At 60.6% G+C, this 53,220-nt stretch carries 33 protein-coding genes; 15 read left to right on the forward strand and 18 right to left on the reverse strand.

Going from position 1 to position 53,220, the window contains the following annotated elements; translation table 11 throughout:
- Positions 1-34 precede the first annotated feature (34 nt).
- Positions 35-1,108, forward strand: a complete 1,074-nt coding sequence (locus KIH81_RS10710) for an S-layer homology domain-containing protein (protein ID WP_214305307.1) — start codon at positions 35-37, stop codon at positions 1,106-1,108.
- Between the two features lie 213 nt (positions 1,109-1,321).
- Here the strand turns inward: KIH81_RS10710 and KIH81_RS10715 are convergent, their stop codons facing one another.
- From KIH81_RS10715 to KIH81_RS10760, 10 genes are all read right to left on the reverse strand, one after another.
- Positions 1,322-1,753 carry a CHAP domain-containing protein gene (locus tag KIH81_RS10715; protein WP_214305308.1) on the reverse strand — a complete coding sequence of 144 codons (432 nt, stop codon included), beginning with the start codon at positions 1,751-1,753 and terminating at the stop codon, positions 1,322-1,324.
- Positions 1,754-1,777: 24 nt separating this feature from the next.
- Positions 1,778-2,446 carry a PspC-like choline-binding domain-containing protein gene (locus tag KIH81_RS10720; RefSeq protein WP_214305309.1) on the reverse strand — a complete coding sequence of 223 codons (669 nt, stop codon included), beginning with the start codon at positions 2,444-2,446 and terminating at the stop codon, positions 1,778-1,780.
- Between the two features lie 231 nt (positions 2,447-2,677).
- Positions 2,678-4,303: a sialate O-acetylesterase gene (locus tag KIH81_RS10725; protein ID WP_214305310.1), complete on the reverse strand. Its 1,626-nt coding sequence runs from the start codon at positions 4,301-4,303 to the stop codon at positions 2,678-2,680.
- Complete coding sequence (locus KIH81_RS10730; protein ID WP_214305311.1) at positions 4,293-5,561, reverse strand: ABC transporter ATP-binding protein; 1,269 nt, start codon at positions 5,559-5,561, stop codon at positions 4,293-4,295. The genes KIH81_RS10725 and KIH81_RS10730 overlap by 11 nt, the downstream gene beginning before the upstream one ends.
- Positions 5,561-6,397 (reverse strand): ABC transporter permease, encoded by an 837-nt coding sequence (locus KIH81_RS10735; RefSeq protein WP_214305312.1) that lies wholly within the window; start codon positions 6,395-6,397, stop codon positions 5,561-5,563. Before KIH81_RS10735 ends, KIH81_RS10730 begins: the two co-directional genes overlap by 1 nt.
- 24 nt (positions 6,398-6,421) lie before the next feature.
- On the reverse strand, positions 6,422-8,290 hold the full coding sequence (locus tag KIH81_RS10740; protein ID WP_214305313.1) for a glycosyltransferase family protein: 1,869 nt from the start codon (positions 8,288-8,290) through the stop codon (positions 6,422-6,424).
- A gap of 184 nt (positions 8,291-8,474) precedes the next feature.
- Positions 8,475-9,749 (reverse strand): S-layer homology domain-containing protein, encoded by a 1,275-nt coding sequence (locus KIH81_RS10745; protein WP_214305314.1) that lies wholly within the window; start codon positions 9,747-9,749, stop codon positions 8,475-8,477.
- Between the two features lie 20 nt (positions 9,750-9,769).
- Complete coding sequence (locus tag KIH81_RS10750; RefSeq protein WP_214305315.1) at positions 9,770-11,191, reverse strand: S-layer homology domain-containing protein; 1,422 nt, start codon at positions 11,189-11,191, stop codon at positions 9,770-9,772.
- 192 nt (positions 11,192-11,383) lie between these two features.
- Complete coding sequence (locus KIH81_RS10755) at positions 11,384-12,610, reverse strand: S-layer homology domain-containing protein (RefSeq protein ID WP_214305316.1); 1,227 nt, start codon at positions 12,608-12,610, stop codon at positions 11,384-11,386.
- Positions 12,611-12,673: 63 nt separating this feature from the next.
- Positions 12,674-13,606, reverse strand: a complete 933-nt coding sequence (locus tag KIH81_RS10760) for an excalibur calcium-binding domain-containing protein (RefSeq protein WP_219054854.1) — start codon at positions 13,604-13,606, stop codon at positions 12,674-12,676.
- Positions 13,607-13,735: 129 nt separating this feature from the next.
- Between KIH81_RS10760 and KIH81_RS10765 the strand changes: the two genes are divergently transcribed.
- Positions 13,736-16,018, forward strand: a complete 2,283-nt coding sequence (locus KIH81_RS10765) for an S-layer homology domain-containing protein (protein WP_214305317.1) — start codon at positions 13,736-13,738, stop codon at positions 16,016-16,018.
- Positions 16,019-16,330: 312 nt separating this feature from the next.
- Here KIH81_RS10765 and KIH81_RS10770 read toward each other — a convergent pair whose 3' ends face one another.
- Complete coding sequence (locus KIH81_RS10770) at positions 16,331-18,685, reverse strand: S-layer homology domain-containing protein (protein WP_214305318.1); 2,355 nt, start codon at positions 18,683-18,685, stop codon at positions 16,331-16,333.
- Between the two features lie 190 nt (positions 18,686-18,875).
- Here KIH81_RS10770 and KIH81_RS10775 point away from each other — a divergent pair, with 190 nt between their 5' ends.
- Together KIH81_RS10775 and KIH81_RS10780 are read left to right on the forward strand one after the other, a co-directional pair.
- Positions 18,876-20,195 carry an ATP-binding protein gene (locus tag KIH81_RS10775; protein ID WP_214305319.1) on the forward strand — a complete coding sequence of 440 codons (1,320 nt, stop codon included), beginning with the start codon at positions 18,876-18,878 and terminating at the stop codon, positions 20,193-20,195.
- A gap of 256 nt (positions 20,196-20,451) precedes the next feature.
- The gene (locus KIH81_RS10780; protein ID WP_214305320.1) at positions 20,452-21,726 is read left to right on the forward strand and encodes a glycosyltransferase family protein; all 1,275 of its coding nucleotides are present in this window, start codon (positions 20,452-20,454) and stop codon (positions 21,724-21,726) included.
- A gap of 169 nt (positions 21,727-21,895) precedes the next feature.
- Here KIH81_RS10780 and KIH81_RS10785 read toward each other — a convergent pair whose 3' ends face one another.
- Positions 21,896-23,338, reverse strand: coding sequence for an RNA-binding domain-containing protein (locus KIH81_RS10785; RefSeq protein WP_214305321.1), 1,443 nt, complete (start codon positions 23,336-23,338; stop codon positions 21,896-21,898).
- A gap of 300 nt (positions 23,339-23,638) precedes the next feature.
- Here KIH81_RS10785 and KIH81_RS10790 point away from each other — a divergent pair, with 300 nt between their 5' ends.
- Positions 23,639-25,840 carry an S-layer homology domain-containing protein gene (locus KIH81_RS10790; RefSeq protein ID WP_214305322.1) on the forward strand — a complete coding sequence of 734 codons (2,202 nt, stop codon included), beginning with the start codon at positions 23,639-23,641 and terminating at the stop codon, positions 25,838-25,840.
- Between the two features lie 309 nt (positions 25,841-26,149).
- Here the strand turns inward: KIH81_RS10790 and KIH81_RS10795 are convergent, their stop codons facing one another.
- Positions 26,150-28,372: an InlB B-repeat-containing protein gene (locus KIH81_RS10795; RefSeq protein ID WP_214305323.1), complete on the reverse strand. Its 2,223-nt coding sequence runs from the start codon at positions 28,370-28,372 to the stop codon at positions 26,150-26,152.
- Between the two features lie 195 nt (positions 28,373-28,567).
- Between KIH81_RS10795 and KIH81_RS10800 the strand changes: the two genes are divergently transcribed.
- The gene (locus KIH81_RS10800) at positions 28,568-29,860 is read left to right on the forward strand and encodes an ATP-binding protein (protein ID WP_214305324.1); all 1,293 of its coding nucleotides are present in this window, start codon (positions 28,568-28,570) and stop codon (positions 29,858-29,860) included.
- Between the two features lie 393 nt (positions 29,861-30,253).
- Positions 30,254-30,988: a hypothetical protein gene (locus KIH81_RS10805; RefSeq protein ID WP_214305325.1), complete on the forward strand. Its 735-nt coding sequence runs from the start codon at positions 30,254-30,256 to the stop codon at positions 30,986-30,988.
- A gap of 291 nt (positions 30,989-31,279) precedes the next feature.
- Here KIH81_RS10805 and KIH81_RS10810 read toward each other — a convergent pair whose 3' ends face one another.
- Positions 31,280-32,626 (reverse strand): RNA-binding domain-containing protein, encoded by a 1,347-nt coding sequence (locus KIH81_RS10810; RefSeq protein ID WP_214305326.1) that lies wholly within the window; start codon positions 32,624-32,626, stop codon positions 31,280-31,282.
- Positions 32,627-32,800: 174 nt separating this feature from the next.
- On the opposite strand from KIH81_RS10810, the gene KIH81_RS10815 reads away from it, so the two are divergent.
- Entirely contained in the window at positions 32,801-33,331 is a 531-nt protein-coding gene (locus KIH81_RS10815; RefSeq protein ID WP_214305327.1) for a hypothetical protein, read from the forward strand.
- Positions 33,288-35,216, forward strand: coding sequence for an S-layer homology domain-containing protein (locus KIH81_RS10820; protein ID WP_214305328.1), 1,929 nt, complete (start codon positions 33,288-33,290; stop codon positions 35,214-35,216). Before KIH81_RS10815 ends, KIH81_RS10820 begins: the two co-directional genes overlap by 44 nt.
- Before the next feature lie 366 nt (positions 35,217-35,582).
- Here KIH81_RS10820 and KIH81_RS10825 read toward each other — a convergent pair whose 3' ends face one another.
- A complete protein-coding gene (locus KIH81_RS10825) occupies positions 35,583-37,805 on the reverse strand; it encodes an S-layer homology domain-containing protein (protein WP_214305329.1) in 2,223 nt (740 codons plus the stop codon).
- A 716-nt stretch (positions 37,806-38,521) separates the two neighbouring features.
- On the opposite strand from KIH81_RS10825, the gene KIH81_RS10830 reads away from it, so the two are divergent.
- The 5 genes from KIH81_RS10830 (at position 38,522) to KIH81_RS10850 (ending at position 45,009) form a co-directional block, all read left to right on the forward strand.
- Entirely contained in the window at positions 38,522-40,645 is a 2,124-nt protein-coding gene (locus KIH81_RS10830) for an alpha-galactosidase (RefSeq protein ID WP_236029545.1), read from the forward strand.
- Between the two features lie 51 nt (positions 40,646-40,696).
- Positions 40,697-42,052, forward strand: a complete 1,356-nt coding sequence (locus tag KIH81_RS10835; RefSeq protein ID WP_236029547.1) for an ABC transporter substrate-binding protein — start codon at positions 40,697-40,699, stop codon at positions 42,050-42,052.
- Positions 42,053-42,167: 115 nt separating this feature from the next.
- The gene (locus KIH81_RS10840; RefSeq protein WP_214305331.1) at positions 42,168-43,070 is read left to right on the forward strand and encodes a carbohydrate ABC transporter permease; all 903 of its coding nucleotides are present in this window, start codon (positions 42,168-42,170) and stop codon (positions 43,068-43,070) included.
- Positions 43,067-43,945 carry a carbohydrate ABC transporter permease gene (locus tag KIH81_RS10845; RefSeq protein WP_214305332.1) on the forward strand — a complete coding sequence of 293 codons (879 nt, stop codon included), beginning with the start codon at positions 43,067-43,069 and terminating at the stop codon, positions 43,943-43,945. The genes KIH81_RS10840 and KIH81_RS10845 overlap by 4 nt, the downstream gene beginning before the upstream one ends.
- Positions 43,946-43,995: 50 nt before the next feature.
- Positions 43,996-45,009 carry a LacI family DNA-binding transcriptional regulator gene (locus KIH81_RS10850; protein ID WP_214305333.1) on the forward strand — a complete coding sequence of 338 codons (1,014 nt, stop codon included), beginning with the start codon at positions 43,996-43,998 and terminating at the stop codon, positions 45,007-45,009.
- A 129-nt stretch (positions 45,010-45,138) separates the two neighbouring features.
- On the opposite strand, the gene KIH81_RS10855 is transcribed toward KIH81_RS10850, so the two are convergent.
- From KIH81_RS10855 to KIH81_RS10865, 3 genes are all read right to left on the reverse strand, one after another.
- The gene (locus KIH81_RS10855; RefSeq protein ID WP_214305334.1) at positions 45,139-46,764 is read right to left on the reverse strand and encodes an InlB B-repeat-containing protein; all 1,626 of its coding nucleotides are present in this window, start codon (positions 46,762-46,764) and stop codon (positions 45,139-45,141) included.
- Between the two features lie 196 nt (positions 46,765-46,960).
- Positions 46,961-48,238: a tyrosine-type recombinase/integrase gene (locus KIH81_RS12150; RefSeq protein ID WP_236029549.1), complete on the reverse strand. Its 1,278-nt coding sequence runs from the start codon at positions 48,236-48,238 to the stop codon at positions 46,961-46,963.
- A gap of 78 nt (positions 48,239-48,316) precedes the next feature.
- A complete protein-coding gene (locus tag KIH81_RS10865) occupies positions 48,317-50,695 on the reverse strand; it encodes an LTA synthase family protein (RefSeq protein WP_214305335.1) in 2,379 nt (792 codons plus the stop codon).
- A gap of 148 nt (positions 50,696-50,843) precedes the next feature.
- Here KIH81_RS10865 and KIH81_RS10870 point away from each other — a divergent pair, with 148 nt between their 5' ends.
- Positions 50,844-52,874: a glycosyltransferase gene (locus KIH81_RS10870; protein WP_236029551.1), complete on the forward strand. Its 2,031-nt coding sequence runs from the start codon at positions 50,844-50,846 to the stop codon at positions 52,872-52,874.
- Positions 52,875-53,220: the final 346 nt, after the last annotated feature.

Consider the following 53,220-nt stretch of genomic DNA (forward strand, 5'->3'; position numbering starts at 1 on the left):
TGTTCATCAGGCGCTTGCTGGTTGCTTGTTTATCTTGGTCGAAAACATCCTACCCAGGAAGCGCTCTTCTCTTACTCCCTCAACGGCTCAACGACGAACCCACACCCACGAAAACAACACAAGCGCCCTGTTTAAGGAAGGCGGCACCTACTACCTGAGCATCAAGAAGGACGGCGTCACCAACCAGATCTACAGCATCACCGATCTGAACCAGGCACAGAACCCGAACGCATGGACGCGAGTCAACGACAACGTCATCACCGGCTATGAAGGCCCGTCCCTGACCAAGTACAAGGGCAAGTACTTCATGTACACCGATAAGCTCAAGGACTACCCGTATGGCCACGCCGACGGCAAGGCCGGCGAGTTCGTGACCAAGTCCACCAACCTGCGTTCCGGCTGGACCGCACCCAAGCGCATCACCACCAAGAGCCAGAACGGCGCCAACATTCCGAACCGCCACGGCAGCGTGATCACCGTCACCGACCCGGCTGCCAAGGCCGTGATCTGGAACCTGGCTCGCAGCTTCGGCTACAGCGATGACTCCAACGAGGCGGACGACCTGTACACCGATGTCGATTCCAGCACCTCGCACGCGCAGGATATCGTCTGGCTCTCCAAGCAAGGCATTACCAAGGGTTACCCGGATGGTTCGTTCGGCGTGGGCGTAGCCGTGTTCCGTCAGGATATGGCCGCATTCCTCTACCGTATGGCCGGTAGCCCGGCCTACACCCCTTCGGCTGAGGATCAGGCTCGTTTCACTGATGTGAACGCCAATACCTCGCATGCCAAGGAAATCTGGTGGCTTGCCTCCACCGGCATCACCAAGGGCTACCCGAACGGTACGTTCGGCGTGGGCGTGCCGGTCTACCGTCAGGATATGGCCGCATTCCTGAAGCGTTACGCCGATCAGTTCGGCGGCCCTGCCGCCTCCGGTGCCGGCAAGACGTTTACCGATGTGAACGCTTCGACCGCTCATGCGGAGGACATCGCTTGGCTGTCCAAGACCGGTGTGACCAATGGCTACCCGAATGGTTCGTTCGGCGTGGGCGTGAAGGTCTACCGTCAGGATATGGCCGCATTCCTGCACAGGATGAGCGTCAAGTGATCTTCAAGTGATCTGAGGATACAACGACGCGAGGGGCGGATTCCGTTTGGAATCCGCCCATTTTGTTTACTCTGTTAAACCAGAATTGTGACATGCATTCCATCGGACTACCCCTCAGTCGGCTTCGCCGCCAGCTCCCCTGACAAGGGGAGCCAAGAATGGGGACCATGTCAATCTTGGTTTACAGAGCCTTCTTTTCAGCGCTGGGAGCCGCTACTCGTTGTAGTAAGGGTGCGCGTAACCCTGCAGCGCGTAGCCGTACCGGACTGTGGCATCGCGTACGTCGATATTGTCGAAAGCGGCGTCCGCCACGTAGACGTGGCCATGTTCGACACCAACCACAATCGCCGCATGGGTCGCCGACTTGTCACGACCCCATTCCTGGCTCGACCACTTGTAGAAGGCGAGGTCGCCCACACGCGGAGTCCAGCTCACGCGGCCGCGGGACCGGTACCAGTCGAAGTTGTGGTGAGGCCAACCGCTGGTCGCGCCGTCGCTGAGGAAGGGACTCAGACCGGCCTTCTGATACACCCACCAGATCCATTCCATGCAAGGGCCGTACGGGCACAGCAGACCGTGTTGCTTATCCAATGCCCCGGCGGCGTCGATATCCTTGCCGTAGGATGCCTGCGCGGTTCTTATCACCAGTCCGATGATCTCATCCCTGGATCATTGGCGGCCGGTGTACGGGTCAAAATACAGGTGACGGCCGTTGACGATGTGCGCGCCATACTGCATCTGACCGGTGACGTAGTCGTAATAGACCCACTTCTTGCCCTTGCGCAGGTAGGTCATGCCTTTGGCCATGGCTCCGGTCACGGCGTCGAAGTAGTACCACTTGCCATTGCGGTAGTCCTCGCGGCCCTTGATCATGTAACCGTTGAGATCATACCGGACCCATTTCTTGGCCTTCGGCATGTACACGTCCTTGTCACGGGCCTGCATGCCGTCGGCGTCGAACCACAGCCACTGGTTGGTGGTCGAATCCCAGACTTCCTTGTTGCGGGCCATCACGCCGTTGTCATACCAGTGACGTACGGGAATGCCGTTGAGGTAATCCGTCTGCCATCCGTTGCGTACGGTCTGGGTATCGCCGTCACCGGGCTGCGTATCGGGCGTGGTGGTGTCGGGATCTTCCGTGGTCGGCGTAACGGTCTGCTGATCGTCGTCGGCCTGCGCCTGTGCCTGATTCTCCTGGATCGTGGCATTTCCGGACGATTCCGGCGAGACCGGTGCGGTCTGATCGGAAGGCTGCTCCGGCGTAGCGGATGGTGCGGCCGGCGTTTCGGCCGCCTGCTGCTGCGCAACGACGGTATCGACGTTTTCGGCATATGCCACGGCTGGAAGCACCAACGCCGCCGAGCCAAACATCAGCGAGCATGACAATGCCGACGAGATAATCTTCGATGAAGATTTCATATCCCACTCTTCTCCCGCAGGGGATCTGCGTACCTCAAGAATCCTGTTCTTCTCAGGCACGCAGTGTACCTCATTCAGGGAGACAATTTTGGCGTTATTCCGCCGAAAACGGCATGTTCGCACGCCCGATTCATCAGACGTCTTCTGTGTTCACTCGAGTACGCGATCCACACTCAACGAGAACGGGCTGGCCGGCAGTCCCAATTCGTTATACAGGAACGGCGTCTGCGAGGGCGAACCCGTCCACTGGTACCGGACCTGACGGATGGTCTCGATGCCGTCCGCGGTAATGGTCAGCGTCTTGCCGTCCGCATTGATGGTCGCGGTGGCGGGCACGAATTTACCGTCAGCGCCGGCAGCCTCGAATCCCCGAAGCGACGCGGTGGACGGCTTGGCATAGCTGTCGGCCGTGGCCTTCTTGGACAATACCGGGGTCATGGCGGCAAGTCCCTGACCGGTCTGACCGGAGAAGGACACCGTTGCGGTGCCGGGATCGTCCTCATCGGTCTTGACCTGTTCGGCGATTGGGCCCATGGGGATGGTCGTCCCCTTGCGAATCGCCTGCCATTGATCGGCCATACGGGCGGCGATGATGTCCTTGCCGAGCGGATGGATGATGGCCGACGTGCCCTTGTCCGTATCGATGGCGACGGTCATGCCCAGATTCTTGGTGTTGGCCGCGGTCCGCAACGCATCGGCCTGCGCCTGCCGGACGGTGGCGGTGTACGGCTGTTTGCCGTACCGCGCCAGCTGCACGTAGAGGAACGGCAGATCATCCTCGCCGAACGCCGCCCGGTATTGGCCGATCAGCGTGGTGAACCGGTACAGGTATGCCAAGGCGCGGTCGCTGGTCGCCGCGTCGTCCTCGCCCTGGTACCAGAGCACTGCGGCGACGTGCGTGTTCTCCAATGGCTGGATGTGGTGTCTGTAGATCTTGCCGCCCTGCATATGCGGCGCGATGTCCGTGCCGCCCCATGCGGTCTGGATGATGCCGATCGGCACCTTCGGGGATTGTTCGCGCAGCCGTTCGGCGAAAAGCTGCGGCAGGTATCCCATATGCGTCGCGTCGGTTCCCACGGCCGGGAGCCATTGATCGGCGCAGTAGTCCTTCAGCGGAAGGTCCAGATCCGTGCTCACGGCATCGTTGGTGACCGTGTCATCGGTGATGATGAAATGGATGTTCTTGTCGGATACCGTCTGGGGGAAATCGGCACGGTTGATTACCGTGTTGCCGTCGCTGTCCTTGGCGATGTTCGGATCGATCAGGTATTGCCGGAGCCCGTATTCCATATTGGATTGACCTGCGGCAAGGAACACGTCGCCGATGTACACCTCGTTCACCTTCGCCAAGGTCTTGCCATGGCTTGCGATGGTCAGCGTGTACGGATCCAACTGGGCGGGCAACGCCTTCAGCGACGCCGTGAACGTGCCGTTTTTGGCCGTGCGTATCGTACTTGAGGAAGTCCGTTTGCCATCCGTGATGGTCACGGTCAGCGAACTTTGCACGGAGGCCTGGCCCTTGACCGCCAACGACTTGCCGCGCTGCATCACCATGCCGGGACTGTAGTAGTTGGGCAGGGTGACGGTGAGCTTGGCATCGTTTTTCTGGGCACTCGGCACGGCATTGCGATGTACTTCCTGCTGTGTCGACGGCGTGGTGGCAAAGGCCACGGCAAGGCCCGCCACCACGCACCCCGCAAGGAAAGCCACTGCAATGAGCAGGTATTTCACACGTTTCTGCACGTGGATGATCTCGATTCCAACGTCAGTCGTCAAGCTGGGTGATGTGCATGGCACGATCGCTCAGCAGCGCGTAGTTCTTGGTGTTGCGAGGGTCGCGGATCACGAACTCGCAGGCGTTGTCGTCCAGTGCGACGGCCACGGCATCGGTGATTTCGTCGTTGTTCGGGTTCGGCGTGCGCAACGACACCAGCAGACGGAACTCACCGTTGTTGAACAGGTCCAGCGGCAGTTCGAAATGCGCCACCTGATGCCCGCGTTTGGTCATTTTGAAGGTCTTGGAACCCGTATCGTACGGGATGCCGCCGCGGCGGATGTCATGCACGGCCACGGCCAGATAGAAGTCCGTGTCCTCGTCGAACTGGTACTCCACGTCGAACTTGAACGGTTCGGAGGAGACGCACACCTGCGGGGAGACCGCGATGGTCTTGAGGATCGGGCAACGCTCATTGAGGCCGTTCGGGTACTTCTGCTCGGCCTTCTTGGCCAGACGTTCGCGTTCCCGTTCGGCGTCCTTCTTCTCCTGGGCGAGGTTGTCGAGCGTATACTGCTCGGAGACAGTGCCGCTGTCGCCGCTGGCGGCGATTTCGCCGTCACGGATGAGGATGGCGCGGTTGCAGTACTTCTTCACGGCCGCCATGTCATGAGTCACCAGAATCACGGTCTTGGTGGGATCCTCGCGCACTTCGGAGAAGTATGCGTCGCACTTGCGCTGGAACGCCTCGTCGCCCACGGCCAGCACCTCGTCGAGCACCAGAATGTCGCCTTGGGCCTTGATGGCCACGGAGAACGCCAGACGCACCTGCATGCCGGAGGAGTAGTTCTTGAGCTTCTGATCCATGAACTCCTCAAGCTCGGCGAAGGCGACGATATCGTCGTACATCGCCTCCACTTCCTCATGGGTGAAGCCCAGCAGCGCGCCGTTGAGGTACACGTTCTCACGGCCGGTGAGCTCGGGGTTGAAGCCCACGCCAAGCTCGATGAACGGCACCAGCTTGCCGTTGGTGGTGATGGAGCCCTTGTCCGGCACGTAGATGCCGGAGATCAGCTTCAGCAGCGTGGACTTGCCGCCGCCGTTACGGCCCACGATGCCGAAAAACTCGCCCTGATGGACCTCGAAGGAGATATCGCGCAACACGCGCTGTTCCTTGTATCCCTTGATGCCCTTGGTCCAGTTGATGAAGGCCTGCTTGAGACCGGTGGCCTGCTCGGTGGGCAGTTTGAAGGATTTGGCGACGTGCTCCACGGAGAGCACCACAGGAGCCTGATCGAAACTGTTGGTTTTGGTGTTCATCACATGACCTCCGCGAACTTACGGCTGTTGCGGCGGAAGAAGTACACGCCGAGCCAAAGCAGGATGACGGTCAGCAGCAGCGGAATGGCTTTGACCCACCACTGGTCGAACTGGTTCCAGATGGTCGGCTGGGTTTCGGGGGCGATGAGGTTGTGCCGGATGTCCTGAATCGCCTGGGCGATGGGGTTGATGAGCTCCAAACGGGCCAGCACGGCCAGGATGCCGCCACGGCTCGTCACATAGGATAGCGGGTAGATGATCGGCATGCCGTAGAACAGCACCTGCTGCAGCACGTCCCAGATATGCGCCACGTCACGGAAGTACACGTACATGGTGGCGAACAGGAGCGTGACCCCCAGCGCCAACACATACAGCTGGATGATGCTCAACGGCACCAGCAGCACGCGCCAAGTGAACTGCACACGGGCGAACAGTGCGAAAATCAGCACCACCACCAGATTGATGGCATAGCTGATCATCGAACCGACCGTGGCGGAGACCACCACGATGTAATTCGGGAAATGGATCTTACGCAGCAGATCGCCGCGGTCCACCACCGAACGCAGGCCCACGGACGTGGCTTCCTGGAAGAACTGCCAGGAGCTGATGCCGAGCAGCAGCACCACCGGGTAGGTGGGGGTGCCGTCGGACATGCGCAGGAACTTGCCGAACACCACGTACATCACGCAGAACAGCATCAGCGGTTTCAGGACCGACCAGGCCACGCCGAGGAACGAGCCCTGGTAGCGCAGCTTGAAATCGGTCTTCACCAGTCCACGAAGCACCACCAGCGAGTAGCCATAGCGCTCACGAATCGATTCGATGAGTTTGTTCACGGGAGTAATACCTTACCGTATGCCTCAGTCCATCTTCAGGTAGTGCTTCCAGTACGCCACGGAGGTCAGCGTGGCGCGGGCGGCCGCGTAGTCCTTGCGCAGGCGTTCGATGTTGGCCTTGTAGTAGCGCAGGTCCTTGGCGTAGCGGGCCTTGATCTGGGCGTAACGCTTGACATCCTTGGTGCGGATGGCGCCCTTGCGGTTGTACCAGTCGATGACGATGAGCTTCTTCTTGCCGTGGATGGCGCCGGCCGGATACGCCCAGCCCACCAGCGGGATGACGGCGTATCCGCTGCCCGGCTTCTTGAGGTAGCGCTGGCCGTTGTCCGTGGCCAGGTCCTCAAGGCGCTGGGCGATGGAGCGGGGCTTGTCGCCGTCGATAAGCTGACGGTCGACGTCGTGCAGGTTGAAGCCCTTGAGATCAGGGTCGGCGTCCGCCTGACGCTGCAGCTCGTCGAAGTTCACCAGCTGTTCCTTGTTGCGGTTGGCCTGCATGAAGCAACCCTCCGCGACCGGCTTGCTGATGAAGCCGGGGCCCTTGAGGAAGTCCTCGAACGCATCCAAGCACAGCTCGGCGTTTTCGTAACCGAACTTCTTGAGCTCAAGGCGGATGTTGTTGTGCAGCTCCTTGAGGAAGTCGGACTTGGGGGCCATGCCGGTGGTGGCCTGGGCGATCATGGTGTTGCGGGTGGTCTGGTAACGCTCCACGGCGGCGTTGTAGCGCTCATGGAAGGACATGTGCCACACGCACAGGCTGTTCATGGTGATGAACGTCGGATGGCAGCGAATGCCGTATTCGGCGTCGTCGCAGCGCACGAACACCGGCAACGGCAGGCCGTTGCGCTTGATAGCGGAAATCGGGATGCAGCAGTACCACCAGGCGGCGTACATCTGCTCACGCTGCACGCTGCTGGGCTTGAACTCCTCGTTATAGACGAGGTCGGCGTATTGGGTCATGCGCATCATCGGCTTGCACGGAGCGAACGTGCCCTGCGGGGTCATGAAGCCGACGTCCTCCCACTGGTCCTCGCCGATTTCGTAGTTGAGCATGGCGCCGCTGATGAAGGCCTCGCGATGCTCGTCCTTGAGGATGCGCAGCAGGTTGTAGGTGCGCTTGATGCTCTCCGGGGAGACGGCCACGTCATCGTCCATAAGCAGGATGTGGCTGGCCTCGGGGGTCTGCTCCATGGCTTCGATCATGCCGCGGGTGAAGCCGCCGGCGCCGCCCACGTTGTCGTTCGGACGGACGATGATGCGCTCGGAGGACAGGGCCTTGGCGTCCAGCGTGCGGCCGTTGTCCATCACGTACATGTGGAAGTGGGAGGCGATGTCCTCGCCGGACTCGATGATCTGGTCGTGCACGAGGCCGATGTTGCGCTCGATGAACGCTTCCTTCTTGAAGGTGGTGGTGGCCACCACCAGTTCGATGTTGCGCGGGTCCTGAGCCAGATCAAGCGAATAGTAGCTGTTGCGGATCGCCAGTCGGCCTTCGGATTCGATCTTGAAGCCGGCCAGCACCATGGTGCTATCCACATCGAGTTCGAAGTCCACGGTCTGCCAGTCGTCGGACTGGGGCAGCACGGCCTTGGGCTCGGAAACGACCTGCGGGTGGGCGTCGAAGGAACCGCCGAAGGTCTGGTACACCTTGCAGGCGGCGCCCTTGAGCTCGAGGTGCAGGAAGAAACGCTGGGCCGTGGTGAACTTCAGCAGCTTGGCCACGGACAGGCCGTTGAAATAGGTGCTGAAATCGTAGTTGCCGCGATTGACCATCAGCCATTCGCCGCTCTTCTCGTCATATACCACAGGGCTGTCGGCCACACAGTAAAGGGAGGGGTAGCTCAACGACCTGGGGTTCGTTTCCAGCAGAACGTTGGCAAACTTAAACATTGACATGTGATTTACCTTAAGCATTGTACGGAAATATAAGCAGTATATGCCATCACAATGATAAGCGTTCCGGTGCCAACGGGCGGTCGAACGAACAATCCCCACGTGATGTTCGCAAAACAACGAGCCTCACGCGGGGATTGTTCTTATAAGGTATGCCGGCTGGCTTTGGGCGTCGGAAACGAGCGGCTCACCACTTCCCATCCACCTGCGGCTGGGCGCGATGGAGGAACGCGGCCATGTCCTGACGGATGATCGTCCGGCCCACGCCGAACGAGCCGTCGGAGTAGCCGGTGGATACGCCGGACGACTTGGCCCATGCGACCGCGGTCTGGAATTCGACGGACAGCGAGCCGGTATCCGTGAACCCGGTGATCGCGGTGTCCGGCTTGCCGGCCAGACGGTACAGCATCACCATCGCGTCCTGACGCTGAATCGAGGCCATGCCGCGGAATGTGCCGTCGCCGTAGCCGTTGATGATGCCGTTGGACGCGGCCCACAGGATCGCGTCATGATGCGGCGTGGAGGCATTGACGTCACTGAACGACTTGCTCGTCGCGCCAATCGCCGGACTGCCGGCCAGACGATACAGGAACGCCGCATAATCCTGACGGGTCACCTGAGCCGTAGGCCGGAACACCTTCGTACCATCCGGATTATTCCAACCAGTGGAAATGCCCTTCTTGGCGAGCCAGTAGATGTCATCGGCGTGCGAGGTCGCATCGGTGACATCCTCGAACGTGATGAATTGGCTGTTGAATTCGGCAAGATACCGCTGGTATTCACTCACCGTGAAGGTGCCGTCGCTGGGGCTGATGTCCTCCACCCATGTGGTCCAGCCAAGGTGGGAGACAGCAAGGCCGACGGAATCGAACTCCGGGTAGACCATGTTCTGGTAGTGGCCGACGCCGGAAGGCGCATTCGAGCAGAACGTATCATATCGGCATTCCTCCACCTGCGGATCCGCCGCAGCCGCCTGATCGAAGATTTGTTTCTCCTCGTCATACCAGCCTTCGGTCGGATCATCGTAACCCATGGCGAGGTTTTCAGCACCGGGGAAGGGGAACCACCCGGAATGGTTCCGCGAGTAGGTGGAGTAGTTGGCGTTGAGCTGCGCCTGGATGGTGTTGGTCAGGGAGACGGACGTGCTGGAACCACCGTCCTGCTGGCGCAGCTGCTGTATACGGTTCAGTACGCTGCCGGACGCGATAATCATATTGCGCAACGACGTGGCATCTTGCACATTGCCGAGCTCCGTCTTTTGGAGAATCGCGTCAGGTGCGTCGCTGAACAGATCCAGCGCATCGCTGACATCCTGCTGCTGATCGGACGTCAGCGGCTGCTCCTGCATCCATTCCAGGAAGTCCTTCGAGGTCGGTACGGAACTCGCATACGCCGGTGCCGCGGTGCCGAACAGCATGCATGCCGTCGCGGCGATGGCCGCAATCAGTTTGCCTTTGCTCATGGATTCTCTTCCTTACTAGATCACTTCTTCAACACGTTGACGCTCATCCTGTGCAGGAACGCGGCCATATCCTGACGAACCACCGGGAGGGAACCCCTGAACGTGCCGTCACCGTAGCCGCTCGTCACACCGGTCTTGGATAGCCAGTTGATATCTTCGGCATGCGGGGTGCTACCGGATACGTCATAGAAGGACTTGCCTTGGCCGGACGGGGAGGAGGCGCGCATGTAGTCCGCGAGCCTGTGCAGGAATGCCGCCATGTCCTGACGCACCACCGGGCGCGTCCCGCCGAACGTACCGTCCGGATAACCCTTGGTAATGCCTGTGGAGTTGAGCCACAGGATTTCCTTGGCATGCGAGGAGAACGGGGTGACGTCCGTGAACGGGTTCTTGGACCAGTCCGGAGTGTAGTTCGGGGAACCGGCCAGACGGTACAGGAACGCGGCCATGTCCTGACGGTTCACCGTGGCCGCGGGGCGGAACGTACCGTCCGAATAGCCCTTCGTGATGCCGCTGTTGGCCAGCCATTCGATATCCGCGGCGTGCGGAGTCTGGGCATTCACGTCCGAAAAGCGCCCGGTGTTCGACTTCACCGTGACATTGACTGTCATGATGCCGGAATAGTTGCCAAGCGGTTCAGTATGAACCGATGCGCTCCAATCGAATCGGTAGGCGCTATCATGGCCGGCGCCCTCGATCCAAGTGACGGTATTCGCCGACGAGTCATAGGTGCCGTTGTTCCAGATGGACGAGACGAAATCGGGGTTGCGGCCGAAAGTCGTCGGCACATCGACCGTGATGCGACCTCCCTTGGCGACAGTGACCGTCTTGGTCAGCGTCTGGCCGGCGAAGTTCCATTCGATGAGGGACGGCAGATTGCGCAGACCATCCACGGAAGCGATGTGTGCTTGCGTGACGCCCAATTTCTTCAGGTTAGGCATGTCATGGAATGCGCTCACATTCGTCAGCGGGGTCTTCTCAAGCGAAAGGTATTCCAGAGACGGCACATCCCGCACCGCGTCCACGTCCGACAGCTTGTAGGCGTTGCCGAGCGTCAATTCTTTGAGTGAGTTGGAACCGCGAATGCCGTCGAGGCTGGTCAGGCTGGCCGCATTGGCCGTGCTGAAGTGCTCCAAGGACGGCAGATTGGCAAGGCCTTCGAGCGAACGGATTCCGGCTGCAAGGGAGTAGTCGGGGATGAGTGTGCGAATGGATGCGGCCTTGTCATAGGTAAGCGTGTCATTGGTACCGATGGAGGCCGCCTCGGATACCGCGGATGCGAGCGCCCGGTCCGGGAAGCATTCCGCTACGGTGCTTGAACCGAGGGTGCACGATGCCGCTTGCGCCGGCACTGCGATGAACCCGACTGCCAATGCCGCGCATGATGCTGTCGCGGCCATGATTGCGGACAATTTGGTTGCAATGGATGTTCTGTTTCCCATGAACGCCCCCCTTAGGTGTGAAATGGCACCAATGCCATCACGAAAATTATAGGCAGATTCGAGGCGTTCTTCAGGAAACTCGCAAGAAACACGATGTCCGATCCTTGGCTCCCCTCCCCGAGGGGAGCCAGAACAAGGGTCCACCATCGAAAGCCGCGCGACGGTTCACCGCCGCGCGGCCTGCTCACGCCGTTACTTGAGGACGTTGTCCTTCATCCTGTGCAGGAACGCGGCCATGTCCTGACGGTACACGGCCGTCATACCCCTGAACGAACCATCACCATAACCGGTCGTCACGCCGGTCCTCGACAGCCAGGCGATGTCCCCCGCATGAGGCGTCCGGTCGGTGACGTCCGTGAACTCCTTCGCCTCGCCCGACGGGTCATCCGCCTTCTCATAGTCGGCCAGGCGGTGCAGGAACGCGGCCATGTCCTGACGCACCACCGGACGCATGCCGCCGAACGTGCCATCCGGGTAACCCTTGGTGATGCCGGTGGAGGCCAGCCACAGCACCTCCTTGGCGTGCGCGCTCCCCTCATTCACATCCTTGAACGGGTTCTTCGACCAGTCCGGCGTGAACGCCGGGGAACCGGCCAGACGGTACAGGAACGCGGCCATGTCCTGGCGGTTCACCGCGTTCATGCCACGATACGTGCCATCCGAGAAACCGGTCGTGATCTGCCGGTCCGCCAGCCACAGGATATCCGCGTAATGCGGCGTCACACCCTTGACCACATCAGAGAACGGACTCGTCAGCTCTGGTTCGGGAGTCTTGATCTCGGACCAATGGGCGTACACCGTCATGTCCTGCTTGACCGGCACGTCGAAGTCGAACAAGTCGCCAAGTTCGGCCGCCGTATACCAGCCGGTAAACGCATAACCTTCGCGTGTGGGAGGTTCCGGTATGGAGACGGTCGAGCCTTTGGCGACTTTCTGAGAGACGACGTCATTACCGCCTTGCGTGTCAAAGGTCACGGTCACCGCGGGAACAACACCATTGCCCACGGTGAGTGAGTAATGGAGTCCTTCCGCACCGCCAAGGATGCGGATATAGTACGTGCCGGCTTCGAGACTGATGCCTTCTTCCGTGTACTCGGTAGCGCTCGCTTCCCAGGTATGCGATTTGATGGTGTACTGGCCAACAGGTCCGGCCGCAAGCACGGCAGTCCACTTGCCTTCCGTACCGGGATCGTTATTCACCGTGATGGAAATGCGCTGGGTAGTGGATAGTGTGAGACGGTACCAGTCCTGATCGTTGCCATCCTGCATGGTGCCGTTGATGGTTTCGTTAATGGCCAGATCGTTCGCCGTGCTCGCGCTGTTGTTCGGTTCGGTTTCCGCGATGGACGTGTCTGAAGTATTGTCGGTCGCAATACTATCAGCGCTAACCGGAACTGTGCCGACGAACGATAAAGCCATTGCCGCAATGAGTACAATCGCGCCATGGGTAAGCCTGGTAGATAGGTTCACAATAGTTCTCCGCTACCACTCACATGCGATGCCGTCATTGTCGCGATCCAGTGCAGGCCTGTATCCCGGCTGTCCGCGATACAAAGGTGCCTTGCCAGCCGCACGAACCGCAGCGCAGTTCTTGTAATACACGGCTCCGCCATTGTTGTTACTGCCGTTACCCGTATTCGGAGTTGGATTCGGTGCTGGTGCCGGAGCAGCACCGTCGCCGGTGTAGCGCCCCGTCACCTCGTCGAAGTGGGCCCACTTGTTCCATTCCGGAACCCACGCATTGCCGTGGGTCATAGCGCCGGTAGCCTGATCGAAGTAGTACCATGCACCGTCCTGCGACTGCAGGCCCTTGACCATCTTGCCAGTGACGCGGTCGTACCGCACCCACTTGCCGCCGCTGGACGGTACATACGTATCCCCGTGGAACATGGCGCCCGTGTTCACGTCGAACAGATACCAGCCGGTGTGGGCCGCATCGTAATTGACGTATTGCTCGCCGTGCGCCATCTTGCCGGTGATCCAGTCGTAGTACACCCACTTGCCGCCATTGGACGGTACGAATCGCATGCCCTTGGCCATGGCACCGGTTACGGGGTCGAAGTAGTACCATCCGCCGTTGCGGTAGTCCTCGCCTTTGCGCATGTGACCATTCTCGTCATAACGCACCCATTTGCCGCCGCTGGAAGGCAGGTACACGTCCTTGTTGCGGGCCATGGTGCCGTCCGTGTCGATCCAATACCAAGCGTTCGAGCCCGGATCATAGATTTCCTTGGAGCGGGCCTGCGAGCCGTTCTCGTACCAGTATTTCTGACCGTTGACCTCATACCAGCCCGTGTAATTCGCGGACGGGCCCGAATCGGGGTTGGCATACGCAGTGACAGCCGAAGAACCAATCAGAGTGGCCGCCGCCAACGAAACCGCCACGATTTTCGCCACAAAACGCAAGCTTTTCATGAAAACTCCTTCTTTCTGCTCTGAAAGTCAGCTGAATTCCAGCTTGCTTTCATGATATGACGCTGAATGCTCTATTGCGGAATGCCGCGGCGCCTTGCACCTATAGCCCTAGAAGAAAGGTTCCAGGATATGACTGGAAACAACAAGGTTTGGCGCGCGCCGCTCGCGGGCCTCGCCGCCGTGGCCATGCTGGCCACGATGGGTGTGGCGACGAGCACGGCCAACGCCGCGGATCCGGAGGTCAAGGTCACGTTCGACCTCAACGGCCGTCATGGCACTTCCGTGACCAAGAACTTCGACGTGACCCTGTCCGGCTCGAACGCCGACGCCTACACGCTGGCCAAGGATACGGACTACAAGAGCCCGGCCACTGCCTCCAATGGCGCTGGTGATTGGAAGATCACCGGCTGGTACACGGCTGACGGAGAGCTGTTCGACGTGGACTCCCCGGTGTACGCGGACACCACCCTGTACGCCCACTGGGCCAAGAACACCGTCACGGTCAAGTTCCAGAACGACAACGGCTTGAAGTACGCCGACAACAACCAGGACGGCAACGTCGATTCCGCTGATAAGACCATCACGCTCGCTTCCGGCGATCGTCTGGCCGACTGGCAGAAGCCGGTCGACAAGACCGAGAACTGGACCACCAGCGACGCCACCGTTGACGGCAAGGTCCTCGCGGGCTTCTACACGACCAACAAGTACGCCACCGAGTTCGACTTCTCCGCGGCCGTCACGGCGACCACTCGCGTGTATGTCAAGTACAACACGGCGACCAAGGTGTCCGTTAAGGACAAGAACGGTGCCGAGTACCGCGCCGAGACCGCCGACGGCGTCGTGAACATCCCCGCTTACCTGAAGACCACCGGTGCCGGCGTCGCCCGCAAGTGGATCAGCCAGTGGACCGTGAGCTACCTGGATACCGACGGCAAGACCCAGACTGTGGACCAGTTCGTCGACGGTGATACCCTGCCCGAGGTCAAGTCCGGCGAATGGGCTGTCCTGACTCCGGACACCTCCTCCGCTTCCGACGAGACCGTCGTGACGATCCAGTACCACCTCAACAACAACTTCGCCTCCACTCCCGAAGACCAGTACGTGACCTCGACCGATTCCATCGAGACCACGACCCCGGACCTGCTCGACGGCACCCTTTCCTTCGACGGTTGGTACACTGACTCGTCCTACACGAACCTGTACGCTGGTGAAGCTGCCAAGGACGTTGCCAACGGCGGCGCTGTTGTGGACTTGTACGGCAAGGTGTCCCTGTCCGCCACGAGCTCGACCGTGACGTTCGACCCTGACTACAACGGCAGCAAGCCGACCGACGTGTCCGCCAAGCAGGGCGCGACCATCGCCTGGCAGGAAGCCCCGGCCCGCGACGGCTACGTGTTCCAGGGCTGGGCCAAGGGCACGGTCTTCTACCGTGACGCCAAGTCGTTCACCAACAGCTCCACCGGCTACAAGGCCAACGACGGCGACGTGTTCAAGGCCAAGTACCTGACCGACGCTCAGGACGAACTGCGCCAGCTACTCGACCTCGACCTCGCCGGCTACGTGAACACCAACGCCTCCGACGACGCCTGGGACAACTACAACAACGCCCGTCACACGATCAAGACCAAGCTCGACCTCAGGGTCCAGACTGGCACCGATGACAACGGCTACCCGGTCTACGCATACCTTGGTGCTGCCTCCCTGGATGGTGTGACCTCTCTGGCGAAGCAGACCGCGAAGACCGTGGCCGCCTACGTCGAGCAGCTGCAGGGCCTGAAGGACAGGCTGGAGACCGCGGACTCCCCGTTCACCGACGTGAACGTGCTGACCCCGCACTTCGGCGCCATCAAGAAGCTCTCCGACGAGAAGATCTCCACCGGTTACTCCGATGGCACCTACAAGCCGACCGGCAGCATGTACCGTCAGGACTTCGCTGCGTTCCTGTACCGCGCCGCCGGCAGCCCGGAGTACACGGTGTCCGCCTCCGACAACATCTTCACCGACGTGAACGCGAACACGCCTCACTACAAGGAGATCCTGTGGGCCGCGAAGAACGGCATCATCAAGGGCTTCTCGGACGGCACGTTCCGCGGCACGGCCCTGGTGAACCGTCAGGACGCCGCTGCGTTCCTGTACCGTCTGGCCGGCTCCCCGGAGTTCGACGTGACGACCGCCGCGAAGACCTTCTCCGACGTGAACGCGAACACTCCTCATTACAAGGAGGTCCTGTGGGCCGCCAACACCGCCGTGTCCGACGCCTACGACAACTACTTCAACGGCGAGTACACCGGTCCGTACAGCGGCGCCATCATCGCCGGCTACCCGGCCGGCACGTTCGACGGCTACGCCACCCTGCTTCGTCAGGACGGCGCGGCGTTCCTGGCCCGCATCTACGCCTACCTCAACAAGTGAGCCCAAGGACCTTGCGGCCCTGACGCTCGCCTGAGCTAGAAACGACACGAGAGGGGTTCCTCTCCCGACCGGTGATGAAACCGGCTGGGAGAGGAACCCCTCTCGTGTTTTCGAATGGAACGCATGATCTGAACTCCGACTTGCCGTGGAGCTTCCGGATGTCCCATGGGCGCAGGCCCATGAACGGACAGCGCGAGGGAATTTCCTCGGCGAATACGAGAAGGTCCCTGACCGGTGATGAACCGGTCAGGGACCTTCTCATGTCAGGCTCGGAAGGACGGACTCAATGTCTTGGTTCCTTGCCGTATGGGCTCACTTGTAGAGCTTGGCGAAGTCGACCTTGGTGTAGTTCGGGCCGAGCTTGTTGTTCTGCAGGCGGTCGAGGAAGGCGGCTGCGTCCTGACGCAGGATCGTCTTCGTACCACCGAACGAACCATCCGAGAAGCCACGGATCACACCGTACTTCGCGAGGAACATGATCGCCGTGTAGTGCGGGGTCGAAGCGTTCACATCAGTGAACTGCGGCTCGGCGGCCGGGTCGAACGTCGGATCGATGTTCTTGCCCTTCACCAGGTTGTACAGCATCGCAGCCGCATCCTGGCGCAGGATCGTCTGGGTGCCACGGAACGTGCCGTCGCTGAAGCCGTTGAGCACGCCGTTGGAAGCGGCCCACAGGATCTCCTTGTAGTGAGGCGTGGAGGCGTTCACATCGGAGAAGGTCTTGGTCGCGTTGGCCACGTCAAACTCGGGCTCGCCGGCCAGACGGTACAGGAACGCGGCGAAGTCCTGGCGAAGGATCGTCTTGGTGCCACCGAAGCTGTAGGTGCCGTCACCGTTGTTGAAGCCCTTGATCACACCCTGGGCGGTCAGGTTCCAGATGTTGCGGGCGTGCGGGGTCAGGGCGTCCACGTCGGTGAAGGCGGCGCGCACGTCGGTCTTGTACACGAGCTTCTCGTACGCGGTCTGGAGGGTCTTGGTCAGCTCGGTGACCTTGGCGTCCGTCAGGTAGTCGTTCGCGTAGTCGGCCTTGTAGCCGGCGGTCTTGTTGCCGGTGATGGCTCCCTCGGAGGCACCGGCGATACCGGCGCGGACCTTCTCGTACGTGTCGTAGGAGTTGTCCGTGTACAGACCCTTGTCATTGGTCAGGGCAAGCAGGGTGTCGAGGTCGTACTGGGCGGTCAACTGCCAGTGCGCGTACAGAGTGTTGGTGGCGTTGATCTTCGTGAAGGAGTCGATCGGCGTGTTGAAGTCGAACTTGCTGCCACCGTTGGCGGCGTCGTACCAGCCGAGGAAGCGGTAGCCGTCACGAACCGGGGTAGCCGGCACGGCCACGGTGGCACCCTTGGCCACGGTCACCTTGGTCTGGGCGCCGTTGCCGTAGTTCTCATCGAACGTCACGGTGTACTGCTGGGAGGCGGCCGGAGACAGGACCGCGTGCAGGGTCAGCGCGTGGTTGGTCAGCAGGCTCGGGTCGGTCTGGTTCTCGTTGGACAGCTTCACGGCCTCGGCGGTCTGACCGTTGTACTCGTGCCAGGAGGTGCCGGCGTCGGTGGTCTGCTTGTAGTACCACTTGACGGAGTACAGGCCATCGTACAGATTCAGGTCAGGCAGGGCGATCGCGGAGTCGGCAGCCACGTAGGCGTCGGCCGGGTTGCCGAAAGCGTAGCTGTTGCCCGCGGCGCCGGTCAGGTCGCCGCCAAGGTCGTTGACCTTGAAGACCACCTTGTAGGCAGCGGTGTCGCTCTTGCCGACAACCGTGGTGTCCTTGGACACGGTGGTCGTACCCGGCACGTACGGGGTGCCGTCGGACTCGACCCAGGCATCCGTCACGCGGTAGTCGCTCGTGTTGGAGGCGTTGTAGATGACCGGGGCCGCATCGAGCGCGCCGCCAACAGTGGTCTCATAGGTCGCGGTCTTCTCGCCGGTCTCGCTGGACGTGGCGTAGACGCCCTTGGAATCCTTCAGGAAGTCCCAGTTGCCATAGACACCGCCGAAGGTGACCTTCACTCCCTGCGTGTGGGTCGCGTCGATGGTCTTGTTCGCGGTGAACGCGCCGTTCAGAGCGTCGGGCCAGGACAGAATCACGCCGTCGACCTTATCGGACGGCTTCTGCCAGTCGGCCAGCTTGTCACCGGCGGCCAGCCAAACCGTGTAGCCGGAGACGCCGGGGTTGGTGTACTTCTTGGTGTCGTTGCCGAACGAGACCTTCACCAGATCACCCTGGGTCTTCTTGTTCGCGTAATGCGCGTACAGGGTTACGTCCTTCGTGATGGCGTTCGTGGACATACTCTCGGAAGCGGCATCACCGGGGGTATCGGTGTTGGCCGGGGTATCAAACTCGACGCGGTCGCCGCCGGTCGGGGCGGTGTACCAGCCGGTGAACACGTAGTTCGCGTCATCATTCACATCCACGTACGGGGCGGCGACCTTGTAACCGTTGCCTGTGTTGGAAGGAAAATCAGCAGTCTGCTTAGTGCCCAGGTAGCCGATCTTGCCGCGGGAACCGGCATCGAACGTCACCGTGAACGCCGGCACGCCCATCACGTCGTTATCCGGCGAATACGTCACGGCGTTCGCGCTCAGCGCGGTCACGCCCATGGTCGCGATCATCGCGAGCGAGGCGAGGCCCGCGAGCGGCGCGCGCCAAACCTTGTTGTTTCCAGTCATATCCTGGAACCTTTCTTCTAGGGACACGGGATGGGACTTTAGGTTTTCGGTTGAGTCGCCGGGCGTGCGCATGGGCGGGTGCTTCCGGCGGGGCATGTCACCGCAGGATGATTGACGCTTTTTCCGTAAAAAAGAGCGTTTATGATACACTTTTTTACAGAAAAAAGTGTCAAAAGCTGATGGGGGCAACGTGAGACGCAAGATCGACGCGACGCTTGAGGAATGGGCGCGTAGCGAGTCGGCCCCGCCGTTACTGCTGCGTGGCGCGAGGCGCGTGGGAAAGACGTACAGCATCAGACGCTTGGGCACGGAAGTGTTCGGGGACGCGGATTTCGCGTATTTCGACTTCCAGACCGATTTGGAGCGCCTGAAGGGCATCTTCCACAACACGGCGGACGTGGACGGCATCGTCGCCGACTTGTCCGCGTATATCGGCAAGCCGATTCGCCGTGGCTCCACGCTGATCGCGTTCGACGAGATCCAGTTGTGCGAGCAGGCGCTTAACTCGCTGCGTTTCTTCGCCTCTGCGGGCGGTTACAAGGTCATCGCGTCGGGTTCCCAGTTGGGCGTGACGTTGCGCGACCGCACGCTTCCGTTCCCCAGCGACGTGCGCCAGGTGACGCTGCATCCACTCGACTTCGAGGAATGGCTGTGGGCCATGGGAGACGAGCAGCTTGCCGACGCGATCCGCGACCATTACCTGTCACGCGAGCCGTTCAGCCTGCATGACATGGCGATGGACAAATACCGCAGGTACGTGGTGACCGGCGGCCTGCCCGCCGTCGTCAACGAGTACGCGAAGGACGCCGACCTCGCGCGGGCGCGGGAGATTCAGTCGGACATCGACGCCACGTACACCGCGGACATCGCCCTGTATGCGCCCGGCGAAACGGTCGTGGCCACGCAGGCCGTGTGGCAGAGCATTCCCAAGCAGCTGGCCCGGGAGACCACCCGCAAGTTCAAGTACGCGGACGTCAAGAAGGGCGGGCGCGAACGTCAGTACCGGCTGCCCTTGGCGTGGCTGGAATCGGCCGGTCTGGTCACCCTGAACGAGCAGACCAACGACACGTCCGCCCCTTTGGAGGCGCGCGACGGCGGCTCGTTCTTCAAGGTGTACATGGCGGACACGGGTCTCCTGTTCAACCGGTACCGGCTCGACGCGCGCGCCTGGCTGTCGGACGAGATGCGCGTGCAGCTGTCCGCGCGGTTCCGCGGCGCGCTCACCGAGAACTACGTGATGCAGGCCCTGGCCGCCAACGGCGTGCCCGCCTACTACTGGGCGTCCGGCGAGGGCGCGCAGTACGAGGTCGAGTTCGTCACGCAGACCGGGCTCGGCCGTCTCGTGCCCATCGAGGTCAAGTCCGGCACCAACGTGCGCGCCACCAGCCTCAAACGGTTCATGGCCAAGGCCGACGCGCCCTACGCGATCCGCGTGTCCGCGAAGAACTACGGGTACGAGAACGACCTGTACGGTGTGCCCCTGTACGCGGCGTTCTGCATCCGGCCGTGACATTGCGGGACGGGACGACGATCCCGTGCGCGTCCCGCCTCATGCGGGTCGGGGCGGGTGCCGGCCTACGATGGCCTCGGTACATATGACGGCTTATGGGGGATCGATCATGCGCGTGTTCGGGCGGTCGGGACGATGCGGGGCGGATGGCCGAGTGGAAGGCGGGATGGCGGCCGGGGCCGGGGCCTCTGCCGTTCCCCTGCCGGCGCGGCTGGGCGAGAGGGTGTTGCGCGGGGTCGGCGGTTGCAAGCTGGAGTTGCTGTACCTGCTGGTCACGCTGTCCAGCGGCATGCTGTTGGTCTGGTTCGACCGGCGGTCGAGCGGCAACGACCAGGAGGCGCACCTGTCGCGTATCCACCAGCTGATGGACGGCCGGGTGTGGGCGGAACGGCTGCCCGGCACGGACTTGTATGGGCGTTGGTGGCATGGCGTCTTTCATGCGTATAACAACACGGCCGTGAACTCGCCGGTCGTCTACTATCCGTCCCTGGCCGCGATGCTCTTCCGGTACGGCGACTACCGGCTGGCGGGCATGTTCACGCTGGTGTGTTCCGTGTTGACGGTCGCGGCCGCGATCCGTCTGGCCGGCGGGTACCGGTATCTGGTGTGCGCCGTGGCGGTGCTGCCCGCCGTCACGCTGTCGTTCGTGTACCCGACCGCGGACGCCGTGACCGATTCCGTGTCGTTGCTGTTCGCGGGCGCGGTCCTGTTCCTGCACCGCAGGGCCCGGATTGGGTGGCCCGGCGTGCTGGCCATGAGCGTGCTGTGCATGCTGACCGCGTTGACGAAGGCCACGTGCATGGTCCTGTTGCTCCTGCTCGCCATACCCGCCGCGGCCATGTGGCGCGCCGGGCGCCGGGCCGACGCCGCGACGCTGCTGGTACCGTTCGCGGCCGGCCTGGGCGCGGGCCTGTGGTGGCAGTGGACCGTGTCCGGGATCCCGCCTCTGATCGGCGCGGGGTTCACGCTCGACCAATACCGGGCCTCGCAGCGGCTGCTGGTCTCGCATCCTGTGGAGTTCCTGCGGACCATGCTGGTCGGACTGGTCCAGCCGTTGGACTTCAATCACGGGTTCGACGCGCACAACGCGGCCCGCAACCTCCAGTTCCTCACGGGCAGCGAGACCAACCAGCTCACCACCGCGACCATGACGCCCCTGCTCATGGCGACGGCCCTCCTGATGGTCAGGGCCAACACGGCCCAGCACGCGATGCGCCCGCCGGAACGAGCCGTCGCCGGGATCGCGACCGTGGTCTTCTACGCGCTGACCTGCGCCGCGCTGATGCTGGTGGGCAACGGCATCCTCACGCCCGCCCGCCTGGGAACGTACGCGGACGGCATGCAGAGCCGCTACTTCATCCCCATCCTCGCGCCCATGGCCCTGCTCCTGCCCGACCTGGGCGTCCGGATCCGGCGGCGCACCGTGACGGACCTGCTCATCGCGGCATGCCTGATCGTGGGCTACGCCATGCTGGTGTGCGCGCACGTCACCGGGTTCCCCGAATACGACCCCGCCACCTGGCACGCGTGACCGGCCGGACGGGACACGGCCGCCCCGGTCCCGGCATCGATGCCGACTCGTATCCGGCTAACGTAAGCACGATCAAGATGACCGCACTCACGCTAGCCATGCCTGCCGGCTCGGATGAGAGCCGGAGACGTCGCGCGGGCACGGTCCCATGGCGGCGAGTCCGGGGCGTTCAGCGCGTGCCGGTTCCCGCCAGCCGGTAACGTCGGCCGCGGCCGGCACCCTCCGCGACCAGCACGCCGGTGCGGACAAGCCCGGTAAGATGCCGCAGGGCCGTCCGGCTCGTCACCCCGAGCCTTTCGGAGGCCTCCATGCTGGATATGGTCCCGCCATCGGAGAGCATGTCAAGGATGACCGCGTCGATTCTGCCGGTCTTCCTGGTGGTCGGGGGCTTCTCCTCCGCCGAGGGGACGACGGGCATATGCGCGGCAGCGTCCCGCGCACCGCCGTCGGGAACGGGAACGAACGCGCGGAACACGTCCCCGTCCTCCAGCACGGGCTCCCGGCCGGAATAGAGCATCGAATACCTGTACAGGTTGCGGGTGCCGCTGCCGAGCTCGTCCGCCCGGCCTATCTGCGTGAAGAAGCCCGCGATGATCGGGTTCTTGGGCATCGGGTTGAAATCATCCAGGGTGACGCGCCCCTCGAACAGGGCGCGGCTCGCATTCTCCGTGCGCACACCATCATTGCCGATCACGAGGCGGGCGATGAACGGGTGCGTGTACTCGCGGTGGATGAGCAGGTTCGAGACCAGCTCACGGCAGATGATGTTGCGCGCGCTGACCCTGATCCCGTCTTCGAGCACGAACGGGTCGGGCAGCCGCTCCTGCGCGAACGCGAGCAGCCGGTCGTACGAGTCGATCAGGTTCGTGGCCACGGTCAGCCGGTCGTCGTACCGGTCCAGATTGCGCCGGCGCACGAGCGCGTCGGTCTGGTACGCGGGGCACACGTCGCCAATGACCTCGTCCGAACCCAACAGGAGCACCGCCGCCAGCGTGAGCCCCTGCTCGCCGGTCTGCCGGTCGCGCCCGTACAGCTTCGCCGCGCGCAGCATGTGCTCCACGTCCAGTTTGAGCCATGGATGGTCCGGGTCGCGCAGGCGGATCATCCCGCGCACCCGCTCGATCAGGTCCGCCCGCAGGTCCCCCACGCCGACGTACGGGTAGATGCGGCGTTCGGAATACAGGTTCTGCTTGCGCATGTACATGAGCGAGATCTGCGCGTCGTCGCGCACTTTGACGTCCGCGTCCGCGCGACGGTCGTACACCACGTTCCTGTACCGGTATACCGACGGGCCCGCCGGCACCCAAACGCGGATCACCACGCCATGGGCCGTGTCGATGCGCTCGGTCTCGAACGCCGGCGACGGGCCGAACGTGTTCGGGTTGCACGTCACGTTCGCGATGTTGCGTTCGATGTCCCGCACCAGCTTCGGATTCACGCCCAGGATGTTCCCGTCGTCGTCGACGCCCAGGAAGATGCTGCCTCCCTGCCGGTTCGCGAACGAGCACACCGTCTCGAACACGTCCGCCTCCGGCAGCGCGCCGCAACGCTTGAACTCCTGCGACACGCCCTCGCCCTGTGACAGGTGCGACTGCAGTTCCTCGGGAGTCATACGATACCCACCTTCGGATTATCGGACATTTTATCGGACATTTTACCGGACATTTTACCGGACATGTCGGGAAACGAGATCAATCCGCGGACACGGCATCACGCCGACCGCCGACGATCGGACCGGACAGAACCTATCCCACACGCCGCAAACAGGCCATGACCACGACCACGGCGAAGAGCTCCTTGCCGGACGGGCTGCCGATTCTTCGCAAAACACCGGCAACGCTCCCAAAACAATCAATCCACACAAGGAAAACGAATCCCCATCCCCGTGCCCCTAGAAGAAAGGTTCCAGGATATGACTGGAAACAACAAGGTTTGGCGCGCGCCGCTCGCGGGCCTCGCCGCCGTGGCCATGCTGGCCACGATGGGTGTGGCCGCGTCCACGGCCGGCGCCGTGGATTTCCCGGATGACGCGCAGCTGGGAAGCCCGACGTATGAGATCACGTTCAATCTGAATGGTCGTGGCGAGTGGACTGACAAGGAATTCGCTTCCAACCCGGTCGAGAAGCTGGATTCCGGTGATGATTACGAGTTCACCGCCGCCGAGCAGACGGCTGTCCAGGGCAAGATCAAGTCGGGCAGCTTTGGCGATTTCGTGTTTGCCGGCTGGTGGACGTCCCCGACGACGGGCCAGGGCGAGCAGATCGATCCGACCGCCGCGGTGACCAAGGACATCACGCTGTACGCCCACTGGGCGAAGGCCTCCGATATGAAGACCGTGACGTTCAACGCGGGCGCGGTCGCCACCACGCTTTCCGGCCAGAGCTTCACACTGGCTTCGGGCGACAAGCTGTCGTCCTGGCAGAAGCCCGAGGATAGCGCCGTTGACGGCAAGATCCTGTCCGGCTGGGCCAAGGACTTCCAGTCCGGTGAGGCCGTGGACCTGGACGCCGCGGTCACCGAGGACCTGAACCTGGTGCCGACCTACACCACCGCCCACGTTGTCAAGTACGTGGGTCTGGAGAGCTACAAGTTCGTCAACGGCACCAAGTGGCAGTACGAGGTCGCCGACGGCGGCACCGCGCCCACCCCGTTCGTGGTCGACGAGGCCAGCAAGACGGCCATCACCGGCTGGGACGTGAAGGATTCCGAAGGCAAGACCGCGTCCTTGACCAACGTCAAGGACGATCTGACCGTCACCGACACCCCGGGCGCCACCGCCCCGGCGTACAAGGTTTCCTTCGCTGTCAGCGACCTTGCCGGCCAGGACGGCCAGGCCCTGACCAACCAGTACGCGTTCGATGCCCCGGCCGATCAGTGGGTCATCAAGAACGGCACCGTGAGCCTGCCGGCCGATGACGTGAACCTGTACGACGGCCTGTACAAGATCGCCTCCTGGAAGTACCGGAACCCGAGCAATTCCGCCGCCTACGTGTCCTACGCCTCCCAGAAGGTCCAGGACATCGCCCAGGCTGACGGCACCGTCACGCTGCACGCCGTCCTGAAGCTCGCGAAGACCCCGACCGTGCAGTACACGATCACGTTCGACCCGGACTACACCGGTTCCGTCCCGTCCACCGTCAAGGTGAACAAGGACGAGAAGATCGTGGCCCCTGCCGCTCCGACCCGCTCCGGTTACACGTTCCTCGGCTGGTTCCTCAAGGGCACGACCACCCAGCTCAACGTGAACGACAAGGCCACCGCCGACGCCACCTACGTGGCCCACTGGCAGAAGACCAACCAGTACGAGCTCGACAACCTGCTCGGCCTGACCAACAAGGACGAACTGTACACGAAGAACTCGTTCGATAAGTACGAGGCCGTTCGTTCCAAGCTGGCCAAGGACTCGGAAGGCCGCATCAGCGGACCCGGCGTCGACGGCAAGTATTCCGCGAACTACGCTGACGCGACCCTGACTGACGACGTGATCGCCGAGTACACGAAGACCCTGTCCGACGCGGCCAAGGACCTCGTGTACACCGCCGACACGCTCAACATGTTCAAGGACGTGGACGAGAATAGCGTCTTCAACACGTACATCTGGTCCTTGGCCAAGAAGGGCGTGATCAAGGGTTACGCCGACAACACGTTCCGCGGCACTGACAAGATCCTGCGTCAGGACTTCGCGGCCTTCCTGTACCGCCTGGCCGGCGAGCCGGAATACACTGTGAACGCCGCCGATAACAAGTTCTCCGACGTGAACGAGTCCACCCCGCACTACAAGGCCATCCTGTGGGCTACCAAGCAGGGCATCATCAAGGGCTATGCGGATGGCACGTTCCGCGGCACCGCCACGGTCCTGCGCCAGGACGCTTCCGCGTTCCTGTACCGCCTGGCCGGTAGCCCGTCCTTCGATGAGAACTCAGTCGCCAAGTTCACGGACGTCACCTCCACGACCCCGCACGCCAAGGCCGTTCTGTGGGCCGCTGACAACGGCATCGTGCGCGGCTTCACTGATGGCACGTTCAAGGGCACCAACGAGATCATCCGTCAGGACGCCGCCGCCTTCCTGTACCGTCTCGACGGCACAGTCAACATCCCCGCGCTCTACAAGTGAGCCGATATGGCAAGGACAATCCGGCGAACGCCTGACTGACCGAGCCTAACGCATGCAGAAAGCCTCTTCTGGCAGGATTCAGCTGGTCAGAAGAGGCTTTCTTGTATATGCGTCGGTGCTCACGCCGTCCATTCCTGGTTTTACGGGAACCTGCGAGCCGACGTAAGATTCCGTCTGCAGAATCCATATATGTAGACATACATTGAGAGGGGTTCCTCCCATGCCGGTGTTATCCGGTGTGGGAGGAACCCCTCTCAGTGTCTGGACTTCCAGATCAGGAAGCGAGTTTCAGGCTATAGGCCTTGAGGCTCACTTGTTGATGTAGAAGTAGGTGCGGGCCAGGAACGCCGCGCCATCCTGACGCAGCAGGGTAGCGTAACCATCGAACGTGCCGGTGGCGAAACCGTTGACGATCGCGGTGGAACCCTTGTGGTCAACGCCGTTGTACTTGTAGTTGTAGTCGACCACGGTGTTGGCGGCCCACAGGACCTCCTTGTAGTGAGGAGTGGACTCGTTCACGTCGGAGAACTGCTTGGCGGCAGTGCTCGGGTCGAACTCCGGGCTGCCGGCGGCGCGGTACAGGAACGCAGCAGCATCCTGACGGTTCACCAGGGCCATGCCACGGAACGTGCCATCAGAGAAGCCCTTGACGATGCCGTTCTTCGCGGCCCACAGGATCTCCTTGTAATGCGGGGTGGCCGGGGTCACGTCCGTGAAGATGTTGTCGGAAGCGGCCGGGGTGTACTCCGGGGAACCGGCCAGGCGGTACAGGAAGGCCGCGTAGTCCTGACGGAACATGGAACCGGTCGGCTTGAACGTGCCGTCACCGTAACCCTTGGCGATACCCTGCTCGGCGACGAAGAAGATTTCGTTGTAGTGCGGGGTGGACACCTGGCCGTTGTTGCCGGTGAACACGTCGAGGAACTGGTTGTCCGTGGCGGTCAGCTTGGCCTTGAGAGCGGTCAGCTGGGCGATGTAATCCTTCGCGGCCTTCTCGGACACGTGGGACAGGCCCTTGACGGCGGTCACGGTGGCGGAGCCGGTGGTGTAGTCGGCCTTGCCGGCGATCTCGCCCTGCTTGTTGGAGAAGTCGGCCCAGGCCTGGGTGTCCTGGTTGTAGGCTTCGCCCGTCACGTCGAGCAGGCCCTTGAGCTCCACCTGGGTGGAGGTCAGCCACAGGGCCTTGAACGTGGAGGCGCTGTAGACGCGGTAACCGCGGAAGTCGGCGTCGGACTTGTACACCGGAGCGTAGTAGGCGGGCGTGAGCAAAGTGTTATCGCTATCCCCGTCGAGGGCCCAGCCGGCGAACACGTAGCCGTCGCGGGTCGGGTCGGCCGGCTTGGTGGCGGTGGCGCCCTTGGCGACCTTGACCTCGGTGGGCTTGGAACCGGTGTAGTCAGGGTCGAAGGACACGGTGAACTGGACGTTGCCGATGGTCAGGTAGCCATTGACAGTCACGTCGGCGGTGATGGGCTCGTCGTCGTAGAGCTTGGAATCGGTGCCCGCCTTGTACCAGCCGTCGAACACGAGCTTGTCGCCGTAGGTGTTCGGAGTCGGCAGGGTCGCGCCGGTGTTATCGGCCACCCAAATCGGGGCCGGAGCGGTCTCGGCGGTCGGGTTGCTGCCGGGGAACGCGAACGTGATCTTGTGGGCCGCAGCGCCGCGATCCGTGAGGGCGGTGCCGGGCTTGAGGGTCAGCTTCTTGTAGTAGGAGCCATCGGACTTGACGGCCGCGCCGCCCTCCCACAGCTTGGACGTGTTGCCGTCGATGTACCACTTCTCGACGATCTGCTCATGGCCGGGGACGCCACCGGCGACGGCGGTCGGCAGCTCGACGTTGTCGCCGTTGGCGACCTCCACGGTCTTCGTGGTGCTGGTCTCGCCGCTCAGGTTGTGGCCCAGGGTGGAGGCGTCGAACACGACCTCGGTGGACACGGTCTGCTCGGCCTTGGCGGTCAGCTTGCCGGTCACGGCCTGCGTGAAGTCGAACGCGTTGCCATCGGAGCCAACGAAACCGGTCAGCTTGTGGCCATCGGAAGCGCTGCCATCGGTCGGGGCCTCCCAAGCGGCTAGCTTGTCGCCCTTGGCGACCTTGATGCCGTTCTTGTCGCCGGCGTTGTTGGCGGTGCCGTCCTGATCGGTGTCGGCGTACTTGAGGACCACGCCGTTGGCGTTGAAGCTGACGGTGTAGACGTCGTTGGTCTTGGCCCAGTGGGCGTACAGGGTGGTGTCCTCGAGGACCGGGGACTGCGTGTCGAACAGCTCGCCCTCGCCCAGGTTCGGGGAGGTGTACCAGCCGGTGAACACCCAGCCGTTCGCGGAAATCTTGTTCAGACCGCCGACCTTGTAGTCGTTGCCCTCGTTGGCGGTCAGGGAGCTCGGGGCGGTGCCGTGGCCGTTCGCGTCGAACTTGACCGTGAACTCATCGCCCGCGGCGCTGGCCGTGCCGGCTGCCACGCCCATGGTCGCGATCATCGCGAGCGAGGCGAGGCCCGCGAGCGGCGCGCGCCAAACCTTGTTGTTTCCAGTCATAATTCTGGAACCTTTCTTCTAGGGACACGGGGCGGGCTTGTCTGCTGGTTCCGGGCGGGACGCGCGATTGGCGTCGGTCGCGGATGTTTCTGTCAATAATGTTCTTTTGAACACTTTTGACATGTTAAAAGTGTATAATTGTGTCATTATCTTCATGGATGCGGGAGGTGGCCCATGCGGCGGAAGGTGGACGACATGCTCGAGGAATGGAAGCGGTCGCCGAAGCGCAAGCCGCTCGTGCTGTTCGGGGCGCGGCAGGTGGGCAAGACGTACGCCATCACCCATTTCGCCAGGCGGTCCTTCGATTCCATGGCCTATGTGGATTTCTCCCGTGACGGCCGGGCGTCCCTCGCGTTCGGCGATTCCATCGCGCCCGCGGACGTCGTCCACGTGCTGGAGAGCCTGCTGCGCATGCGCATCGATCCGGAACGGACCCTGATCGTGCTGGACGAGGTCCAGCTGTGCGAGCGGGCCCTGACCAGCCTGAAGTACTTCTGCGACGACGCGCCGCAGTACCACGTGATCGCGGCCGGGAGCCTGCTGGGCGTCAAGGTGAACCGCAGCAGGTACTCGTTCCCCGTGGGCAAGGTGGACATGCTCACGTTGCATCCCATGGACTTCGAGGAATACCTGTGGGCCCGCGGCGAGGAGCGCCTCGCGGACGATATCGGACAGGCGTGCGCCACGCCCGACAGGCCGTTCGCGTTCCATGACGTGGCGATGGATCTCGTGCGCGAGTACATGCTCGTCGGCGGCATGCCGGAGGCCGTCGACGCCTACGCGGAGTCGGGGCGCCGGATGGACGCGCCGCGCGAGGTCCAGCGCGACATCGTCACCGCGTACACGGCCGACATGGCCAAATACGCTTCCCCCCGGGAGACGCAGCGCATCCTCGAGGCGTGGAACAGCGTGCCCAGGCAGCTCGCCAAGGAGAACCACAAGTTCCAGTACAAGGCCATCCGTTCCGGCGGCAGGTCCAACATGTACCAGGGAGCCCTGTCGTGGCTGGTCTCGGCCGGCATCATCACCCGCCTGACGCAGGTCTCGGAGCCGGTCGCGCCGCTGCGGGCCTTCGAGGATCCCTCGGCGTTCAAGATCTACATGGCCGACACCGGCCTGCTGTCCTGCGCCTACGACGTGATGCCCACGGACCTCGCCCCCGCGAACGACAAGGCGTCCGCGTTCCGCGGCGCGCTGGCCGAGAACTACGTGCTGCAGCAGCTCACCGCCGCCGGCCTCGCCCCCCACTACTGGGGCACCCTGAACAGGGGCGAGGTCGAGTTCGTCGTACGCGACGGGCAGGGCGACGTCATCCCCATCGAGGTCAAGTCCGGCGCCAACGTGACCGCCCGCAGCCTGACGGCCTACCGGGCGAAATACCGTCCGCGCTACGCCGTGAGGATCAGCGCCCGGAACTTCGGTGTCGAGGGCGACATGCGCAGCGTCCCGCTGTACGCGGCCAGGACACTGGCCGACGGCCTCCGATAACGGCGCGGGGCCGGGGAGCGCAAGGCGCGGCGGCGTCTTCGCCCCGACGGCCCTCCGGCTATGCCCCGTCGCGCGGCCGCCGACTGATGGACGGTCAGGTACGGGCCGATCGGATGTCCGGCACTGACTTGTACGGTCGGAGGCTGCACGACGGTGAAATCCGGGGATGTTCAGCGTGCGCCGGTTCCCGCCAGTCGGAACGTCATGTCGGCCATGGCTTGCCCACTCGGCATAATTGATATGCTATATCGCATATATAAGCAGGCGCGGTTCTTTCGATTTTGGGGCGCCATTGCAAAACCTTTGTCAACCCACTGTTCGCCGCATATAATCGAAAGAGGCGTACCGACCAAGCCAATATGCATGAAGATGCATTTTATGCAAGGAGCGTCGATGAAGGATGGAGTGAGGGTATCCGTCAATGTCTCGCAGAAGAGCGAGGCCCGTCCTGTCGTCGGGAGGTCTTTGCCGCATGCCGGCAACGCCAAAAAGCCTTCATGCGACAAAGGAATGGAGAACGAAGCAGTGGGGCACGAGAATCGCGGCCTCTTTCTCATGCGCGCCATAGGGTTCGTGAATAGTCTTGAGTGCGATGAGGCGTTGAGGCCCATCGTTCTGCAATACATTCTTGACCGGCTGACGACGGAGGAACTCAACGAGGCGGAGAGAATGAGCATGGCGTCGGCCGGCATCCTCGAGGATCCGCGTTCGAAGGCCCCCGCAGCCTCGGCCAGGGATCCGGCGTTGATGTCGGTGGCGGCCGAGGCCGGCGTGACCTACGATGATGCGGCCTCGATATACGAGATGCGGAACGGGGGGATGTCCATACTGGCCGCGCCGGAGATCCTCGGGACAACGGAGGCCGAGCGCAATCGAACCGTCGCGATACTGGCGGCGGGTTTCCACCTGATTGCGGGGAGGCGCGCGCTGCTTCCGGTCTCGGAGGTCCGCCGAATTGCTTCGAGATGTTACGAAGTGAAACGGAACTTGGCGAAGAACCTCGCTTATGTCGAAGGATTCCGGATCTCCGGGGAACGGAAGAGCAAAGTGATACTCATACAACCGGATCCGTTCCTGCCGGTCTTCCGGTCCACGATCCGGCAGGTGTTGGGACGTCATGACGACTGACCGTGAGCAGACCGCGAAAATCCTCGGGCGCGGCGCCGGACGGGGACCCGGCTGGCGCTCCCGCGGGTCGGTTTCCGCGGCCCATGGCCGGGCCCACCTCCTTGGGACTGCCGGCACCTCTTCCCGGAGTCCCGGTCTTGCACCGTACTCCGGGCATCGAGATGCCAAGGAGCGCGGAGCGCACTTGCTTTTGTACTCGGAATGTGAAAAATAGAGCATCGGATGTATGAAAACAGGCGCTGAGGGTTCCGGGAAATCTTCCATCGCCGTGGCCGCCCCGTCGGGGGTGGGTCATTCCGTTCCATGGTACCGGGTGCTGCGGCCCGAACCCCGCTTCTCGACAAGGCCGTCCGACAGCAGGGAGGACAGCAGCTTGCCCGCGCCGGAACGGGCCATGCCCGTCGCCGCCTGCAATTCCGCGCGCGACACTCCCTGCGGCCGGGACGCCAGCTCGATTGCGGTCTGCCGGTTCGACGCCGGCGACTCGCTCCCGCCCCGCGTCGGGGCCGGCGTCCGGCCGGACCCTTCCGACGTCTCCGACCGGACGCGGGGATTATGCGAGGGCAGGGTCAGCTTGAACGCGTTGTCGCTGACCTCGAATACGGGCTGGAGAGGCAGTCCCCGGTAGTCGTTGATGATCTTCGGCACGCCCGTGCCGTACGCCTCGACCCAGCGCAGCCGGTACAGGATCGCAGCGAGTCTCGGATTGCGTTGCAGCGAGGTGCCGAGCATCATGTCGGCCCTGGTCATGCCCCGCGGCAGGCCACCGAAGTTCACGAACTCCATCCGGTCGTCGAACACGCTCACCAAGGCCGGGCCCGTTATCGAATAATCGCGGTGGACCACCATGTTGAGCAGCGCCTCGCGCACCACGGAGGGGGAATAGTCGCGCTCGTCGTGCCTGCGCAATGACCCGTCGAACGTGGAACGCGTCGAGTTGAACCGGCCGACATAGCCGGCAACCGCCCCGAACTGGTCGAACAGCGACCCCGAGAACTCCTCCCGGCTGTTGAACGTGCGCTTGTCCGTCCCCTCGAACACCGCGGCCTTGATCGACGCCGTGCACTGGTCCGACAGCAGCCACGCCAGATTCGTGTACAGGCCGTCGGCGTCGACCAGCCCCAACGACCTCCGCTCCCGCACCCCGAACCCGATCCCGGCCTCGGCGAACGCCCGCCCCGCCGAATCGAACGTGAGCGACTGGTCCACGGCCGGGGTCTGCTCGAACGACACACGGGAATCGGCGCGCAGCATCTCCAGGATCGCCGCCTCGCTCGCGGGAATCGACCCAGCACCCAGACGCACGTACACGCCCGCGGGACGCGGCCCCTTGTCGCTCAGGTAATACGGGCGTTCCGTGCCCGGCCGCACATCCACCAACACCACCGGCCGGCCGGCACGATCCTCGGAACGGATATCCACGAACCTCGCCATATCCGGACTGATCCCGTTGCCGATCGACTGCATCGCCCGCAGCATGCACCCATCCACGTCCGACACACCCACCGGGACCCCGTCATCGTCCACGCCGACCACGATCCGCCCGCCCCCGGAATTCGCGAACGCCACCACGGTCTTCTTCGCGCTTTCGTTCCAATCCGCCTTGAACTCCAGATGCTGCCCCTCACGCTCATCCATCGACGTCCCTCCCACCTTTCTCCCACTTTCCTGCCACTTTTCTCCTACTTTTCTACCACCGGTGGGAGAAAAGTAGGAGAAACAACGCGCGCCGGCCCGTGGAACCGGAAACGCCGGACGCAGGATCCCCCGTACGCCCAATCCCCCGTGTCCCTAGAAGAAAGGTTCCAGGATATGACTGGAAACAACAAGGTTTGGCGCGCGCCGCTCGCGGGCCTCGCCTCGCTCGCGATGATCGCGACCATGGGCGTGACCGCGCTGAGCGCGAACGCGGCGACGCCGTCCGTGACGCTTGACGCGAACGGCGGCAAGTTCGGCAACGACACCACGAAGCCGCTTGAGGATACGAACAACAACGGCTTCGCCGACGAGCTGTACCGCTCCACCGGTGCGGCCAATGGTGCTACTTGGGTCGACTCGAAGGGTGTCGCCCGTACGTTCACCGGCTGGTACACCTCCGCCACGTACGGTGGCCAGGCCGTGGATCCGACCACCGTCGAGGCCGGCGCGACCCTGTACGCCCACTGGACCACTACTGATAACACCGTGCACTACAAGCGCACCGTTGGCTCCGCGCCCGCGGTGAAGGCCCCGGCCATCCTGTCCGGTACCACGGCCGCCACCAAGGACAAGATCGCCAACGGCAACGGCGTGGTCAGCGATGACGGCACCGGAGACCACCGTGGTCGTGTCCTCCGCCGATGAGGTGGCCGATTGGCAGAAGCCGACCGAGGACCAGCCCGGCGACGCCAAGCTGTTCCAGGGCTCTTGGAACGGTTCCGGCACCGCATCCAAGCCGTACACTCCCGCCACTGTCGCCGCCGCCACGGTGAAGGTGAGGCTGGCCGCTTCCAATGAGAAGGTGTATGACCAGAACGGCAAGGACGTGACCACCGATGCCACGTCCACCGGTACCGATGTCGCGGCGGGCGAGACCGTCGCCGCCCTGTCCGTGCTCAACCCGGCCGTCCAGAACAGCGACGGCTCTTACGGCGTTGTCGTCAAGTGGGTCGACATGGCGAAGAACAACGAGGAGTTCGTGTTCGGCGCTGACGGCACCAAGGTCGAGAAGGGCCGCACATACGTTCTGGCCAAGTCCGGCGCCACGGATGCAGTGGCCCGCGCATGGCATATCTTCAACGCGCAGTCCGGCGACGCCCGTCAGGACTTCTACGTGGCTGACGGCTCGAACTTCGACCCGTCCGCGCTGAAGGCCGCCGCCGAGCGCGCGACCACCACCGGCAAGTACACGTTCTCCGGCTCCTGGTTCTCCGAGGACGACCTGATTGAGAAGAATCACGGGGCGCCTGGTGAATTCGCCGTTTCCCCGGACGATACCTACGGACTGACCGCGTTCGCGGCCGACACCGTCGTGTCCGGCAACCTGACGCTGGTCCCGGCCTACACCAAGAACGCCGACGAGGATCTGGAGTACACGTTCAGCTTCGACCCGTACTACGACGGTTCCGCCGCCGCGACCGAAGTCAAGGCCAAGGGCAGCGACACGATCTACGACAAGATCCCGACCCCGACCCGCGAGGGCTACAAGTTCGTCGGCTGGTTCGGCAGCGAGACGGACGCCAAGGCCGCAGAGAACAACTCCGATGCTAAGAACGAGGCCACCCGTGCCGACCGTCAGAGCTGGCTGAAGGACGAGACCAAGACCGTCTCCGACTTCAAGAGCCTGTTCACGACCGACTCCACCACCGGCGATCTCAAGGCCAAGACCTACTACGCGGGCTGGAAGCTCGACCAGATCAACGCGGCCGACTTCAAGAACCTGGTCCTCCTGAAGAACACCGACACGTACACGACCGCATCGTTCCGCGAGTACAAGAGCATCCGCACCGACCTGCTCAAGACTATCAAGTCCGAGACCGGCATCGACTTCACCGGCGACACCAACGAGGCTTCCGTTACCGCCAAGGCTAAAAAGCTCACCGCCGACGACCTGCTCAAGTACGGCAAGGTCCTGGTTGATGCGAAGAACAACCTGGTCAAGGTCGCTAACATCGACACGACGTTCGGCCAGTTCGGCTTCTCCGACGTGGACGTCCTGACCCCGCACGCCAAGGACATCCGCGCCGCCGCCGAGCAGGGCTTCGTGAAGGGCTACACGGACAACACGTACCGTCCGTCCGCCACGATTCTGCGCCAGGACTTCGCCGCGATGCTCTACCGCCTGGCCGGCTCCCCGGCCTACACGGTGAACGCCGCTGACAACAAGTTCTCCGACGTGAACGAGTCCACGCCTCACTACAAGGAGATCCTGTGGGCCGCCAAGAACGGCATCATCAAGGGTTACCCGGACGGCACGTTCGGCGGCACCCGCACCGTGGTCCGCCAGGACGCCATGGCGTTCCTGTACCGCGTGTCCGCTTACGTCGACGCGAACAGCGTGAAGAACGTGAAGGTCGAGAACACGTTCGCCGACATCGCGACGACCGCCCACGCCACCGAGGTCCTGTGGGCCGCGAACAAGGGCGGCATCGCCAAGGGCTACACGGACGGCAACTTCCACGGCCTGTGGAACCTGACCCGTGCAGACGCCGCCGCCTTCCTGACCCGCACCAACGACTACCTCGGCTGACGGAACCGGGCAATGCCCGGAACCGATAAGCTAGGCCTAGGGGTCTAGGTCAGATATATGAAAGAGTGGTTCTTCCCGTACCGGTGTCGAAGCCGGCACGGGAAGAACCACTCTTTCGTATAAGCACGTACATGAACCAAAGCCTCGACTTGGGATACCCCCACACGCGCCCCTCGGGCCCCCGGACGAGACCATGAACGAATCGGACAAGGTATCCACGGCAAGCATGTGAACCGCCGTGTATCCATCACCGGCGCCCATATGCGAAGAGAGGGGTTCCTCCCATGCCGGTTGAATCCGGTGTGGGAGGAACCCCTCTCGTGTTACGTCCTACTCAGGCGAGTTTCAGGCTGTCAGCCTTGGTGCTCACTTGTTGATGTAGAAGTAGGTGCGGGCCAGGAACGCCGCGCCGTCCTGACGAAGCAGGGTAGCGTAACCATCGAACGTGCCGGTGGAGAAGCCGTTGACGATCGCGGTGCTCTTGCCGTCGTACTTGGTGTTGACGACGGTGTTGGCGGCCCACAGGACCTCCTTGTAGTGAGGAGTGGACTCGTTCACATCCGAGAACTGCTTGGCAGCAGTGCTCGGGTCGAACTCCGGGCTGCCGGCGGCGCGGTACAGGAACGCGGCGGCGTCCTGGCGGTTCACCAGGGCCGTGCCGCGGAACGTGCCGTCCGAGAAGCCCTTGATGATGCCCTGCTTGGCGGCCCACAGGATCTCCTTGTAATGCGGGGTAGCCGGGGTGACGTCCGTGAAGATGTTGTCGGCGGCGTTCACCGTGTACTCCGGGGAACCGGCGAGACGGTACAGGAAGGCGGCGTAGTCCTGACGGTACATGGAACCGGTCGGCTTGAACGTGCCGTCACCATAACCCTTCGCGATACCCTGCTCGGCGACGAACTCGATGGCGGCGGAGTGCGGGGTAGCGACCGTGCCGTTGTCACCGTCGAACACGTCCAGGAACGTCTGGTCCTTGGTCACGAGCTTGAGCTGCGCGGCCTTCAGGGTCTTCACCCACTCAGCCACAGCCTTCTCACCAAGCTTCGCATAAGCCTTCTGGAAATCATAAGGCTTCGCGGAAGACGTGGCGTACAGGGTGGACAGGTTGGCATCGTCGGTCACGCTCTTGACGACCTTGTTGTATTCCTTGACGGAGGCGTCGGTGTAGGCGCGGGTGTCGAGCTCGACAAGGCCCTTCATCTCGTTCTGGGCGGTGGTCAGCCACGCGGCCTTCAGATAGACGGGGCCGGAGATCTTGCCGTAGTTGTCAGCGAAGTCGTCGGCGTTGGTCGTGAATCGTGCAGGAGTGTAAGATTCGTCGATCCAGCCCTGGAACACGTAGCCGTCGCGGGTGGCGGTCTGCCACTCGGCGGCCGCGCCGTTGGCGACCTTGGTCACGACCGGGGTGCTGCCGTCGTAGTCCGGGTCGAACGTTACGTCGAAGGTCACGTTCTTCAGGGACAGGTAGCCGTACAGGACGTTGTTGAAGTCGGTCAGGCCATCACCGTAGTAACGGTTGGTGTAGGCGGAGTCGGTGTACCAGCCGCTGAACTCGTAGGCATCGCCGAACGTGTTCACGGTCGGTTCCGGAGCGGCCTCGCCCTTGGCGACGTAGTACTTCTTGCCATCGAAGTCCTGGACATCGGGACTGCCGGCGACCTCATAGGTCACCTGGACCGCGTCGGAATCGCTCTCGTCCACGAGTGGAACGAGGACGATGAAGTCGGCGACCTTGTCGTCCTTGGCACTCTCAGGGATGGCGCCGCCGTCCCACAGGCGGGTGCCGTTGTCGGCAGTGGTGTCGTACGCGCTGTAAGCCCAGGAGGACACGATCTTGCGGCCCTTGCCGTTGACGTAGTACACGGCGGTCGGCAGCTCCGGAACATCCTCACCGTAGGCGAACTCGATGTCGGTCTGATTACCGCTGACCTGGAAGCTGTCGACACCGCTCTTGGTGCCCTTGGCGAGCTCCACGTACTGGCTCTTCTTCAGGACGGTCGAAACCGTGACGTTCGAGGTCGGAGCGACCGAGGAATCCCAGTCCTTGCCGGCAACGGTGAAGCCGGTCAGGATGTGGCCATCGGTGGCGGAGGCGTCCGTCGGCTTCTCCCAGTCGGCGACCTTGTCGCCAGCGGCCAGCTTGATGACGTTGTCGCCGGTGGCGCCCTGCTCATCCGCGGTGCCGTTCTGGTTGGTGTCGGCGAACTTCAGATAGGAAGACTTCTGGAACTTGACGGTCTTGACGTCCTTGCCCCAGTGGGCATACAGGGTAGTGTCCGCGGTCAGACGGGTGTCCGGGTTGAACTTCACGCCATCGGAGGTGTACCAGCCCGTGAACGTCCAGCCGGCCGGAGCCGTCGGCTTCGTGGTGGAACCGAAGGTGACCTTATCGCCCGCGGTGTGCTTCTGGGTCTTGTTCGCATCGGCGAGGGAGCCACGGCCGTTCAAATCGAAAGTAACCGTGTAAGTCGGCGTGTTCACGCCATCCACGGCGTTCGCCGTGCCGGCCGCCACGCCCATGGTCGCGATCATCGCGAGCGAGGCGAGGCCCGCGAGCGGCGCGCGCCAAACCTTGTTGTTTCCAGTCATATCCTGGAACCTTTCTTCTAGGGCTATAGGTTCGGGCAATTCGCGGGTTGAGAAATTGATTGGAAAATAAGGGTTTGCCGCAAACGGGAAGCTACCCGGACAAGGCCGAGACACGACTGGACACGATGTCCTTTCGTCCCATTGCAAGCGTCGATGGCGAATGAGAAAGAAACGGCAATACGTGCGGAATTGCGTGTCTGATCGTACCCGGACACGATGCAGACACGATGGCTAGATGCCTTTTCGGGAGGGAAGTTTCAGGGGAGTGACGAATCTCGTGGGTGCGGTTAAACCAGAATTGGCGTGAATGCTTGGTCCCATTTCTCATATCTGCTGGCTTCCAAGGAATGCCGGCAGGCTGATGTTCATCTATGCCGAAGTTGACTTAACAGAGCCGCAGTCTTCGCTTGTATTTGACGCTTCTTCTCTCTGCGGAGTTTCAGTCGTCTCGACAAACGTGAAAACGTTTCGGTAATGAGAGAGCATGCCCATGCCGGTTAGGCGGCTTAAATATCAATGTTTCCAATGGCTAGGCGGTGTTGATGGTCTTGGACACGCCTGCTCCTTTGACATGAAAACGGTATCATCTTAATCTGTATTTCAACAACCGCAGAGGTTGTTGAAATACATAAAACTGTTGTAAACCAAGAGTTTTTCCAGCTTGGATAATTGAACCAGCAGTGCGTGAAACCGTTATTGGATATGCGAGGAAGCATATGGAGAGAACAAATAATCAAGCCTTTGAATGGGAAACCCCGGATTTGAAATTGGAATTCCGCCACAGCGGGTCAACTCCGGTCGAACTCGTGTCTGTGCAAGCGGGAAATACCAAATCCGTGTTTCCCGATCCGCTGCCTATCGTGGAAATACTGGCCGCAGGACATGGACACCGACTGTCAAGCGGGAGACTCATTGCCACGCATCTTGGTGCGTCCCTCCGATATAGGCATCATGAAGCGGCCATATCCAACGGCGTATACCGTTTGACGGTCTCCCTTGCCGATCCGGAATCGCATATCGAGGTGGAGGCCCATTATGAGACCTTCGCCGGATCTTCAACGCTCCGTTCATATATGACGGTAGTCAATGCTCCCACTTCGGATGGCACCGTTGTTTTGGAATCCGTCACCAGCTGGGTAGCCGGTTTCGGATCCCCGAACACTTCTGCAGACATCAACGCTTGGGATGTACTTGAATGTGACAACGAATGGCTTGGGGAAGGCCGTTGGAAGCGTACTCATGTGACGGATTATGTGCCAGAAATGCATGAATACCTCATCGGGCATAACCAACGATATTCGCATACGGTCGTATCGGCAGGCACATGGTCCACCGGGAGTGGAGCCCCTATGGGAGTTTTGGAATCAGCCCAGCTTGATCTCGTGTGGCTGTTCCAGATCGAGCACAACGGCGCTTGGCGTTGGGAAATCGGCAAAAATGGCAACGACGGATATCTCGCATTGTCAGGGCCTACGAACAATGACCACTCGTGGGAGAAGATTCTCCATCCCGGAGAGGCATTCACTACGGTTTCCGCGGATATCACACTGGCTTCATCATTCGGACAAGCAGCGGAACAACTGACGAAATATCGTCGCATCACGCGCACTCCGCATGTCGATAACCGTAAGCCTCAAGTAATCTTCAACGATTATATGAACACCATCAACGGAGATCCCACCACCGAAAAACTGCTCCCGCTCATCACGGGGGCCGCAGAAGTCGGTGTCGAGGTGTTCGTCGTGGATTGCGGTTGGTATGACGATACCGGAAATTGGTGGCCTTCCGTCGGTGAATGGAAGCCGTCCAAAACCCGCTTCCCGAATGGTTTCGGCGAAGTCATGAACGCCATTGTCGAAGCCGGAATGAAACCAGGCCTTTGGGTCGAACCGGAAGTCATCGGAGTATTGAGCCCAGTAGCCAGTCAGCTCTCCGATAGTGCGTTCCTCAGCCGTCACGGGCATCGAGTCGAAGAACAACAGCGTTATTTCTTGGACTTCCGCAGCTCGGAAGCGCGTGAGTACGTTACCGGAGTCGTGGACAGGCTCGTCAAAGATTACGGTGTCGCATACTTCAAGTTCGACTACAACGTATCCCCTGGAAGCGGAACTGACATCGACAGTGACAGTTGCGGTGACGGGCTTTTGGAGCACAATCGTGCCTACAGCAAGTGGATCGATGGCCTCCATGAGAAATATCCCAACCTGATTCTGGAGAATTGCTCTTCTGGGGGTATGCGCATGGATTATGCGCAACTCTCGCGATTCCAAGTGCAATCCACTTCCGATCAACAGGATTTCCGACTTTACCCGACCATTGCAGCTGCTGCCCCGATGCAGATGCTTCCCGAACAGGCAGCCAATTGGGCCTACCCGCAGTCGACCATGAGCCAAGAGGAAATCGCTACCAATCTGAACACAACGTTCCTGGGGCGATTCTTCCTTTCCGGTTACATCAACAGGATGGAGGAACAGCAAAAGAACCTTATCGTGCAAGCTATTGATGCATATAAAAAACTGGTTCAGCCTGTTATCCCCAATGCAATACCTTTCTGGCCTACCGGATTGCCTCATTGGGATGATCCTGTTGTCTCGCTTGGTCTGAGAACCGGTGAGTATTCACTCATCACAGTGTGGGGTAGGAGCCTGCCTCAGCCGCAGATCGCGCAACTGAATATCCCCTTCTATCGAGAGGATGAACTGGAAGTCTCGGCCGTGTTCCCCATCGGCGAAGACTTCGCATCATGGCCCACTCATTGGAGTGCCAAACAAGGAATACTGTCGGTCTTCATTCCCGCCGGAGGATACGTGTCCCGTACGTTCCGCCTCGAAACCAAATAAACATCCCCTATATCGAATCCAAACAATCCATCATCAAGTGAAGGTATGAAAATGAAGAACAATAGCGCAATGAAGCACATTGTCACCAGTACCGCCGTGGTGGCAACCCTGTCCATGCTGCTCGCCGGGTGCAGCAATCCAACGGCCTCCAGCACCGACGTAGATACGTCATCCGCCGATTATTGGCCAAAAGCAACCCAATCCCTTGAGGGGACAACATTGAAAATGTGGGTTCCCCAAGCTGCAAGCAAGATCCCAGTCAATATGGTCAAAGAATTCGAGAAAGCCACAGGAGCCAAAGTCGATGTTGAAGTGATCCCGGATCCCTATGAGCAGAATGTTCAAACCAAGGTCACTACCGGAGACGCCCCGAACCTTGCGCTCTGGCAGCCCACACGATCCATGCTGGCGGGCTTCATTGCCCAAGATAAACTACAGAAACTTGACAACGCTCCATTCGTGGATAATTACACTGAGGGCATGGCCGAAGCTGGCGGTTTGGTTGAAAACACCCGCTATGCGGCACTGTTCGGAGCCCCATCCGTAATGGGCGTGTTCTACAACAAGCAGGTTTTCGAAAAAGCTGGCATCACGAATACCCCAAAAAATTGGGATGAACTCGTCGAAACGGCTAAGAAGATCAAAGCTGCGAATATCGATGGCGTCGAATCACCGTTCTTTGAAATGGGCGGTTCGCAGTGGGGTACCCAGTACTCCGTCCAAGTGCAGCTGGCCGAAGCCGCCAAGGATGGGCTGTGGGATCGTGTGAATACCGGCAAAGAAAAGTTTACCGATAAGACCATCATGACAGCCATCAATAACTATAAGGCGTTGTTCGATGAAGGTCTGGAGAACAAGGATGCCGGCTCTGCAAAGAACGACGAACAGGCGGCCGCACTATGGAATGGCAAGACCGGTATGATGATCGGAATTGGAGTCATGTTCAACATGGTCGCAGCCCTCGCCAATAATGACAAAGCGGCCCTTGATGAGAAAATCGGTTTCTTTCCGATTTCGTCCAAGGGCAATATCGGAACCATCATTCCTGACGCCAACAATGGTGTGGTTGCTTTCAAATCTGGTGACAATGCGAAGGACGCAGCAGCCCGGCAGCTGATTAACTATTGGCTGAGTGATGGATATGAAGGATTCGTCAAGGATCAGAGTGCGGTTTCCGTTCTTAAGACGGTCGATTCCTCTCCGGACGTGCCTGAGGCTCTCACTGATTCCGCGGCAGCCATCAAGGACGGAGTCGGTTCCATGCAGTCTCTTGCCATTGGCAATCCTGACCTTTACATCAATCTGGCCGATATGATCAACGGCACCAAGACTCCGGAACAGGTCGGTCAGGCAACGCAAGATCAGTTTGCTCAACTGGCCAAGGCACAGGGAGCATCCGGTTTCTGATTTTCTCCACTTGAATAAACGGCGGAGTGGGTGCCGGAGCATTTTTCCTCTTCCGCTCACGGTAAACATTCCGCCCTTTTCTTTTATATATATCTTTGATTTCTAAGGACAAATTATGGGCAAACCCACGTCCAGCAGACACAACATACTGATCAAACAGAACTACCCGCTTCGTTTTCTGATCCCTGCGATAGCGTTCCTTCTCGTTTTCTTCTTTATTCCCACGGTTTTGAATTTCATCTACGCTTTCACGAACTGGTCTGCCTTTAGCAAGACAATCAGCTTTAATGGCTTAGATAACTTCATAACCTTGTTCACGAGTGGCACGCTGCTTAGGGATTTAAGAATCACGCTCCTATACGCCATTTTTGTCGGTATATTCCAAAATGTGTTCGGACTCGCATTGGCAGTGTTCCTCGAAAAAGACACGTTCATCAACAGGCTTTCCCGAGTCCTATTTTTCGTACCCGTCATCATGTCCGCACTGGCAGTCGGCTATATATGGCAGGCCATTCTGAAAAGCGATGGTGCGCTGAACCAAATCCTGAGCGCCTTTTCCGGGCATGCAGTGGAAATCGCATGGCTGGGAAACATCAATTGGACGCTGTTGATTGTAGCCAGCATCCACGGTTGGAAGTGGATGGGTCTTGCAATGCTCATCTACCTGGCCGGGCTGAAAACCATCGATCCTGATGTCATAGAAGCGGCCACCATAGATGGGGCGTCCGGTTCGCAGCTGTTCTGGAAAATCAAGTTCCCGCTACTGGCCCCAGCATTTACTTTTAATGTCGCCACATCACTGCTTGGTTCCATGAACGGATTCGACATCGTACAAGCCACCACTCAAGGAGGGCCTGGCGGTTCGACAGAAATCCTGAATATCTTCATCTGGCGAACCTTCGGTCAGGGCCTTTACTCTCAGTCCACCACCATGAGCCTCGTCCTGTTCGTCATGGTCATGGTTATCGCAGTTCCCGTCATTTATCTGCTTCGTAGAAGAGAGGCGAAGATCCTATGAGTTCCGCAACTTTTGGCCAAGTCAAAACCAATGAACGAGTCACGGTCAACAAAAAGTCTCCTGTAAGGGATGTGATTCATACCGTACTGGCCGTCCTGATTCTCCTTATTTTTCTCGGAGTCCCGTTCTGGCTGCTTATCGTCACTGCAGGCAAGTCCCAGGCCGAAGCCATTCAACCGAATATGAGTTTGCCGACCCATTGGCAGCTGTTGGAGAACTTCAAAACAGTTTTGATTGACGGTAAAATGATTCAGGCGTTCTTCGGATCAGTTATCGTGACCGTACCTTCGGTCCTGCTGACACTCATCTGCGGTTCCATGGCCGCGTGGATTCTGGCCCGACGTACAACGCGGCCTATGGCGATTGTCTATGCGTTGAGTATTTCCGGTCTGATTCTTCCTCCTGCCGTCGTCACCGTGATGATGCTCCTGAAAATCATCGGACTTTCAGGAACGGCACCGGGGATGGTTGGAGTCTATGTCGGAATCTATCTATCGACGGTGATTTTCTTCGTCACCGGATTCATCCGAACCATCCCCGTATCCTTAGAGGAAGCGGCACGAATTGATGGAGCCGGCCCAGTCAGAATATTCTTCACCATTATCCTTCCTTTGCTTGGACCGACGTTGGCGACTGCAACAATTCTGGTCACACTGTACATTTGGAATGATGTGTTCTACTCTCTGTTCATCCTGTCCGGCAAAATGGATCTTTTGCCGCTTAACCTGTACAACGTAGCTTCAGCGGGTCTCTACCTCAACAATTGGCATCTGATTTTCGCCTACATTATCCTGATGAGCTTGCCTTTGCTGGCAATCTTCGCCTTCACCCAAAGCAAGATCATCTCAGGCATTACGGGCGGAGCCGTGAAATAAAACAACCTACACTGGACATAACGAAATCAAAGAATCGATGGAGACGCGATATGGCGAGAACTGCAAGCAGAACAGCATCCATCAGGGATGTGGCGGCATTGGCTGAAGTGTCGGTTCCCACCGTATCGCGTTTCCTTAACAACCCATCAAAAGTCAGCGAGGAAAAGCGGGAGCGAATCAGCCAGGCGATTTCAATGCTCGGCTATCGTCCTAACCCAGTAGCACGGGCATTGGTTCACAGGCAAATGCCCTCAGTGGCGGTATTCACAACCAATACCACACTGTATGGCCCCTCCTTGGTGTTTGAGGGAATCGAGGACTCCGCTAGGGAAGAAGGCCTCCCCTTATCTATCTGTGTGCTGAATGGACAGGATAGATCTGATTTGCGTAAAAGTGCTCAGCTCTATCTGGATCAGCATCCTTCCGGTGTCATCATGCTTGATTTCGACAATCTCGACATAGATATGACGTCACTCCTGCCAGAGAATCTTCCGGCTGTAACCGTGGCGGGGGACGCCAAGAAAACCAACAACCAAGTCACGTTGGGAGCCGAGCAAGGCGGATACGAAGTTACCAAATATCTGTTAGGACTTGGTCATAAAACCGTCATTCACGTTGCCCTTCCCCATGAAGGGGTCAAATACAGTCGCATGGCCGGATGGCATAAAGCATGCGAAGAATACAATGTTCCGATTTACGCACCGATAATTTCCGAGTGGAATCCAGAAAGTGGCGTAGAGATAGGGCATCGCTTGGCGGCGGATGATACTGTAACCGCCATCTTCGCGGGCAATGATGTCATTGCTTTAGGCATTATAAGAGGATTGAATGAGGCGGGGAAAAAAGTTCCCGAAGATGTCAGCGTCGTTGGCTTCGACGATCAACCTTTATCAAAAATCTGGACGCCGAAATTAACCACTTATCGAATGAATTTCAAAGAAGGTGGAAAGCAGGCATTCAAAATGCTTAGACGCCAAATGAGTGAGAATATGGAGCAAGTAGGGGATAATTGTGTCAACGTTGCTGGTGAATTGATTCTGAGAGATTCGACCACAAGAATATAGTCTTTGTTAAATCAGAATTGACATGAGGAATTAATTTCGTATACCGAAGTTGCTCGCATTCTTTGGAGCGTCAACAACTTAAAACCGTCTATGTCAATTCTGATTTAACAAATCCGCGCCCAAACCCGCTTAATTCAGCACTTGACTGTACATGCGGTGCAGGAACGCTGCCATATCCTGACGCACCACGTACCGTTCGCCGTGGAACTTCGCACCGTCGTCCTCATTCCACCCGGTGGATACGCCGGTCCGAGCCAGCCATTCGATGTCCTGATAATGCGGGGTCTTCTCGTTCACATCCACGAACTCAACGTTGCCGCTCAGCTGAGGATTGGCCTGCTGATAGTCGGCCAGGCGGTGCAGGAACGCCGCCATGTCCTGACGGTACACGGGGGTCATGCCGCCGAACGTCACCGTGCCGTTCGCCGCGACATATCCCTTGGCGATGCCGGTGTCGGCCAGCCACAGAATCTCCTTGTAGTGGCTGGTCTTCTCGGTCACGTCGGCGAACGGGTTCTTCGCCTTGGACACGTCAAACGTCGGGCTGCCAGCCAGACGGTACAGGAACGCGGCCATGTCCTGACGCACCACCGTGTTCATGCCGCGGAATTCCTTGCCCTTCGAAGTGTTCCAGCCGGTGGAAATGCCGGTATCGGCCAGCCACTGGATGTCGTCGTGGTGCGGGGTGAGGTCGTTCACGTCGACGAACGTGTACTTGGTGCTGGTCTTGTTCCAATGCGCGTACACGGTGATATCCCGCCTGATCGGCGAATCGAAGTCGAACGCCTGGCCGCCTGAAGCCTTGGTGTACCAGCCGGCAAACGCATAGCCGCTCTTCGTCGGATCGGCGGGGCGGCTCACCGTGGACCCCTTCGCCACGGTCTGGGCGTCGACCTTGCTGCCGCCCTGCGTATCGAACGTGACGGTGGCGGTGGAAACCGGAGCATTATCCACGGTCAACGCATACTTCAGGCCTTCCGAGGCCCCGGAAACCTTGATGTAGTACGTATCCTTCGCAAGCCCGACGGACTCGGCCTTATGCTGGGTGACGGACGCGATCCACGGATACGGCATGATCTGATCGCCCTTGTTGTTGAGCAGTGAGACGTTCAGCGCGGCAAGATCCCGTTGGTCATTGGTCATGGAGATGGCCACCCGCCCGTCCGCGGGCATGGTGAACCGGTACCAGTCGTCGTCGATGAGATTGGGATTGTCGTTGCTCAGGAGCGTCTTCGTGAACGTGCCGTTGACGGTCCTGCCGATGGCGATGGCGTCGGCCCCAGTCATATCGTTGTTAGGCTCGCTTTCCCAGGAATCGGACACCGTATAGCCGATGTTCAGCTCGTACTTGAGTCCGATGGCGGCCATGGGAGTGACGCTCGCATAATACTCACCGGCCCCAAGCCCCACGCGGCTTCCCTCGTGGGAAAGCACGTCGGCGTTCCACACCTCCGTGGCGATGGCCTTGCCGGCGGAATCTTCGATCTGGACGTTCCACTTGCTCAGATCGTTGCCTTGGGTGTTCGTCATCTTCAGCTGGATGTAGCCGGCACTGGGCAAGGTGAACTTGTAATACTGCGCCGTAAGTCCGGCCATACCGGATACCGCGGTGTTCGGCTGAACCGATGTGGCGGTCTCGATGCTGTGGTTGAAGCCGATCTCGTCCGCGGCATACGATGCCGGTGCCCCCGCGAACATCATGGCTGCCGCGGCAATGAGACTCACTGCGGCGTACAGCGTCCTTCTGCTGGTCATACTGCCCTCTTTCGATGATTGAACGAGTAACCCAATACGATTATCGGCGGGGCCTGACTCATGCACAATGAACATCGGCCGCCGGTCTGTCCGGAGCGGTGGTCGCGTCCGGAACGATAGTCGTAGCCGAAGCGATAGCAGCGCCCGGAACCGCAGCAGCCAAAACCGCAACGCCCGGAACCGCCCGCTCCGCCCGTCACCGCTTCTTATCCAACAACGCGGCCTTCCGCTCCGTATCGATGGCGTCCGCCACCTGCTCCAAACGCTCGGGGAACAGGAATCCATACACGTCCAGCGTCAGGCTGGCCGAAGCATGACCCATCTGCCGTTGCAGGATCTTCACGTCCGCCCCGGCCTTGATGGCGATCGCCGCATACGAGTGCCGCAGACTGTGCGGCGTAAGTCCCTGCACATCCTGCAATCCGGCTAATTCCACGGACTTATGCCAGATTTTCCGTCGCCAGTTGTGGTCGTTGATATGCCCGCCGCGCTGTGCTCTGAATACGTATGCGGTGTCCGGCTGCCCCTTGACCTGCGCCTTCAACGACTTGATCAGGAACTTCGGTATGGCCACGGTGCGCGGCTTGCCCGATTTCGGCGGACCCAACCGTTGCGCTTTCGCGCTGTTCTTCCAAGTGCGACGGATTCGGGCCTTGCGATGGTCAAGATCCAGATCGCCCACCTGCAGCGCAAAGGATTCGTTGATGCGCGTCCCCACGTAGCTTTGGAACCGGATGATCAGCCCGTCCACCGGTCGTCCGATGGTTTCGGCTGCGCTCGCCAACGCTTCGATCTCGTGGATGTCCAGAAAAATCAGGTCATGATATTCCGATTTCGGGATTTCCACATCACGTGCGGGATTGCTGGCCAGATAATGCGTTTTCACCGCATAGTCCAGAATGCCGGCGAACACCACCTTCACGATGCTCTTCACCGACCTGGGCGATAAGGCTCGTGGTGCGCGGTCGGCCGAAAGTGCCACGGGATAATCCCCGGTGGAAAGCTCACTGACCCACGAAGCTATATCGTCAAGCGTGATCGAGCCAATCGGCGTATTGGCCCATTTGGGATTGACATATACGCGCAGTTCGCATTCATACCGTGCGCGGACGCCTTCGCTGACCTGGTTCTTCGAGCGCAGCCACATTTCGGCGACGTCGCGGAATGGCTTGCGCGCATCATTGGGGTCCGCATACCGTCCGCTGCGCACATCGTCCTCCATGGCGGCTTGGAAGGTCTCGGCGTCGGACAGCCTCTCAAAGGACTTCGAATGTTGCTTACGCGAATCCTGCTCGAAGGTGTACCAGCGGCACCGCCAACGTTTGCCCTTTCCATAGCGGGAAGTACGCCAGCGTTCGGGAACCTGGGCCTTGAACGGGTCGCTAACCGAGGCAAGCGAGCGTTTCGCAGTGGACGAGGGCGGAACGCCATCATCGTTCTTCAGCCAAAGGTCGTCAATCCAAACGCGAGCCATTCAACCACATTAGTGCTGAATGGCTCGCGTTTGGATTGTTGCAGTCGATCGGGGCTGCCGTCAGGCTCAGCACTTGGCTCAGGACTTGCCGTTCGCGGACGGTACCTCCACGAACCCGTAATCCTTGAGATACCCCTTGCCCACGGTCATGTCGTACTGCACCAGCTTGTAATCCTCAAGCAGTTTCTTGGCCTTCTTGGACAGCTTCGAGATGTCGATGACCTGTCCGTTGGAGTCCAGATACGTGGCCTCGCCCGTGCCGATGCCGCCGGCGTCCGGGATGAGGGTGTTCATGGCCGGCACCTGCGCGCGAAGCTCGGTGAGCATCGCGAGGTAGGGGGAGACCTTCGCGTTCATATGCTCGGCGGCCAGGGACATGAAGTAGTTCGACGAGGTGTACGCGGTCTCCTGCTCCGGCAGCTTCACGCCGGCCGAGGACGACGCCTGGTTCGACCAGATGAAGTAGTCGGTCTCGTGCAGGGTCACGGCGTTGTTGCTGTCGGAATCCGCGGTCGGGTAGATGCCGGGCAGGTGGTCGCCGTAGAAGATCACGGTGATGGGCTTGTCGATCTGGTTGAGCTTGTCCAGGAAATCGGCCGTCTCCTGATCGGTGATGCTCACGCCCTTTGCATACGTGTCGATGAGGTAGCGCTCGCTGTCCGGCAGCCCGGAGGTGTCCGTGGAGAAGAACTGGTTGTCCGGATACCAGTCGGTGTACGGCATGTGGTTCTGCATGGTGACGATCTGCAGGAACTGCGGGTTCTTCTTGCTCTTGTTCAGCATATCGAGGATGTTCTGGTAGGTCGATGCGTCGGAGACGTACGGGGAGGTCCCCAACGTGTCCTGATGCGTGACCACGTTCGGCTCCTCAAGCGTCCAGAACTTCGAGAATCCGAACTTCTTGTAGTTGGTGTCACGCAAATACATGCGCTTGTAGTACGGGTGGATCGCCTGGGATCCGCTCTCCGCGCCATAGGCGTCGTTCCAGATCTGGTTGAACGTGGGCGCCCACTTCTGGCTGGGTACCAGCTGCTGGTACGGCACGGCCAGTGACGGGTTGAAGTTCACCAGGCTGAGGCCGGTGAGCGACTGGTATTCGATGTTCGCCGTGCCGCCGCCGTAGCCGGGGGAGAGCATGAGACCGGAGGTCGTAGTGCCCTTCAGCGCTCGGATGTTGGGCATCGGGTCCTCGGTGAAGGTGACGCCCGGAACGCGCGTGGGATCGGAGTAGCTTTCGGAGAGCATCATGATGACGGTGCTGTCCGTCATGTCGGCCGATCGCGTTTGATTGATGGCGTTCGCTTCGGTGGTGTAGCGCTTCGCCAACGCTTCCATGGTCTCCTTGCTGTAGCCCTCAGGCTGATCCATGGCCTTGTGGTACATCAGGCGCGTGAAATTGACCAGCGGTCCGTTGGCCATGGCGTCGGAATAGCTATTCCATAAAATCGGAAAAACGGTGAATGTGTTTTTCGCCGTGTTGTATGTCCATGAATTCTGCGCTCCCAAGGTATTGCCGAGGAAACCGAGGCACAGTACAGGAGTGAGAATAAGGGCGATTCGTGAGGTAATCGCAGCGGCTTTGAATCGTTTCGCGTGGATGATTCTCTTATGATTATCGAGAATATAGAACACAATGCACAAAGCCGTGAAGATCGCCAATGCCACGATGATGCCGCGCAGCAGCTTTCCCGATCCATTGGGAATGAATGAGACGATTTCGCCGGTATTGCCGTTCAGGAAAGTCAGATCCGCGGGAATGATGGGTTCCTGCCGCATGGACACCTTGAAGTAATTCGCGGTGGCTGCCACGGATGCAATGATGATGAATATTGCTGTGGCAATCCAGAAACGATTGACCAGGAAGATGATGAACGCATAAAACAGGCCCGCGATGATGAAATTCATCATGAATTGGTACTGTTGAGAGTCCCACATTTTGGTGATGAATTTCGCGGCGAAGAGAAAACGGCCTTGGCTGTCATCGGTTTTGTAGACGCTTAATTGAAGCATATAAATAGCTGCCGTCGTCGCCAGACAGAACACGACGATATACAGCAGAATATGAGTGAACGGTTCCCAGCCTCGCCATATTTTCTTGAGCACGCGACCTACCACCGCGAACGGCTTTGCGATGCGTGAGCCCCATGTGGTCAGTGCATTGGTCACATCGTCGGGAATATGGGCGTTCATGAAGCGTCGGATGGCTCCGGCGGGCTTCTTCCGGCCCGCATCCTGATCCTGCGCCGCTTCCTGGGAGTCCTGCGCTTCAGCGGTCTGGCCGGATTCGCCGGTCTGCGTTTCGCTGGTCGGCTCCGCTTCCTTGGTCGACTCCGTATCCGGTCGAGTCTGCTTGTTGCTCTGCTTGTTGCTCTGCTCGTTGCTCTGCTCGTCCGTCGGCGATTCCTGAAGTCGCATTTCCTCGGCGTGCTCCGGCTCCGTAGTATGCTTTTCGCTCATTGCTGTATCCGTTAACCCATCGTTCATGTACGTGGTCATAGTAATAGGACGCCTCCCCCTGAAAGTCCCCCGAAAGTCAACTGGGAACTCCATTGTTGGCCGCCAATCGTAAGGTGTTCCTATGCCTCATACGGGAATAGGAGATGCTATGAGCGGCGTGGAATGGGAGAGTGTCGTCCGTGTTGTCTACCCGACTCAGGACATTGATCAGGTCTGGCCTCTGTATGCATTGGACTGGACCCAACCGATGCTTTCCGATGCGCTCCTGGACCCGCGCGTCGATATGCAGCAGCTCGACTTGGGCGGGCTGAACCAGTCCTCATTCCAACGATTGGTACGCCGTGGACTTACCGGCGGCAAGGCAGCCGGAGCGACGAACGCATCGTTCATGTTCGTCGACCGCGAACGTATTCAGGTGAACGCAGGTTCCCGAACGTCCCTGTGTACGTACTTCAATGCCTTCCCGGCGGGCTACTGGCGCCGCTGGACGAACGTGGATACTGTGCGTTTCGCCGCGGAGGTGCGCGGTGAAGGCCGGATTCTGCTGTATCGCTCGAATGGCCGTGGACTGTTCTTCCCGGCTGGGGTGATCGCCGTCAGCGAGGCCGCCGAGTGGCAGTCGGTCTCCGCGGAGATTCCCATGACCGATCTGATGGACGGCGGTTTCTTCTGGTTCGACGTCGAGGCCGCGCGGAACGGCTCGGGCGTGGAGGTCCGTGCCGCCGAATGGCAGGCCCCGGTCGCCCGCCGTACCGCCAAGACTAAGACCACATTGTCCATCGCCATCGCCACGTTCAATCGTGCGCCGTACTGCCTGAACCAGCTGAAGGCCATCAGCAAGGCGACTGCCCTGCGCGAGCGGCTCGATACCATATATTGCACCGATCAGGGCACCGATCATGTCTGCGACCAGCCGGACTTCGGCATCGTCGCCGAGGAGCTGGGCGGCCAGCTGACCTACCTGCAGCAGCGCAACCTCGGCGGTTCCGGCGGTTTCTCCCGCGGTATGTACGAGACCGTGGAAGCCGGAACCAGCTCGTACTGCCTGCTACTGGACGATGACGCCATCAGCGAACCGGAGGCGATTCTGCGCGCGGTGCAGTTCGCGGATTATGCCTTCAAGCCGTTGCTTGTGGGCGGCGGCATGCTCCATCTGGACAACCGCACCATGCTGTATACGCAGGGCGAGCGGTTCGACTGGCAGCGCATGTGGATGAAGCCCTCGCTTGAACTGGGGTACAACCATGATTTCGCGGCGGAGCCCCTGCGTGATGCGTCCGAACGTCACCAGCGCATCGATGAAGACTTCAACGGTTGGTGGATGTGCCTGATTCCGGTCAAGGCGCTGAAGACCATCGGCCTTTCGCTGCCAGTGTTCATCAAATTTGACGACATCGAATACGGCATGCGCGCCAAGCGAGCCGGCTTCCCCACGGTGGGACTGCCCGGCGTTGCCGTGTGGCATCAGGCATGGCATAGCAAGGATCCCTCCCGTACGTGGGAGGAGTACTTCTTCGTGCGGAACCGTTGGATCTCCGCACTGCTCATGCAGCCGAACCGTCCGTTCAAGAGGATGATGTTCGAAAGCATGTACGGCGATGCCGTACTGGGCATGCGGTTCATCTATTCCGCCATGCGACTGCGTCACGAGGCGTTGCGGGACATCCTGCGCGGCCCGCAGTACATCGTGGATTCCTTCCCGACCCGGTTGGGGGAGATCCGCGAACTCCGCGCCTCCTTCCCGGATGCGCAGGGCAAGTCGAGTTTCGAGGACTTCCCGGAGGCGGAACGTGAGTATGTCTCCGCACGCCGTCACCCGCGGTCGAAGAAGTTCCAGGCCAAGAACGCCATGAAGGCGGCTGCGTCCAGCTTCTTCTCCCGTGAGGATGCGTCCGGGGCGGAGCGCCCGGATGTGGCGATTCCCGCGCAGGATTCGTATTGGTGGACGTGGCTGGCGAACGGCCATGTGCGTTCGGCGTTGGTCACTTCGCCGGATGGCAATTCCGTGTCCTGGCTCAAGCGGAACGATCCGTTGTTCCGCCGCAATATGCTGGAGTGCTACCGCTTGGTGAAGCGCATTCTGCGCGACTGGAAGCGACTGTCCGCCGAATACCGGGCGTATGATCTGCCCTCGCTGGAAACGTGGGGCAAGATTTTCGCCGTGGACAAGAAGCACTAAAATGGCTCCCCTCTTTGAGGGGAGCTGTCGAACGAAGTGAGACTGAGGAGAGTGGCGGGTTGTCCGTGGTGCTCCCCTCAGTCAGCTTCGCTGACAGCTCCCCTCAAAGAGGGGAGCCGGAATACGGTCAACAGGGCTTGGAATGGTGGGGGCCGGGATTCCCTGCGGGATGCCCCGGCCCCCACCTCGTCGGACGCGCGCGGGGCCTCATCCCCGCCTGCGCGGCCTGCTCACGCCCTCACTTGAGGACGTTGTCCTTCATCCTGTGCAGGAACGCGGCCATGTCCTGACGGTACACGGCCGTCATACCCCTGAACGAGCCATCACCATAACCGGTCGTCACGCC

It is taken from the genome of Bifidobacterium miconisargentati (assembly GCF_019331675.1).
Classification (GTDB): Bacteria; Actinomycetota; Actinomycetes; order Actinomycetales; family Bifidobacteriaceae; genus Bifidobacterium; species Bifidobacterium miconisargentati.

Coding starts and splice junctions, on each gene's coding strand:
- KIH81_RS10730 (WP_214305311.1), bottom strand. CDS start 5,561: ATGAACACCAAAACCAACAGTTTCGATCAGGCTCCTGTGGTGCTCTCC.
- KIH81_RS10740 (WP_214305313.1), bottom strand. CDS start 8,290: ATGTCAATGTTTAAGTTTGCCAACGTTCTGCTGGAAACGAACCCCAGG.
- KIH81_RS10745 (WP_214305314.1), bottom strand. CDS start 9,749: ATGAGCAAAGGCAAACTGATTGCGGCCATCGCCGCGACGGCATGCATG.
- KIH81_RS10750 (WP_214305315.1), bottom strand. CDS start 11,191: ATGGGAAACAGAACATCCATTGCAACCAAATTGTCCGCAATCATGGCC.
- KIH81_RS10755 (WP_214305316.1), bottom strand. CDS start 12,610: ATGGCTTTATCGTTCGTCGGCACAGTTCCGGTTAGCGCTGATAGTATT.
- KIH81_RS10760 (WP_219054854.1), bottom strand. CDS start 13,606: ATGAAAAGCTTGCGTTTTGTGGCGAAAATCGTGGCGGTTTCGTTGGCG.
- KIH81_RS10765 (WP_214305317.1), top strand. CDS start 13,736: ATGACTGGAAACAACAAGGTTTGGCGCGCGCCGCTCGCGGGCCTCGCC.
- KIH81_RS10770 (WP_214305318.1), bottom strand. CDS start 18,685: ATGACTGGAAACAACAAGGTTTGGCGCGCGCCGCTCGCGGGCCTCGCC.
- KIH81_RS10785 (WP_214305321.1), bottom strand. CDS start 23,338: ATGACTCCCGAGGAACTGCAGTCGCACCTGTCACAGGGCGAGGGCGTG.
- KIH81_RS10790 (WP_214305322.1), top strand. CDS start 23,639: ATGACTGGAAACAACAAGGTTTGGCGCGCGCCGCTCGCGGGCCTCGCC.
- KIH81_RS10795 (WP_214305323.1), bottom strand. CDS start 28,372: ATGACTGGAAACAACAAGGTTTGGCGCGCGCCGCTCGCGGGCCTCGCC.
- KIH81_RS10800 (WP_214305324.1), top strand. CDS start 28,568: ATGCTCGAGGAATGGAAGCGGTCGCCGAAGCGCAAGCCGCTCGTGCTG.
- KIH81_RS10805 (WP_214305325.1), top strand. CDS start 30,254: ATGAAGGATGGAGTGAGGGTATCCGTCAATGTCTCGCAGAAGAGCGAG.
- KIH81_RS10810 (WP_214305326.1), bottom strand. CDS start 32,626: ATGGATGAGCGTGAGGGGCAGCATCTGGAGTTCAAGGCGGATTGGAAC.
- KIH81_RS10815 (WP_214305327.1), top strand. CDS start 32,801: ATGACTGGAAACAACAAGGTTTGGCGCGCGCCGCTCGCGGGCCTCGCC.
- KIH81_RS10820 (WP_214305328.1), top strand. CDS start 33,288: ATGACGGCACCGGAGACCACCGTGGTCGTGTCCTCCGCCGATGAGGTG.
- KIH81_RS10825 (WP_214305329.1), bottom strand. CDS start 37,805: ATGACTGGAAACAACAAGGTTTGGCGCGCGCCGCTCGCGGGCCTCGCC.
- KIH81_RS10830 (WP_236029545.1), top strand. CDS start 38,522: ATGGAGAGAACAAATAATCAAGCCTTTGAATGGGAAACCCCGGATTTG.
- KIH81_RS10835 (WP_236029547.1), top strand. CDS start 40,697: ATGAAGAACAATAGCGCAATGAAGCACATTGTCACCAGTACCGCCGTG.
- KIH81_RS10840 (WP_214305331.1), top strand. CDS start 42,168: ATGGGCAAACCCACGTCCAGCAGACACAACATACTGATCAAACAGAAC.
- KIH81_RS10845 (WP_214305332.1), top strand. CDS start 43,067: ATGAGTTCCGCAACTTTTGGCCAAGTCAAAACCAATGAACGAGTCACG.
- KIH81_RS10850 (WP_214305333.1), top strand. CDS start 43,996: ATGGCGAGAACTGCAAGCAGAACAGCATCCATCAGGGATGTGGCGGCA.
- KIH81_RS10855 (WP_214305334.1), bottom strand. CDS start 46,764: ATGACCAGCAGAAGGACGCTGTACGCCGCAGTGAGTCTCATTGCCGCG.
- KIH81_RS12150 (WP_236029549.1), bottom strand. CDS start 48,238: ATGGCTCGCGTTTGGATTGACGACCTTTGGCTGAAGAACGATGATGGC.
- KIH81_RS10865 (WP_214305335.1), bottom strand. CDS start 50,695: ATGAGCGAAAAGCATACTACGGAGCCGGAGCACGCCGAGGAAATGCGA.
- KIH81_RS10870 (WP_236029551.1), top strand. CDS start 50,844: ATGAGCGGCGTGGAATGGGAGAGTGTCGTCCGTGTTGTCTACCCGACT.